Here is a 53508-nt window from a genome sequence, read left to right as displayed (position 1 = left end):
TAGTCGTCGGCACCGGTGTCCAGGCCGCGGATCCGGTCGCTTTCCTCGCCGCGTGCGGTCAGCATGATGATCGGCAGATTCCGGGTCTCGGCCCGGCCGCGGATGCGACGGCAGACCTCGATGCCCGACAGCTTGGGCAGCATCCAGTCCAGCAGGACCATGTCCGGCAGACGCTCGTCGATCTGGAGCATGCCTTCCTCGCCGTCGGCGGCGACGACAACGCGGTAGCCCTCTTTTTCGAGGTTGTACGAGAGCAAGGTCGCCAGGGCGTCCTCGTCTTCCATCACCAGGATATACGGTTGCACGTCGAACTCTCCGGTCAGGCGGTCGTCGTCGGGTCGGGGGTCGGGTCGGTGGCGTCAGCGGGCTCGAGCGTCGGGTCGGGATTCCAGCGGGGGCGCTCGCCTGTGAACTCCTGACCCGTGATCTCGTAGTGGATGGTTTCGGCGATGTTGGTCGCGTGATCGCCGATGCGTTCGAGGTTCTTGGCCATGAACAGCAGGTGGGTCCCGGCCGTGATCGTGCGCGGGTCGCCCATCATGTAGGTCAGCAGCTCGCGGAACAGGGCGTTGTAGTGCTCGTCGACTTCGTCGTCAGTGTTCCAGACCGCAATGGCCCCGTCGATCTCGGCGGCGGCATAGGCGTCCAGCACGTCGCGCAGACGCATCGACACCAGCTTGCCCATCCGCTCGATGGAGCGGGTCAGGGGCTGCATCGGCTCGCCCTCGGCCAGGATCAGGCCGCGCTTGGCGATGTTCTTGGCGAGGTCGCCGGTGCGCTCGAGATCCACCGCCAGCTTCATCGAGGCGAGGGCGCGGCGCAGGTCCGAGGCGACCGGCTGGCGCAGGGCGATCAGACGGATGGCCTTGCGCTCGATGTCACGATGCATGGCGTCGAGGCGCGCGTCGCGCTCAACCACGGCGCGAGCGAGTGCCACATCGCGGCGGGCGACGGAGTCCACGGCGTCCGCGACCTGGGCCTCGGCGAGCCCGCCCATGCGGGCGACCTCGGCGGTCAGCTGGTTCAGTTCGTCGCCGTATGCCTTGACCGTATGCTGGTTCATCAGCCGAATCGTCCGGTGATGTAGTCCAGCGTGCGCCGCTCGCGCGGGTTGGTGAAGATGTCCTCGGTGTCGCCGGTCTCGATCAGGCGGCCCAGATGGAAGAAGGCGGTGCGCTGGCTGACCCGCGCGGCCTGGGCCATCGAATGGGTGACGATGACGATGCAGTAGCTTTCGCGCAGCTCGTCAATCAATTCCTCGATCTTGGCGGTGGCGATGGGATCCAGGGCCGAGCAGGGCTCGTCCATCAGGATCACTTCGGGCTCGACGGCGATGGCGCGGGCGATGACCAGCCGCTGCTGCTGGCCGCCGGACAGGCCGGTGCCGGGCGAGTGCAGGCGGTCGGCGACCTCTTCCCAGAGACCTGCCCGCTTCAGAGAGGCCTCGACGACGCTCTCAAGTTCGGCCTTGGAGGCGGCCAGACCATGAATGCGGGGGCCGTAGGCGACGTTTTCGAAGATGGTCTTGGGGAAGGGGTTGGGCTTCTGGAACACCATGCCGACGCGGGCCCGCAGCAGCACGGGATCGACCGCCTTGGCATTGATGTCGTCGCCATCCATCTCGATACGGCCCGTGACCTTGCAGCCCGGGATGGTGTCGTTCATGCGGTTCATGGTCCGCAGGAAGGTCGACTTGCCACAGCCCGACGGGCCGATCAGGGCGGTGACCGTCTTGTCAGGGATATCCAGCGAGACGTCATAGAGCGCCTGTTTGCCGTTGTAGAAGACCGAGACGTCGCGCGCGGCGATCTTGGTCGGACCCACGGGGCCGGCGCTGTGCGCGACCGGAGGCGCGGCGATGACAGGTGTCTCGGCGGGCGTGCCGCCCTCGACGCCATCGGGGGCGCGGAAGAGGTTGAATTTCATCAGGCTACCACCGGCGTTCGAAGCGCCGACGCAGGAAGATGGCGGCGGCGTTCATGACGATCATGAAGGCGAGAAGGACCAGGATGGCGGCAGCCGTGCGCTCATGGAAGGCGCGCTCGGAAGCGTTTTCCCAGATGTAGACGAGGGAGGGCAGGGCACCCGTCGGCTCGCCGACGCTGTGTGGAATGCCCGGGATGAAGCTGACCATGCCGATCAGCAGCAGCGGTGCTGTCTCGCCCAGGGCATGACCCATCGAGATGATGGCGCCGGTCATGACGCCCGGCATGGCCAGGGGCAGGGTGTGATGGAACACCGTCTGGGTCCTGGAGGCCCCCATGGCCAGGGCGGCCTCGCGGATGGAGGGGGGCACGGCTTTCAGGGACGAGCGGGTGGCGATGATGATGGTCGGCAGGGCCATCAGGGCCAGAACCAGACCCCCGACCAGTGGACTGGCGCGCGGCAGATGCATCCAGTTGATTAACAGGGCCAGGCCCAGCAGCCCGTAGATGATCGATGGCACGGCGGCGAGGTTGTTGATGTTGACCTCGATCAGGTCGGTGATCCGGCCGCGCGGGGCGAACTCCTCCAGATACAGGGCCGCGCCGACGCCCAGCGGAATGGCGACGAAGGCCGTCACCAGCAGCATCAGCGCCGAGCCGACCACGGCCCCCAGCACGCCCGCCAGCTCGGGCTCGGTCGAGTCGCCCTTGGTGAACAGGCCACTGTTGAAATGCGCGGCGACCATGCCCGAGGCCTTCATCCGGTCCAGCCAGTCGATCTGTTCGTCGCTCAGGCGGCGCTGGTCGGCGGGCGTGGCGCGCGAGATCTCGCCCTTGAAATACAGGTCGGCGTCGTCCGAAACCGGCGCGGCGATCGGTACGGTCTGGCCGATCAGGTTGGGGTTGCTCTGGATCCGGGCGGCCGCGGCGAATTTCAGCTCCGACGAGAAGATGCCGCGCATCTCCGCAGCCTTCGAGCCCTGCGCGTCGTCGGCGACGCCGAGGCGCGCCAGCTGCTGCTCGGCGACCAGCAGCTCGAAATTCGTGCCTTGCGGATAGCCGCGGTCGACGCGCGCCGGGTCCATATAGACCGGCACGGTCACGGTGTGGGTGTAGAAGGCCGTGTGGCCCTGTTCGATGATCCGCCCCAGCAGCAGCAGCAGGAAGCCGACCGCCACGCCGATGGCCAGCAGGCCGTACAGCTTGAAGCGGCCTTCGCGGGCATAGCGGCGCTTGAGCCCGGCGCGCAGGCGCTCGGCGCGGATCGCGGGGGTCACGGTCGCGTCAGTCATACTGCTGCCGGTAGGTCTGGACGATGCGCTGGGCGATGATGTTCAGCGCCAGGGTCACCAGGAACAGGGTCAGGCCAAGGCCGAAGGCCGACAGGGTCTTGGGGCTGTTGAACTCCTGGTCGCCGGTCAGCAGGGTCACGATCTGGACCGTCACGGTGGTGACGGTATCCAGCGGGTTCAGGGTCAGGCGGGCGGCGAGGCCGGCCGCCATGGTCACGATCATGGTCTCGCCGATGGCCCGCGACATGGCCAGGAGCATGGCCCCCGCGACGCCGGGCAGGGCGGCCGGCAGGAGCACGCGCTTGACCGTCTCGGACTTGGTCGCGCCCATGGCATAGGAGCCGTCGCGTAGCGACTGGGGCACGGCGTTGATGATGTCGTCGGACAGGGAGCTGACGAAGGGAATGAGCATGATCCCCATCACCATGCCGGCCACCAGGGCCATCTGGTTCTGGACCAGCAAAAGATACTGACCGAGGCCGTCCATCGGACCGCCGACCAGCAGGGCTCCGATCTCGTTGAAGAAGACGCGGAATGCCGGACCAACGGTCAGGGCGGCGAAGAAGCCGTAGACCACGGTCGGCACGCCGGCCAGGATCTCCAGCACCGGCTTCACAGTCGCGCGGAACACCGGCCCCGCGTATTCGGACAGATAGATGGCCGAGAACAGGCCGACCGGGGCGGCTACGGTCATGGCGATCAGCATGATCAGGAAGGTGCCGGCGAACAGCGGCAGGGCACCGAAGGCACCGGTTGATCCGACCTGGTCGGCGCGGATGGCCGTCTGGGGGCTCCACTGGGTGCCGAACAGGAACTCCGCGATCGGCACCGAGGCGAAGAACCGCATCGCGTCGTAGACCAGAGAAGCGATGATGCCGACGGTGGTCAGAATGGCCAGGGCCGAACAGACAAACAGCACGCCGACGATCCAGCCCTCGACGCGGTTGCGGGCGCGCATGCCGGGACGGATCTGGTTAAAGACGAACAGGGCCCCGAGCAGACCGGCGAGGATGGCTGCAACGCCAGTTCCGATCTCGAGCATCCGGGAAATCCGCTCGGCACGCTGGCCTTCGGTCGGAAGAAGCTCGGCGTAGGGTGCGGGCCAGATCTGAACCGCCGGCCTTCCTGCACCGACCGAACGTGCATCGGCGAAGAAGGCCTCGCGGCGGAAGGGTTCCAGCTGCTGCACCGCTTCGGGTGCGCCAGACGCGGTCAACTGACGTTCGATCGGGGCCGAAAAGACAGAGGCTGCGATCAGGATCGCCAGGGCGGGCACCGCCGTCCAGATCAGGGCATAGGCCCCGTGCTGGCCGGGCCGTGAATGCGGGTGTTCACCTTCACCGCGACGGCGCGCGACGGCTCTCCCGCCGACATAGGCGGCGACAGCTGCTGCGATCAGGATCGGCAGGAAAAGCCAGGTCATGGACGTCCGGAACAGGGAATCAGGACCGGCCGGTTTTACGGTTCGCCCCCACGGGGATAACTGCCCCGGAATGGTCAGCGGATTACGACGTGCAGGTGACAGTTCTGTTACGCTGCCCGGCCAGGGTCCACCGGGCGGTCACAAGACCGTCTTGACGACCCGCGGCGCGGCGACCGGAAAATAGGCTGTGAAGGTTGCGCCGTGCCCCGGGGCACTCTCCACGGTCAGCCCGCCGCGATGGCGATTGACGATGTGTTTGACGATCGCCAGCCCGAGACCCGTGCCCTGGCGTTCGCCACTCTTCTGACCCTCGACGCGGTAAAACCGTTCGGTCAGCCGGGGCAGGTGCTCCCGCTCCAGACCGGGCCCATGGTCGCACACGGTGACGGCGGCGTAGCGCTGTCCGGTTTCCCGGTCGGGCGTGACCAGCGGCAACCGGGTCGCGCCGTCCCCGCGGCTACCGCCGGACCACGGAGCCGAGGCCTCGTTCAACGCGATATCGGGCTGGATCACGATCTCGACGCTGCCACCGGTCGGGGAATATTTGATTGCGTTATCGACCAGATTCTGGACGACCTGAAGGATCTCGTCGCGGTCCCCGCTCACCGGCGCGCTGGCGGTCCGGTCCAGCAGGGTCACGGCAACCTGACGCTCGGCCGAGAGTACGCTGACGGCGTCGACCACATCAGCGGCGGCGCGGGCCAGATCGACGCGACCGGCAGGCGGAATATGCTCGTTCAGCTCGATGCGGCTGAGCGACAGCAGGTCCGAGACCAGACGGCTCATGCGGTCGGCCTGGGTGGCCATGATGTCGAGGAACCGGTCACGCGCCTTGGGGTCGTCGCGGGCATGGCCCTTCAGGGTCTCGATGAAGCCGGAAAGCGAAGCGAGCGGGGTCTTCAGCTCGTGGCTGGCGTTGGCGAGAAAATCGACCCGCATCAGTTCCATCCGCCGCACGTCGGTTTCGTCGCGCAGGACGATCAGTGCCAGAGTGCGACCGTCCGCCGAGGGAAGGGGCCGCGTCAGGGCGCGCCAGTGGCGGGCCTGGGCCCCGACGCCGCCATAGTCGGTGGTTCGGGTCAGGCCGCCGAACAAGGCTTCGTCCACCGCCTCAAGCACCGCCGGATCGCGCAGTACCGATACCAGAAGCGCCCCGTCGGTCTGAATCCGCAGAAGGTCGCGTGCGGCGGTGTTGGCCAGAACGACACGGCGGCCGGCGATATCGTCGGCCTCGCCGCCGGACACCACCAGCACGGGGTCTGCCAGCGACTCGAAGACGCTGTCCAGCAGAACCCGGTCCAGCGGCGGCTCCGGGGCCTGGGTGGCATCAGCGGCTTCCGCGCCGACCGGCTGGGCCCGGTTGACCATCCATGTCGTCAGGCCGACCAGGATTGCGGCCCCGACGAGATAGATCGCCGCGTCCGGTTGCAGGATGGCGGCCACCAACAGGGCGACGATGGCGATACCGGCGCTGGCACCGACGGTCCACAGGCGGGAACCCGTCTGGGGTGCGACCGGGGAGACTGAGACTTCGTAGGGCATTCACGCTTTCGCTGGCACGCTCTCGCTGGCGCGGGTGAATCGTATCGCGCGAACATGACACGGAATTCATGACAAGGGGGCGCCGACGGTGCTCGCAGCGGGTTGTCAAACATCCTTTACACTTCTATCTCTGATGGCAACGGATTGAGTTCAGTCGGAGGGGACCATGGCGGCGGCGTTGACGCTGGACGGGGTGAGCAAGCGGTACGGCGAGTTCCAGGCCGTGAAGGACCTGAGCTTTGAGGTCGAAAAGGGCACGATCTGCGGCTTCCTGGGTCCGAACGGGGCCGGCAAGACCTCGACGATCCGGATGATCCTGGGGCTGCAGGGCGTCTCGTCCGGACGGATCGGCATTCTCGGCAGCGACGACGGGCGCAAGGTGCGCGACCGGATCGGCTTCCTGCCGGAGGAGCGGGGCCTCTACAAGAAGATGACCCCCGTCGATGCGATCGCCTTCTTCGGCTCGCTGAAAGGCCTGCCGATCGGCGAGGGCCGGCGGCGCGCGAAGGATATGCTGGACGCCCAGGGGCTGGGCGCTTCAAAGCGCAAGAAGATGAAGGAGCTGTCCAAGGGGATGGCGCAGAAGGTCCAGCTGATCGCCTCGGTGGTGCATCGGCCGGAATTCGTCATCCTGGACGAACCCTTCTCGGGGCTGGATCCTGTCAATCAGCAGGGGCTTGAGGCGGTCATCCGCGGCCTGGCGACCGACGGGGCGACGGTGCTGTTCTCGACCCATGTGATGCAGCACGCGGAACGACTGTGCGACAAGGTCGTGCTGCTGGCGCGCGGCCAGAAGGCGTTTGAGGGCACCGTCAGCGAAGCGCGGGCGACGGCCCCGCGGTTCCTGGAGCTGGAAGGGGCCATCGAGCCGTCTGCTGCTGCCGGCTTGCCGGGCGTCACGGGCGTTGAAGTCGTCTCGGACTTCGGCGGCGTGCGCGTGCTGCGGGCCTCACTGGGTGCGGGCGTACACGGCACGCGGATGCAGGGACACGACGCGCTGAAGGCGGCCTTTCTGGGCGGGCTGGACGTGCGCCGTTTCGAGCTGCGCGAGCCCAGCCTGCATGACGCCTTCATCGGCCTGACCGGTGACAACCCCGACATCGACCAGTCCGTCAAAGGCACCGGCACGGAGGCCACCCGATGAACCGCACGCTCCTGATCGCGCGGCGCGAGTACGCTGCCTACGCCAAGACGGTCGGCTTCTGGCTGTCCCTCCTGGCCTTTCCGCTGTTCGCGGTGATCGGCGGGGCCGTACCGATCCTCATGCGGTCGTCAGAACCTGTGCGACAGGTCGTGCTGATCGAGGAAGGCCCCCAGGCCGTGGGTCTTGCAGCGTCTGTGCGTGATGCCTTGCGTCTGGACGCCGAACGTCGGGCCGATGCCGCGCGTCGGGCGCAGGCAGAGGCGGCCAAGGCCACGGGCATGCCGCCAGAGGCCCTCGCAAAGGCTCCGGGCAATAGTGGCGGAGCTTTGGCAGGCCTGCGCCGCCAGCGACTGGCGATCGTGGATACACCGCCTGCACTGCTTCAGGCATCTCCTGGCCAGCCACAGGAAGATGAAGTGCGTCGCTTGCTCGGCGATGATGCCGAACAGGGACAACGGCTGGACGCCGTCGTCTTCCTGACCCGTCAGAATGGTCAGCCGGCGGCACGGGTCTGGAGCCGACGCGCCACGGACGACACGGTGGAGGACTTTGTCCGCGACGCCCTGCGCTCGGCCAATCGCCGTCAGGTGTTCGAGACGGCCGGCATCGATCAGGCGATCGTGACGGATGCCGAGCGTTTCCGGCCGGACGTGAAGGTGTTCTCACCCAAATCCCAAGCGGGCGGCGGGCTTGTCTCCTTCCGCGACCGTCTGCCGGGCATCATCGGCCTTGCCTCCGGTTTCCTGCTTTGGTCGCTGATCATCACCGGGGCGTCGATCCTGCTGAACAGCGTGATGGAGGAAAAGGCCAACAAGATTCTTGAGGTGCTGCTCTCATCGGCATCTGCGACCGAGATCCTGGCGGGCAAGGTTCTGGGGGTGGCGTTCCTGACGCTGACGGTACTGGCAACCTGGGGCGGGCTGGGGGCGGCAGGCCTGCTCGCCTTTGCGCCGCAGTATGCGCCGACGGTGGGCAGTGTGCTTCTGGACGGGGGGATGGTGTTCTACCTCCTCGCCTATGCGGTCGGTGGTTATCTGATGTACGCGGTCCTGTTCGCGGCCATCGGCGCATTCTGCGAGACGCCTCGCGACGCCCAGACGCTGATGGGGCCGATCATGATGGTGCTGACCGTGCCGATCCTGATCATGACGACGGCGCTGCAATCGCCGGACGCACCGATCGTGAGGATCCTATCGCTGGTGCCTCTGTTCACACCCTTCGTCATGCCTGCGCGCATCGCGGCCGAGCCCCCGATGATCGAGGTCGCGGGCTCTCTGTTCGCCATGTTCGCCTTCGCCCTGCTGATGGTCTGGATCGCGGGACGGGCCTTCCGGGCGGGTGCCCTGTCGGACGTCAAGCTGAGCTGGAAGTCGTTCGCGGGGGCGGTGAGGGGCGGGGGGAAGTAGGGGACGTCCGGTCCCCTTTTCCCGCTTGCGGTAGAAGCAACGAAAAGGGCCGCCCCGGTTTTCCGGGGCGGCCCTTGATCTGTCTGGTGTGACGTTCGCCTAGGAGCGGTTGCCGCCGCCCGGACCGCCAACGCCCGGCACGCGGGGCTTCGGAGGCGGCAGGAGACCTTCGCGCTGCATGCGCTTGCGGGCCAGCTTGCGGGCGCGGCGCACGGCCTCGGCCTTCTGGCGGGCGCGCTTCTCCGAGGGCTTCTCGTAGTGCACGTGGCGCTTCATCTCGCGGAAGCTGCCTTCGCGCTGCATTTTCTTCTTGAGGGCCTTGAGCGCTTGATCGACGTTATTATCGCGAACGAAAATCTGTACCAGGTTGAACTCTCCTTTGGCCGCCCGCCGCGCACCTCGAAAGGGAGACGGGCAGACAAATAAAATCGTCTTCCACGAACAGGGTCCGCGGATGAAGGCGGGCTGATACACGTTCGCCCCCCGCATGTCCAGATCGTCGCGCCTCAATCTGAAGGCTCGAAACGCCCGCCTGACGGGGATATGCTGCCGCCATGACCGATGCGCCACACCTGTCGAACGAGATGCCCGAGGGCGATTGGGGCGACCGGATGGAGCAGTCCGTGCTGGACGCGGCGATCCGCCTGTCGCCCGCGCTGGGCTGGAACAGCCGGATGGTCCGGCAGGCCTGCGCCGAAAATGGCCTGTCCCTGGGTGATGAGGAACTGCTGCTGCCCAACGGGGCGCGGGACCTGGCGGCCCTTCTGTCGCGCCGCCACGACGATCGGGCGCTGGCGGTTCTGGCTGAGGTCGACGCCAAGTCCCTGAAGATGCGCGAGCGAATCGCCGCGGCCGTCTCGGCCCGGATGGAGGCGGGGGCCGCCGATCTGGACGCCACGCGCCGCTGCGCCGCCTTCCTGGCCCTGCCGATCCATGCCGACCTCGGGCTGAAGCTGGCGTGGGAGAGCGCCGACCATCTGTGGCACTGGGCCGGGGACACGGCGACGGACTGGAACCACTATTCCAAACGGGCGATCCTGTCCGGCATCCTGATCCCGGCCCTGACCATGCGCTGGTTCGACGGCAAGGAAGCCGCAGAGGCCTTCGTGGCCGCCCGGATCGAGAACGTCATGGCCTTCGAGAAATGGAAGGCCGGCAAGGATTTCGACGCGCCGCTAAAGCGGGTGACGGATCTTCTCAGCCGGATGCGCTACGGAGCGAAGACCGAGGCCTAGAGCGGCTTGACCCGGTTCACATGGCCCATCTTGCGGCCGGGGCGGGCCTCGGCCTTGCCGTAGAGGTGCAGTCGGGCGTCGGCCCGGGCTGACAGTTTCGTCCACTGCTCGACCTCGTCGCCCAGCAGATTGGTCATCTCGACGCGGGCGTGGGCCGTCGTCGGGCCGAGCGGCCAGCCGGCGATGGCGCGGATGTGCTGTTCGAACTGGTCGCAGACGCAACCGTCCTGGGTCCAGTGGCCGGTGTTGTGGACGCGGGGCGCGATCTCGTTGACCAGCAGGCGACCGCCGCCCAGGTCGAACAGCTCGACGCCGAGGACGCCGACGTAGTCGAGTCCTTCGAGGATGGCCCTGGCAATGGCCCTGGCGCGCCTCTCCGTCTTCGTATCGACCGCGGCAGGGGCCAGCGTCGTCTTCAGGACGCCGCCCTTGTGGACGTTTTCACCCAGTGGATAGACGGCGATCCGGCCATCCCGGCCACGCGCGGCGATGACCGACAGTTCACGGACGAAGTCGGCGCGGGCTTCCAGAATGGCGGGTCGCTCGCCGACGGCATGCCAGGCGTCGGCGGCCATGGCGGCCGAACGGACCCAGACCTGACCCTTGCCGTCATAGCCCTCTCGTCGCGTCTTGAGCAGGGCGGGCGCGCCGAGCCAATCCAGACCCGCGATCAGGTCGTCGAGGCTGTCGACGGCGACGAAGTCGACCGTCGTCGCGCCGACGCCGGTCAGGAAGGTCTTTTCGTCGACCCGATCCTGGGCCACGGCCAGCGCCTTGGGGCCCGGGGCGACGACGGCACCGCCCTGGGCCAGTCGCTCGACCGAGGTCGCGGGCACGTTTTCGAACTCGAAGGTCACGGCCTGACAGGTCTGGCCCAGCACCATCAGGGCCGTGGGGTCGTCATAGGCGGCGACGATCTGGCCCTGCGAGACCCGGCCGGCGGGACTGTTCTCCTCGGGGTCAAGGATGACGACGTTGAAGCCGAGGCGTGATGCGGCCTGGCTGAGCATACGGCCCAGCTGGCCGCCGCCCAGAATGCCGAGGGTCGAGCCGGGAGGCAGGGGCGAGATCACTCAGTCCTCGACTGTTTCGTGGACCGCCTCGGTCTGGGCTTCGCGGAAGGCCGTCAGCCGCCCGGCCAGCTCCGGATCTGCGAGCGCCAGGATCTGGGCCGCCAGGATGCCGGCGTTCTTCGCGCCCGGCTCCCCCACCGCGAGGGTGGCGACGGGGATGCCGCCCGGCATCTGGACGATGGACAGGAGACTATCGAGGCCCTTGAGCGACTTGGATTCCACCGGCACGCCCAGCACGGGGAGCTCGGTCATGGAGGCGGCCATGCCCGGCAGGTGGGCCGCGCCACCGGCCCCGGCGATGATGACCTTGAAGCCGGCGGCCCGGGCACCGGTGGCGAAATCGAAGAGGCGTCGGGGCGTGCGGTGGGCACTGACGACCTTCGCCTCCCAGGCCACGCCGAGCCGATCCAGGGCGTCGGCGGCGTGTTTCATCGTCGGCCAGTCCGAGCGGCTGCCCATGATGATCGCCACTGGTGGTGTCCCGGTCGTCATGGAGGCTCGCCCTTTCCGCGGGAAAGCGGCGCGATACAGGACTCGCGTTGCGCCCGCAACCGACCGCGTTAGGCTGACCCTTGGCCGGCGTGTTGAGTCGCCGGCCGGGGGAGCCCTCTTCGCTCGTGACCAACGCGGCCGTCATCGACCCTTACGACGAGATCGAGCGCCTGCGGGCCGAGATCGAGACCCTGCGTCGTCGCGCCGAATTGGCCGAGGCGGCGGCGGATCATGACGTGCTGACGCCGGTTCTGAACCGGCGGGGCTTCGTCGCCGCCATGAAAGGCGCCATGGCCTTCTGTCAGCGGCATGGCACGCCTGCGGTGTTGCTTTATCTCGACCTCGACGGCTTCAAGAGCGTCAACGACAGCCTCGGCCATGCTGCGGGCGACGCCGCCCTGGTGCATGTCGCCGACCTGCTGGCAGCGAATCTGCGCGAATCGGATGCTGTCGGCCGTCTGGGCGGCGACGAGTTCGGTCTTCTGATGCTGAATGCGGGGCTGAACGGCGGTCGCGAGAAGGCCAAACGCCTGGCCGAGGCCCTCGCGTCCGAGGCTTTCGTCTGGAACGGACAGGCCACGCCTCTGGGCGGTTCGTTCGGCGTGAGAGCGTATAACGGACATTCCGACCCGGAAGTCTGGCTGGCCGAGGCCGATGCGGCCATGTGGGTGCGCAAGCGCGGACGCTGAGCCGGGCGGTCAGGCGATGATGTCGGGCAGGATCCGGTCCTCGATCTTGGCGATCTCGTCCCGCAACAGCAGCTTCTTCCGCTTCAGCCGGGCGATCATCAGCTGATCAGGCACGGGCATATGGCTCAGCGCTTCGATCGAGGCACCGAGGTCGGTGTGTTCCAGCTGGAGCAGCTTGAGCCGCGCGTGGAGCGCCTGCTCTTCCTCGGTCATAAAGGGTTCGTCATCGTTCATGCTGGGGATCCCGGACACCGGTCTATACCGTGCGTCCTGTCAGGCCGGAAGGCGGTCCGCGAGCTGGACCAGTCCGGCACGCGGCGTGATCGGCGACCAGACCCTTGCGGCGGCCACCATGGCGGCGAGCGCGGGTCGGGCAGGGCCGCTTGAGGCCGGAGCCAAGGCTTCCAGCGCGGCGAGAAGGTGGCGTTCCGCCTCCAGTTCCACGGCCTTGACCTGTGCCCGCACGGCTTCCCGGGCCTCGTCGTCAAGGTCGGGCGCACGGGACTTGAGCGCCTGGCGGACAGCGCGCAGCGGCGCGATGGCGGTTTCCTGCCAGGCGCGCGCGGTGTCGCCGGCGGCTTCAAGAGCGTCTTCGTCCGGGTTTCGGCCTTCAGCGGCGCACCAGGCCGCCCACAGGAGCAGCGGGACGTTCTGGCCGGCGGCGGCCTGAAGCTCCAGACAGGCATCAGCCACGCCGTCGGCGGCGTAGGTGGTCCGCGCCCAGTCCCACAGGCTCATTCGGCGTTCGCGGGCTTCAGCCCTTCCCAGCGGCGCACCGCAGACCAGTCGAGGCCAAACAGGTCCAGCGCGCGGCCCACCGACTGATCGACCATTTCGGCGATGCTGTCGGGCTTCGAATAGAAGGCCGGCAGGGGCGGCGCGATGAAGGCCCCCATCTCGGCCAGGGCGGTCATGGTCCGCAGGTGGCCGAGATGCAGGGGTGTCTCGCGCACCATCAGCACCAGCGGGCGGCGCTCCTTCAGGACCACGTCGGCCGCGCGGGTCAGCAGGGTCGAGGTCACGCCGGTGGCGATCTCGCTCATGGTGCGGACCGAGCAGGGGGCGATGATCATGCCCATGGTCCGGAACGAGCCCGAGGCGATGGTCGCGCCGACATCATTCAGCCGGTGCGTCACTTCGGCGCGGCCCAGCAGGTCGTCGGCGGAAAGGTCGGTTTCCTGCGACAGGGTCAGCAGGGCGGCACGGGTCACGACCAGGTGGCTTTCGACCCCCAGTTCGCGCAGGGCGTCCAGCACCCGCACGCCATAAGTCACCCCGGAGGCTCCGGAAATACCGACAATGAGGCGCCGGGGGGTTGAGCCGGAAGGGTTCCGTACGGCTCCGTTCACATCTTCGGCCAATTCGGGCTCCAGGGTGGTCCGTATCAGGACAGTAAGCAGTTCACTGGAATGTGATTCTACAGCCGGTCAGACCCGGCGCTGACTGTACTGGTCCCTTAGACATGGAGGCGCAAGCCATGACCATCGAAGCTCGTATCCGCGAACTGGGAAACCGTCACCGCAACCTGGATGAGACAATCCGGCGAGAGATGATCCACCCGGCCACGGACTCGCTTCGAGTGAGGGAGCTCAAGCAACAGAAGCTCCGGCTCAAGGAACAGATCACCACCCTGGAGGCCCGCACCGGATAGCGAGGCGGTTCCGAAAAAGACAGCGGCCCCGGAGAGCGATCTCCGGGGCCGTTTTTCTTGTCAGTCCTTGGCGCCGAACACCGAGGCCGCCGTCGGCTCGGCCCCGCGGCGCTCGCGGGCTTCGGGGACGAACTCCTCCTCCGCCGGCTCGGTGGGTGCGTCGACGGGCTGCAGGGTGGCTCCGCCCTTCTTGGCGTCGTCCCTCGCCTTCTTGTCGGCTGCCTTGCGGACCAGGTCGTCCAGAGCCAGCTGGCCGACGAGGCCGAGCGTAACCGGGTCGACCGGCTTGATGTTGGGGCTGTTCCAGTGAGTGCGGTTGCGGACGCTCTCGATGGTCGACTTGGTGGTGCCGAGCATCTTGGCGATCTGGGCGTCGGTCACCTCGGGGTGATTGCGCACGAACCAGGCGATGGCGTCCGGGCGGTCCTGACGGCGCGAGACCGGCGTATATTTCGGCGCGGGCTTGTGGGCCTTCATCAGTTCGGCGTGGCGGCTGACGACGGCCTGCATGCGGTAGGCGTCGTTATTCTGGGCCTTGTCCAGTTCTTCGCGAGTCAGTTGACCGTTGACCAGCGGGTCGGCACCGCGAATGTCACGGGCCACGTCGCCGTCTGCGATGCCGCGCACTTCCAGCGGATGCAGGCCGCAGAATTCGGCGATCTGCTCGAAGGTCAGCGAGGTGTTGTCGACCAGCCAGACCGCAGTGGCCTTGGGCATGAGGATGTCGGTCATGAACGCAATTCCGGTTGAGGTTCGAGCCCGAAAACCGGGCTCTGGATACGACGGCGCCCGGCCTTTCGACCGGGCGTTGAAGATGGAGATATAGGCCTATTCGTCGGAAAAGAAAACGGAAGCCGACAAGGCCGTACAGCCAAGGTTCATCGAGGCCCCGCAACATTGGCCCTGCAGACGCGTTTTGCGTCGAGAGAGCCTTTGGGAGGGACTTCCATGCTGATCGAAATGCTGGCCGCCGCGGCGGTCTTCTCCGGTGCCGGACAGGAGTACGCGCCGCAGATTCCGGGCGGCCCGGAGCGCGTGGCCCCTCGCGGCGACTATCGTGACAGCTGCAGTGGCGAGTACGTCAACCGCGGCCGGCTCTATGCCGACTGCCGTACGATTCGCGGCAACATCCGTGGCACCTCCATCGAGCTCAACCGCTGCGCCAACTACGAGATCCGCAACAATGACGGCCTGCTGGTCTGCGGTCCGAATCGCGGTGACTACGAGGATCGTCCTGGTGGCGGTGACGGTGGTAACGGCAACGGCAACGGCGGTGGTGGCTGGGGCGGTGGACGCACGTCGGTGACCGTTTTCCGTGACGCCGATTTCCGCGGGGCCAGCTTCCGGTTCGACAACGAGATGACGAACCTGGCCAATACGGGCTTCAACGACTCGATTTCCTCGATGCGGTTCCGTGGTGAATGGGAGGCGTGCAGCGACGCCTATTTCCGCGGTCAGTGCCAGACCTTCCGCGACGACGTCCGCAACCTGCGGAACTGGGGTTTGAACGACCGCATCTCGTCGCTGCGTCCGGTCCGGCGTGGCGGGGGTCGCTGGTAGGCCTCAGGTCGTCAGGACAATCTTGCCGACATGGCCGCCTGCCTCGAGCGCGAGGTGGGCGGCCGACGCCCGTTCCAGCGGAAAGGTCGCCTCGACGGGGGGGCGGACTGCGCCTGACGCGATCCACGGCCAGACCATCGCTTCGACAGCCGCGATCAGCCGGGCTTTCTCGTCGGCGGGCCGGGCGCGCAGGGTGGAGCCGGTGAGGACGATCCGTTTCATCATCAATCTCGCCAGATCGATCTGCGCGGTCGAGCCCGACAGGGTGGCGATCACGACCCAGCGTCCGAAGGGCTTCAGCGCCGCCTGGTTGAGCGCGGCGTAGTCGGTGCCCACCATGTCCAACACGACATCGGCGCCACCAAAAGCGGCGATGCCGGCTTCCATGTCGTCGGCCGTGGCGTCGAGGCTGAGATCGGCACCGAGACGCAAGGCGGCCGCGGTCTTGTCCGGGCCCCTCGAGGTGGCGATGACCCTGGCACCCGCCGCCTTTGCCATCTGGACGGCGGTCACGCCGATTCCGCTGGTCGCCCCATGGATCAGCAGGGTTTCCCCGGCCTTCAGCCCACCCGCCTCGAAGACATTGGCGAAGACGGTACAGACGGTTTCGGGCAGGGCCGCCGCCTCGATCAGGTCGACACCGTCGGGAATGAGAAGGGCGTGGCGCGTGTCCACGACGGCGAAATCCGCGTAGCCGCCGCCGCCCAGCAGGGCGCAGACCCGGTCGCCGACCGACCAGCGGGACGCCCCCTCGCCAACCTGATCGACCTCACCGGCCACTTCCAGGCCCAGGATGTCAGACGCGCCTGGCGGCGCCGGATAGCGTCCCAGCCGCTGCAAAAGGTCAGGGCGATTGATTCCCGCGGCCCGGACCCGGATCCGGATCTGACCCGGCCCCGCTTCGGGATCGGGCCGGTCCGCAAGGATCAAGGCCTCCGCCGGACCCGCGCCGCCCGCTATCTCGACTACCCGCATCTTCCTCATCCCGTTCTTGCAATCGTCCGTATCCGGGCGTTCAGATAAGAGGTTGCGTATCCCTTGGCCACGGAGGAGGCGGCGATGTTCGAGGATCTGGAGCCCCGTCCGGCGCGCGGCGCGCCGTTGATCGCGCTGACGCGTGAGGATCTGGACGGCTATTCGGTCGAGGACCTCAAGCAGCGGATCGAAGGGCTGGAAGGCGAGATCGCTCGGTCCCGTGCGGCCATTGACGGCAAGTCGTCGCAACGTAACGCCGCCGACGCCATGTTCAACTTCCGCCCTTGAATCAGCTTGTTGGCACAACCGTTGCAGTCTGTTGATGCGCCGCGCGAAACCGTGCCGGTCGTGATACGGATGCGTGTAGCCCTATGAGTTTGACCGACCTCATGCCCACCGATGCCGCCATTCCTCCGTCCGCCGGCCGCAGCCGATCCGCTGTGGTGGACGACTTTGCCCGCTCCGAGCTGTTCGACCGGACGTTCCGGGAAGGCATGGAACTGGTCGAGGATACGGCCGCCTATCTGGACGGGGACGGGCGGCGCGAATCAAAGCTGCTGTCGCGTACCACTGCCCTGGCCTACGCGGGCGAGAGTATGAAGTTGACCACGCGGCTGATGCAGATCGCCTCGTGGCTTCTGGTGCAGCGGGCGGTACGCGAAGGCGACATGACGGCCCTGGCCGCCTGCGAGCCGCGCTACCGGCTGGCCGACCGCAAGATCGAGTCCGATCCGAGCGACAGTGAATTGCCGATCTCACTGGTCGAATATCTGGTCCGGACCGATAAACTCTACGACCGGGTGCTGCACCTGGATCGACGCATGTACCTCGACGCGCCCGAGGAGGACGCGGTCAATCCGGTGCAGAGCCAGCTGGACCGGCTGACGGCGGCGTTCAGGACCTAGGCCGTTCCCTACGGCCCGACGTCGTTGGCGACGCGGGCACCGTCATTGACCGGCTTGGGCAGGCTGATGGCGATGCCGAGCGCTTCGGCCAGCTTGGCGTCGCGGCTGTAGACGTCTTCGCGGAAGGCGACGCGGCCCTGGCCGTCGACGAAAGCGGTCCAGTAAAGCAGGCGCACGGTGATCTCGCGGCCCGTGGCGATGCGCTTGGTTTCACGCGTGTCCTGGGCGGTGTCGAACTGGGCCAGCAGGGTCGGATCGGGCGACAGCAGCAGACGGGCGAATTCGACCGCGCCCTGCACCCGGACGCAGCCGTGCGAACGCTGGCGTGTGGCCAGGTTGAACGCCGACTTGGACGGGGTGTCGTGCAGGAAGATGGCGTAGCTGTCGCGCAGCTCGAACTTAACATAGCCGAGAGCGGCGGTCGGCCCGGCGCGCTGAATCACCGTGCCGTTCTGGATGTACATGTTGTTGGCCGCCAGATAGCCGGGCCCTCGGGGCAGAATTTCTGCGCGGGCGATCGAAGCCGGCACATACCAGGGCGGGTTGGCGACCACAGAGGCGAACGGCTTCTCGAGGCTGGGCGTCTGGGTCGCCGGCGCGCCGCAGACGACGCGGTTGGAGTGAACCGGGCGACCGTCCTTCCAGTAGACCATGATCGCGGCGGCCGTGTTGACCTCGATCCGCTCGGGTGAGACCTCGCGCTTCAGCCAGCGGCGGCGTTCGAGGTTCAGGGCGATCTGGCGGGCGCGATCCTCGGCAGAGGCCGAAAGCGAGCGCTGGCTGCCGGTGCCGATGCGACCGTCGGCAACGAGGCCGTGGCGAGCCTGGAAACCCTGCACGGCTGCCTGAAGCTCGGGACCGTAGACGATGCCCTGCTGCGTCAGGCGCGCGCCGTCGGCGGCGGGCAGGTCGCCTTCAGCCACGAGGCGCTGAATGATGACGGGAACACGGACGTCGCTGGTGCCCGGCTCGATCGTCGGGCCCTGACGGAAGGCCGGCCAGCCGCCTTCGCGGATCAGGCGACGGTAGCGGATGTAGCCGGCGGACAGATTCGAATAGCCGATGTCGGTGGGGGCGAGGCCCTCGAACCAGTCGATGAGGCCATTCTGGGCCAGGGCGTTGTTCAGCCCGACGGGCAGGTCGACGCGGTTCTTCTGCATCTCCCACAGGTCTTCGACGGTCTCGGGGCGCACGCGGCCCTCGCCGAGCACACGGGCGTAGCCCATGGCGGCGGCAGTGGTGCGCATCTCTGCGGCGTCACGGTCGGCGGCGAGGGATTCGAAATTGAAATAGTCGCTTTGGGACAGGCCGTGGCGCTCGGCGCGGCCGGCGGCGGTCTGCAGTGCGCGCAGCCGCTCCGGAGTCCAGACCGGCCGCCAGCCGTTCAACTCGTAGAAGGAACGGACGTCGGGCTGAATTTCGGCGGGCAGGGTCGCCAGCTGGTCATTAAAGCGGTCGTAGAAGGCGACCGCCGCCGGGTCCCGGGTCTGGGCCGAAGCGGCCTGGCCGATGGCGGACGCAAACGCCGTCACGGCCGCGCCCAATCCGAGTTGCCGTCGATTCATAGCCAGGATCTCTAAGCCCATTTCGCTGCGGGACACCGTGCCCTCGCCCCCGAACAAAGCCAACGCCGCGATGTTATCGGCGTTCCGGCCAAACAGAAAGGCGCCGGTCCGGGGGACCGACGCCTTTGTTGTCGTCTTGCCGCGAGGTGTGGCTGGAAAGCCCGCACCTGCCGCAGCCTACTTCTTGATGAAGCCGGCGAACTTGTTGTTGAAGCGCGAAACGCGGCCACCGCGGTCCAGCATATGCTGGTTGCCGCCGGTCCAGGCCGGGTGCGTCAGCGGGTCGATGTCCAGGTTCAGGACAGCGCCTTCCTTCTGGTAGGTCGAGCGCGTCTGGTAGCTGGTGCCATCCGTCATCGTCACGGTGATGAAATGGTAGTCGGGATGCGTATCCGCCTTCATGGTCCTGGTCCGGTCTCTGCGCGATGACGATGCCGACCGTCGGGGCGCGAAAATGAGAAAACCCGCCAGCACCCCTCAAGGCAGGGGTTTGAGGGCGGGAATGAGCGGCGGCGTTTACACCGGGGGGCGTTCCGGGGCAAGAGGCGCGCGCCATGACAGATGCAACCACCACCGCCGACGCCGCTGACATCCGGGGACGCCCCGGGGCGGGCGCTGTTCTGATGGAGCAGCTGGGGGATGCGGGCAAGCGCCGTGAGAAGCGGCGTGACATTCGCCCGCTGGGCCGGTTGCTGCCTTATGCCCTGCGCCACAAGGGCCATCTGGCCATGGCGGCGGTGTGGTTGATCCTGTCGACGGCGGCGTCACTGTCGCTGACGGCGTCGGCACGTGGCGCGATCGACAACGGATTCGACAACGGCGGGGCGCAGCTGAACCTGTGGTTTCTGCTGCTGGGGGCCAATGCCCTGTTCCTCGGTTTCGCAACCGCCGTCCGATTTTATTTCGTCACCAAGACGGGCGAGCGGGTCATCGCCGATCTCCGCAAGGGGCTGTTCCAGCGCATTCTGACCCTGGACCCGGCGTTCTACGCCGCCATGCGAACGGGTGAGGTGCTGTCGCGCCTGACCACGGACATCGCCCTGGTCGAGACCCTGCTGACGACCTCGGTGTCCTTCGCCCTGCGCAATTTCCTGACCCTGATCGGCGGGACAGTCCTGCTGTTCATTGTCAGCCCCAAGCTGACGGGGATGGTCCTGCTGGTGGTGCCGCTGTTGCTGGGGCCGATCTTCCTGTTCGGACGGCGGGTGCGCAAGCTGACCGTGGCGTCCCAGGACCGGTTCGCCAATGCGGTCGGTTTCGCAGGCGAGAGCGTGGATGCGATCGAGACCGTCCAGGCGTTCGGTCGCGAGGCCAGTTCCATCGACCGGTTCGGCCGGGCCGTCGAGGACGCGTTCGGCGTATCGCTGATCCGCATGAAGGCGCGGGCCTTGATGACCGCGCTGATTATCGTGGTGATGTTCGGTGGCGTGACCCTAGTTCTGTGGCTCGGTGCCCAGGACGTCATCGCCGGGCGGATGACGCCCGGGGCCCTGCTGCAGTTTGTGCTGCTGTCGGTGTTCGCGGCCGGGGCGGTCGGGGCGCTGGGCGAGAGCTGGGGCGATGTCCAGAAGGCCGCCGGCGCGATGGAGCGGATCGACGAACTGATGCGCAGCGAGGCGGCGATCCGCTCGCCCGAGACCCCGCGGGTGCTGCCGGAGCCACCGACCGGCGAGGTGTCGATGTCGGCGGTTCAGTTCGCCTATCCAGGTCGGCCTGACCTGCCGGCCCTGAAAGGGTTTTCGCTGACGGTGCGGCCGGGCGAGACGGTGGCGCTGGTCGGCCCGTCCGGGGCGGGCAAGAGCACCGTTTTCCGGCTGTTGCTGCGTTTCTATGATCCGCAGGCCGGGGTGGTCTCGGTCGACGGGATCGATGTGCGGGAAGCGGATCCGGTGGCGGTGCGCGGGCGGTTCGCCTGGGTGTCGCAGGAGGCCCCGCTGTTCTCGGGCTCGGCCAGCGAGAATATCCGGTTTGGACGCGAAGATGCTGATGACGCGGCGGTGCGGGGTGCCGCCGAGGAGGCGCAGGCGCTCGCTTTCGTCGAGGCCCTGCCGGAAGGCTTTGACACACCGCTGGGCGAGCGGGGCAAGAGTCTGTCGGGCGGACAGCGTCAGCGGATGGCGATTGCCCGGGCCCTGGTCCGGGACGCGCCGATCCTGCTGCTGGATGAGGCGACCTCGGCGCTGGATGCCGAGAACGAGCGTCTAGTGCAGGCCGCACTGGACCAGGCGATGCAGAACCGCACGACCATCGTCATCGCCCACCGTCTGGCCACGGTCCTGCGCGCCGACCGCATCGTGGTGATGGAGGACGGCCGGGTCGTGCAGGAGGGTACGCACCAGTCGCTGATGGCACAGGGCGGTCTGTACGCCCGGCTGGCCGAGCTGCAGTTCCGCGCTGACTAGTCGAGGGCGGCGGCGATCCGGTCGGCGAGGCCGCGCAGGGTCTCCGTGTCGGCCATGGGGGCGTGTCCGTGACCCTTCATGGGCCGGTCCGCCCAGCGCGGGATGATGTGGACATGCAGGTGGAAGACGGTCTGGCCGCCTGCGTCGCCGTTCAGCTGCATGATCTGGAAGCCTTCCGGGTTCAGCGCCCTGTCGACCGCGCGGGCGGTGCGGCGCGTGGCTTCGGTCAGGCGGGCGAGAGTGTCGGCCTCGACCTCGAGCAGGTTTCGTGCGGTCGAGGTTTTCGAGATCAGCAGGACGTGGCCTTCCGACTGCGGGAAGACATCCATGAAGGCGAGGACGTGTTCGTCCTCCCAGATCTTGACCGACGGAATCTCGCCGCGCAGGATTCTGGCGAAGATGTTGTCGGGGTCGTAGGCGGCCTTGAGGGTCATCGCGGGCTCCGTGCAGGACTGGCAGCGTAGCAACCGTCGGCGGATATGAAGAGCCTGACGGGCCATTCTTCGGTAGGATGCCGACGGAATCGGGAGTCACCCATGCTGCGTTTCATCGTCCAGTTTCTGGTCACCTGTTTCGGCCTGTGGCTGTCGTCGCGGCTGGTGCCCGGCGTGGACTTCCTGTCGAACGGTTCGCTGCTGGCCGCGGCGCTGCTGCTGGGGCTGGCCAATGCGGTCGTGCGGCCGGTTCTGACGATCCTGACCTTCCCGCTGACGATTCTGAGCTTCGGCCTGTTCCTGCTGGTGGTGAACGCCGCGGTGATCGGGCTGGTGGCGGCCCTGCTGGGCGGGTTCGTCGTCGACGGTCTGTGGGCGGGGATCGGTGCCGCGATCGTGACCGGCATCGTCAGCTGGATCGCGGGCTGGTTTATCGGTGGGGAAACGCGACGCGCCGACTGAACCATCAGGTTTTCCGGAACGGCGAGAGTTCGTCGGTCATGGCCACGATCTGATTTTCGACCGCCGGCCGTTCGCCGTCGAGATAGCGGGCGACCGGTCCGCGCAGGGCGGGGTCGGCGATGAAATGCGCCGAGTAGACGGGGGAGGGGAGGTAGCCGCGGGCGATCTTGTGCTCGCCCTGGGCCCCGGCCTCGACGCGTGACAGGCCGCGCGAAATGGCGAATTCGATGGCCTGGTAGTAGCAGAGCTCGAAATGGAGGAAGGGGACCTCCTCCAGCGCGCCCCACTGGCGGCCGTACAGGGCCTCGTCACCGATCAGGTTCAGGGCACCGGCGATGGCGATTCCGTCGCGGAAGGCCATGACCAGGGCGATGCGGTCGGCCATGGTCGCGCCGATCCGGGAGAAGAAGTCGCGCGTCAGATAGGGCCGGCCCCATTTGCGCTCGCCCGTGTCCTGGTAGAAGGCGAAGAAGGCGTCCCAGTGGGTGTCCGTGATGTCGGGACCGGTCAGCACCCGGATGTCGAGGCCCGCCTGCGCCTCCCGACGCTCGCGGCGGATGGTCTTGCGGCGGTTCGAGGACAGGGCCGACAGAAAGTCGTCGAAGGTCTGGTAGCCGTCGTTGCGCCAGACGTACTGCATGTCCTGACGCTGCAGCAGGCCCGCCTCGCCCATGGCGTCCCACTCGGGCCGGGTGGGGAAGTTGACGTGCAGGGACGAGACGCCCAGCTGCCCGGTCAGGCCGATGGCTCCCTGCAACAGGGCCTGCCGGACCGTCGCGGCGTCGGTGTCCGGGTGGGCGAGGAAGCGCGGGCCGGTCACCGGGGTGAAGGGCACGGCGGCTAGGAGTTTGGGATAGTAGCGGCCGCCGGCGCGCTCATAGGCGTCGGCCCAGCTGTGGTCGAAGACATATTCGCCCTGGCTGTTGCCCTTGAGCCAGAGTGGCATGACGCCGAGGACGCGATCCGCGTCATCACGCAGGCTGAGGTGCCGACCGGCCCAGCCCTGACGCGCGACGGCGCTGCCGGACGCCTCGCAGGCGTCGAGGAAGTCGAACGAGACGAACGGGTCGCCGGTCGGGCGGGCGCAGGCGTCCCAGGCGTCGCGGCCGATGTCGGCGACCCGATCGTGAACGTGGATCTGGAAACTCAAATCCGTGCATCCCGGCGAAAGCCGGGACCCAGTTCTTTCCAGCGTGACGCCGGCGTTTGAGGACATCGGGCGGCGATCACCGGCCCCGCCGCATCGCCCAAAGGACTGGGTCCCGGCTTTCGCCGGGATGCACGGATTATGTGTGCGATCGGTCGGATCAGCGGACTTCCACGATGGCATCCACCTCTACGGCGAAGCCGAGGGGCAGTTTGTAGACGCCGACGGCCGAGCGGGCGTGGCGGCCCTTGTCGCCGAACACCTCGACCATCAGGTCGGAGCAGCCGTTGATGACGGCGGGGATGGCTTCGAAATCGCCTGCGGCCTGGACGAAGCCGCCCAGTTTGACGACGCGGACGATGCGCTCGAGGTCACCGTCGACGGCGGCCGACATCTGGGCCAGCAGGTTGACGCCGCACATGCGGGCCGCGTCCTTCGCCTGTTCCGGGGAGACGTCGGCACCGACCGTGCCCTTGATCCCACCCGCGGCATCGTTCGACAGCTGGCCCGAGATATGGACCACGGCGCCGGTCTGGACGTACGGCACATAGTTGGCCACCGCCTTGGCGGGTTCCGGCAGGCTGATGCCGAGTTCGGCGAGGCGGGCGGCGACGGTCATGGACAGGGCTCCTGAAGGTTCGGCGGCGGTTTAGCGCGGCGTGAGGCGTGCGTCATCGCTCTTCGGCGTTTCCGCGGAAAAGTTCGGGGAGGGCGCGGGGCGACCGGGCTCGCCCGGTGCTGGGATAGAGTTACCGTTTCGACGAGACAGACCGCCCCGCGTCGTCGTTTTCCACACGCCCGCCGGCTGCCGGCCGTTCTCGGGCCTTGCCGACTCCCGGACGGGTCCTTGCGGTCCCGGACAGGGGGGGACGTGCGGGCGGATGGCCCGTAGCGGTCTTGCACAGAAGGCGCGCGGCGAGCAGGCGGACGCCATCCATCGACGTCCTCAAGGACCCCCGAGGTATGCGTCCCCCGGGCTTCATCGCTCGACCACAGCCCGCCGACATCGAGAAGCGTGGATCCGACGCCCTCCCCACCGACGGGATGGGGCGGATTATGGGGCGGGGTCTTCCTGCGGCGGGGAAATCGCCGGATTTTTCTGTGATTTCGTGAGAGATCAGATGTTTAACATGACGAAATCGTCTGTTTCACAGGGAATCCCCCGCACTCCAACCCCGTGCATCCCCGCGAAGGCGGGGACCCAGGCTTTGGCCTCACCGCAGGTCTCTGACCGAGCGCCGGTTAGCTCAGCCAGCCTCGCTGTCGCTCAAACCTGGGTCCCCGCCTTCGCGGGGATGCACGGATGGGGGCGGGGTCCCCGCCTCGCGAAGATGCACGGATGGGGCGACGGGGGGAGGGAACTGCATCCAAAAGATGCGGTATTTTAATACCGTTATTGAATAGTTGTTTTCTTTCAATATGATGTAGGCATACAGGGCGATCGGGCCGCCTTGACCTGCCGCCCCCCGTCCTCTATCAGCGCGCCTTCCGCTCGTCCCGGTCATCGGGAGGGGCCCAAGTTCGTCTGTCCCAGGAACCCCGAACATGCTGAAGAGCACCACGGTCGCGCTGAAGCCGGCCGAGGTCACGAAGAAGTGGATTCACATCGACGCCGAAGGCGTCGTGGTGGGCCGTCTCGCGACCTTCATCGCCAACCGTCTGCGCGGCAAGCACCGCGGTGACTACACCCCGCACGTCGATTGCGGCGACTATGTCGTCGTCACCAACGTCGACAAGGTCGTGTTCACCGGCAAGAAGCTGACCGACAAGATCTACTATCGCCACACCGGCCACCCGGGCGGCGTCAAGTCGACCAGCCCCGAGAAGGTCCTGAACGGCCGTTTCCCGGAACGCGTCCTTGAAAAGGCCGTCGAGCGCATGCTGCCCAAAGAGAGCCCGCTGGCTCGCCTGCAGATGACGCACCTGCGCCTGTTCGCCGGCGCCGCGCACACCCACGAAGCCCAACAGCCGGAAACGATCGACTTCAAGTCGGCCAACTCCAAGAACACCCGGAGCGTCTGAGCATGACCGACGTGACTGCTGAAACGCCCGTCGTCGAGAACGACGCACCCGCCGCTGCCGCGCCTGCCGCGACCGGCTTCGACGCCCTGCGTGGCATGGGCACCGTCGGCGTGGGCGAAGAACACCCCGTCTACGTCCAGAAGCTGGACGCCCAGGGCCGCGCCTATTCGACCGGCAAGCGCAAGAACGCGATCGCCCGCGTGTGGATCAAGCCCGGCTCGGGCAAGATCACCATCAACGGCAAGGATCAGCTGCAGTATTTCGCCCGCGAAATCCTGCGCATGATGATCGCCCAGCCGCTGGAAGTGACCGACCGCCTGACCCAGTTCGACGTCGACTGCACCGTGCAGGGCTCGGGCCTGTCGGGCCAGGCCGGCGCCATCCGCCACGGACTGTCGCACGCCCTGACCCACTATGAGCCGGCGCTGCGCCCGGTCCTGAAGCCGCACGGCTTCCTGACCCGCGACAGCCGCGTCGTCGAGCGCAAGAAGTACGGCCGCGCCAAGGCCCGCAAGTCCTTCCAGTTCTCGAAGCGCTAAGCGGATTGCGAAAGCGGTTATGGATGGGGGCGCTTCGGGAAACCGGAGCGCCCTTTTTCTTGTCTCCTTCTCCCCTTGCGGGAGAAGGTGTCAGGCGGAGCCTGACGGATGAGGGGTCTCGCCGGTCTGGCCGGTCGGTGTCTCAAATCCGCTGAATTGTCGGGTCAGTGAGACCCCTCATCCGCCCCCTGCGGGGGCACCTTCTCCCGCAAGGGGAGAAGGGACGGGAGTGGCTGATGTCTTTTTCTGTGTTCATCGACGGCGAGGCCGGGACCACGGGGCTGGAGATCCGCGAGCGGCTGGAGGCGCGCGGCGATCTGGAGCTGATCCTGCTGAGCGACCGGCGGCGCGAGGTGGCGGCGCGGCGTGAGGCTCTGAACATCGCCGATGCGGTGATCCTGTGCCTGCCGGATGAGGCGGCGAAGGAAGCCGTGGCGATGATCGCGAACCCGAAGGTGCGGGTGATCGACGCCTCGACGGCGTACCGGGTCGATCCGACATGGACCTATGGCTTCGCGGAAATGGCACAGGGTCAGCGCGAGAAGATCGCGGGCGCGACGCGGGTGTCGAACCCGGGGTGCTATCCGACGGGCTTCATCGGCCTGGTGCGGCCGCTGGTGTCGGCGGGGATCATTCCGGCGGGCTGGCCGGTGACGGTCAATGCGGTGTCCGGCTACTCGGGCGGCGGCAAGGCGATGATTTCGGAGTTTGAAGCGGGTGGAGCCGGGGCCTTCCGCGCCTATGGCCTGTCGCTCAAGCACAAACATGTGCCCGAGATGACGCGGCACACGGGGCTTGAGCGGCCGGTGCTGTTCGCGCCGGCGGTGGCGGCGTATCGGCAGGGGATGCTGGTCGAGGTGCCGCTGCCGCTGGCGGCCCTGCCGTCGTCGCCGTCGGTCGAGGTGGTGCATGGCGCGCTGGTCGAGGCCTATGCGGGCTGCCGCTTCGTCGAGGTGGTCGAGCTGGAAGAGTCCGAGGCCATGACCGGGATCGATCCGGAGGGGCTGAACGGGACCAACAAAATGCGTCTGAATGTGTTCGGTGACCGGGACGGGGGGCAGGCAAGGCTGGTGGCGCTGCTGGACAACCTCGGCAAGGGGGCGTCGGGCGCGGCGGTGCAGAACCTGAACCTGATGCTGGGGCTGGATGAGGGGACGGGGCTCAATTAATCCGTTCATCCCGGCGAAAGCCGGGACCCAGTGCTGTCCAGCTTGACGCCGGCGTCCGAGGATTCGCGAGCGGAGCTCACCTGTGCAACCGATCGCCCAAAGAAGTGGGTCCCCGCCTTCGCGGGGATGCTCGGAGTTTGTGGTGCCGATGGCTTGAAACTTCCGCCGCCATACCGACGTATCTCAGGCCATGACCCAAGCCATGAACCGCCGCCATCTGTTCCTGACCGCCGGCGCGGTCGCCGTTTCGGCCTGTTCGCCGGGGAGCGCCGACGCGTCGCAAGGCCAGTATGCGAACTCGCCGTTCCGACGGTTGACGGACGCGCAATGGCGCGCGCGCTTGCCGGCGGCCAGCTATCAGACCCTGCGCCACGAGGCGACCGAGCGCCCGGGGACCAGCCCGCTGAACGAGGAGCACCGGACGGGGACGTTTGTCTGTCTCGGCTGCGACCTGCCGTTGTTCCGGTCGCAGTGGAAGTTCGACAGCGGCACGGGCTGGCCCAGTTTCTATGAGGTCATTGCGGCCAACATCGGCACCAAGACCGACTTCGCCATCGGTTTCCCGCGCACGGAATATCATTGCGCCCGCTGCCTCGGGCATCAGGGACATCTGTTCATGGACGGGCCGCGGCCGACCGGAAAACGCTATTGCAACAACGGTGTAGCGCTGAGATTTCAGCCGGCGTAACCACTGATGTCCGTGCATCCCGGCGAATGCCGGGAGCCAGATCACGGACACAGGCTGATGGCATCAAGGTTCGGTGCTCGCTGAACTCGCGAAGAGGCCTGGCATCTGGATCCCGGCATTCGCCGGGATGCACGGTTGAGGAGTCAGGTGCGCCGGGCCTTGATCGCCGACTCGACCGTCACGCCGAAGAACACCGAGGCGATGATCACCAGCAGCCCGTAGTCCGGGCCCGGCAGGAAGACCGGCACGGCGGCCGAGGCGATGATCATCATCGGAAACAGCTTGGCCCAGGTGGCCGAGCCGGGGCTGTCGGGATCGATCGACGGCGGGCGCGGCGTGACCTTCATCATCCGCAGCATTATCGGGTTGAGCAGCACGAAACCGCCGGCGCAGAGGATGGCCAGCAGGGGATTGCGGATCAGGCCGATCGGCGGGCCGTAGACCGTGGCCGTCATGACGACCAGCAGCAGGGCGAAGCCGGTGGTGACGGCCAGCAGCAGATTGGGTTCGAGACGCTTCAACTCTTCACCTTCACATAGGACCCCGGTGCCGGTTCGATCGGCTTGAGCGGGCCGGTCTTCGGATCGCGCGCGGGAATCCAGTCGCCGGACTTTTCATGCAGCCAGTCGGCCCAGTGGTTCCACCAGCTGCCGGGGTGTTCGACCGCCTTCGCCTGCCACTCGCCGAGCGTGGCGGGCAGGGCGGGGTTGGTCCAGTGCTGGTATTTGTGGGCCGAAGGCGGATTGACCACGCCGGCGATATGGCCCGAGCCGGCCAGGGTCAGGGTCACGGCGGCGTTGGAGAAGGCGCGGGCCGAGCGATAGACCGAATTCATCGGCGCGATATGGTCCTCGCGGCTGGCCTGGAAATAGAGGGGAATGGTCACCTTCGACAGGTCGACCTTGATCCCGCCAATGGTGAACTCGCCGCGGGCCAGCCTGTTCTGGCCGTACATGGAGCGGAGGTAGTCCATGTGCAGCGTCTTGGGCATGCGGGTCTGGTCGGCGTTCCAGAACAGCAGGTCGAAGGCCGGCGGCGACTTGCCCATCAGATAGTTGGACACGAAGAACGACCAGATCAGGTCGTTGGCGCGCAGGGCGTTGAAGGTCTCGGCCATGGCCGCGCCGGGCAGGACGCCGCCGGCGGCGTCCATCTGCTGCTCGACCTCGTTCAGCCAGTGCTCGTCGGTGAACAGCAGCAGGTCGCCGGCCTCGGCGAAATCATGCTGGGCGGCGAAGAAGGTGTTGGCGGTGACGCGGGTGTCGCCCCTGGCCGCCATATGGGCGAGGGCCGCGCCCATGAGGGTGCCGCCGATGCAGTAGCCGACGGTGTTGATGTGCTCGGCCTGCGACTGCTCGAGCGCCTTCTCGATGCAGCGGTAGATGCCTTTTTCCAGATAGTCGTCGAAGCCGAAGCCGGCCTTGTCCTGATCCGGATTGACCCAGGAGCAGACGAAGACGGTGAAGCCCTGGGCCGAGAGCCAGCGGATCATCGAATTCTCGGGCTGGAGGTCCAGAATGTAGAATTTGTTGATCCACGGCGGGAAGATCAGCAGCGGGATGGCGCGCTGTTTGTCGGTCGCGGCGTCGAACTGGATCAGTTCGAACAGCTCGTCGCGCCAGACCACCTGGCCGGGGGCGGTGGCGACGTTCTCGCCGACGACGAACTTTCCATAGTCGGCCTGGCTGATTTTCAGCTTGCCCGCGCCGCGCTCCATGTCGGCGGCGAAATTCTGCATCCCCTTGACCAGGGATTCGCCATTCGACTCCGCCAGGGCCTTGAGGGCGACGGGGTTGGAGGCGAGGAAGTTGGACGGGGAGAAGGCGTCGGTCAGAAGTTTGATGAAGAATTCGGCGCGCCGCTTGGTCAGGGGATCGACGTCCTCGACGCTGGAGACGAGGCCGTTCATCCAGTCCGAGGTGACGAGGTAGGACTGGCGCATGACGTCGAAGGCGGGGTTTTCGGACCAGGCGGGATCCTTGAAACGCTTGTCCTTCGACGGGGCGGCGGGCGGCTCCTCGCCGGCGGCGCGGCGGGTCGTGGAGGCCCACAGGTCCATGTAGCGGTTGAACAGGTCGGCTTGGGCGGCGAACAGTTTGTCGGGGCGCGAGGCCAGGCTGGTCATGACCGAATTCATGGCCGGGCCGACGTGGAAGGGGTCTGCCGACAGGGCGGCGGGGCGGTCGGCCTGGGACAGGGCGGCCTCGGCGATGGCCGACTGAGCCGTCATCGCCGCCTTGGCCAGGTTCATCGACAGGGTTTCGAGCAGCTGGCGCTGGTCAGCCCCGGGGAAGGCGAAGGCCTCGGCCGGCCGGGCATCCGGCGTCGGCCCGGGCTGAGGCGCGGCCTTTTCGGCGTGCGGGGCGGCGGTGGCCCTGGCCGCGCGCGGGCGGGGCGGCTTGGCCGAGGTCGGGCGGCCGGGTTTGCGCGGCGCGCGCGGGGCGGCGTCGGCGGGCGGGAGTGTCGGACGCTTGGCCATGGGGAGAGGGCTCCGGATATCGTCAGGATCGGTCGCAAGGGTCGCGCGCGCCCTTCCGCCTGTCGCGATCATGGCATATGACCGCCCCTGATATGAACGCGCCGATCCAGAAAATCGCAGCGATGACGGTGGCGCTCGTGCTGACGGGGGCTCTTTCGGCCTGCGCCGGCCTGTACGACCCCGCCACCGATGCCAATTCGCCGGTCGCGCCGCGGGTTCAGGCCCTGGTCGATGCGAATCGCCAATACCCGCGCTGGGCCGATTTCCCCAAGGTGCTCGAGGCCCCGCCCGCGCCGATGGCGATCGCGGCCCAGGTCAATACGCTGAGGGTGACCGGCGGCGGACTGGCCGGGGAGGTCACGCGCCTGGAGTGGCAGAACACCGGCGATCCCGAAGCCTTCGCCGCCGATGTCCAGGCGCGCGTCAACGCCACGCCGGTCGCCCCCGTGACGGCCGAGACCCAGGCCGAGATGGAGGCCTTCATCCGCCGCACGCGCGAGCGCGGGCGGGCCCCGCCGCCGGTGGACCGCCGCTAGGGCCCCATACAACAGTCGCCCGGACGGCAGAATCCGGGGATCATCGTCTCAGGAGAACGTCCATGGCCGCATCGGCTCCCTACGCATCCACGCTCGCGGCCGACGCCGCGCGGGTGACCGAGCTGGCCGCCATCGCCAGCTATGCCCAGATCGGGCGTGGCGATGAAAAGCAGGCTGACCAGCTGGCGGTCGACGCGATGCGCACGGCGCTGAACGCCCTGGATATCGACGGCAAGATCGTCATCGGCGAGGGCGAGCGCGACGAGGCGCCGATGCTCTACATCGGCGAAAAGGTCGGCACCGGCAAAGGCCCGGCCATCGACATCGCCCTGGATCCGCTGGAAGGCACGACGCTGACGGCCAAGGCCATGGCCAATGCCCTGTGCGTGCTGTCCATGTCACCGGGGGGCGGCATGTTGCATGCGCCCGACACCTATATGGACAAGATCGCCATCGGCCCGGGCTATGCGCCGGGCACCGTCGATCTGGACATGAAGCCCCAGGACAATGTCCGGTCGCTGGCCTCGGCCAAGGGCGTGAAGCCGGAAGACATCACCGTCTGCGTCATGGACCGGCCGCGTCACGCCGAGCTGATCGCCGCGCTGCGCGAGGTCGGGGCCCGGGTTCTGCTGATCACCGACGGTGACGTGGCCGGTGTGATCCACACCGCCGAGCCGGAGACGGGCATCGACCTGTATCTGGGATCGGGCGGAGCTCCGGAGGGCGTGCTCGCGGCCAGCGCGCTGAAATGCGTCGGCGGCCATTTCCAGGGCCGGCTGATCTTCCGCAATGACGACGAGCGTGCGCGCGCGCGCCGGACCGGCGTCACCGATTTCGACCGCAAATACGATCTGCACGAACTGGTGTCGAAGGATGCCATCTTCGCCGCCACGGGCGTGACCAAGGGGGCCATGCTGGACGGGGTCAAGGTCGCCGACGGCTTTGTCTCGACCCATACGCTGGTGATGGATTCCTCGACGCGGACGGTGCAGCGCATCCGCACCATCCGGCCCATCTGATGGCCGACGGCGGCGCGGTCCCTGACTTCGGGCCTGCGTTCCTGGGCGTGTCCCGCTCGCTGTCCGGCCGGGCCTGGCGACAGAGGCCGGCCGAGGCGGGGTTGATCCGCAGTCATATGCAGGCGCTGGGTCTGGAAGAGCCGCTGGCGCGGGCGCTGGCGGCCCGGGGCGTGCGTGCCGATCAGGGTGCGGACTTCCTGCAGCCGACCCTGAAGGCCCTGTTCCCCGATCCCTCCAGCTTTATGGACATGGACGCCGCGGCCGAGACCATCCTCGACGCGCTGCAGGCCCACGCCTCGATCCACGTGTTTGCCGACTATGACGTCGACGGGGCCTCCAGCGCGGCGCTGCTGGTGCGCTGGTTCCGGGCCATGGGGGCGGAACTGCCGATCTATGTGCCGGACCGGATCACCGAGGGGTACGGCCCCAGCGCCCGGGCCTTCGATACGCTGAAGGCCTCGGGGGCCGATCTGGTCATCACCGTCGACTGCGGCGCGGCGGCCAATGAGGCCGTGGCCCATGCGGTGGAGATCGGGCTCAAGGTCGTGGTCATCGACCACCACATGATGCGCGAGCATCCGCCCGTCTGCGCGGCCGTGGTCAATCCGAACCGGCCGGGCTGCAATTCGGGGCAGGGCAATCTGGCGGCGGCCGGAGTCGTCTTCGTGCTGCTGGCGGCGTTGAACCGCGAGGCGCGGCGGCGCGGGATGTTCGCGGATGTGAAGGAGCCCGACATCCGCCAGTGGCTCGATCTGGCGGCCATGGGGGCGATCTGCGACGTCACCGGCCTGACGGGTTTCAATCGCGCCCTGACCAGTCTGGGCCTGCGGCGGATGTCGGAGTGGGGCAATCCGGGCCTGCGCGCCCTGCTGGCGGCGGCGGGAGCAGAACCGGGGCCGGCCAAGTCGAACCATGCGGGCTTTATTCTCGGGCCGCGGATCAACGCCGGCGGACGGATCGGCAAGTCGGACCTCGGCGCGCGCCTGCTGTCGACCGATGACCCTGTCGAGGCAGCGGCGCTGGCGCAGGAGCTGGACGCCCTGAACATCGCCCGCCGCGAGGTGGAGAAACAGGTCACCGATCAGGCCACCCGGATGGTCGAGGCGACCGGCGCACATGCCGACGGCTCGGCGGTCGTGGTGATCGCGGGCGATGAATGGCATCCGGGCGTGGTCGGTATCGTTGCGGGGCGGTTGCGGGAGCGCTGGCGCAAGCCGGTGGTGGTGATCGGCGTCGATGCGGTGAACGGCCTGGGCAAGGGCTCGGGCCGGTCACAGCCGGGCATGAACCTGGGCAGGGCGGTACAGGCGGCGTGGGAGAGTGGCGTTCTGATCGCCGGGGGTGGCCATGCCATGGCGGCGGGCTTGACGGTCCGCGCCGACGGCATCGACCGGCTGCGCGACTTCCTCAACGACCGGATGATCGGCGAACAGGCCGCCGCCGACGCCCTGGACCACGTCGAGATCGACGCCCTGATCGACGCAGGCGCGGCGACGCGCGCCCTGTTCGAACAGTTCGAACAGCTGGCGCCGTTCGGCCCGGCCAATCCCGAGCCGCTGTTCGCCCTTGAGCATGTAGCGGTGCGTGATGCCGTGGCCATGAACGGGGGTCATGTGCGCTGCCGTCTGGTCGGAGCGGACGGAGCCTCGGTCAAGGCGATCGCCTGGCGCTGCGCTGACCTGCCCGGCGGCCAGTCCCTGCTGGCAGGGCAGGGCGGGTTGAGCGTGGTCGGACGGCTGAAGGCCGACGACTGGAACGGCCGCAAGGGCGTTCAATTCGAGATCGAGGATGTGGCCGATCCGCGGATGGCGTGATGCCTCCTCCCTGCCGCGAAGCGACGGGGAGGAGGCGCGGCGGGGCACGCGCCGTGACGGAGGAGGCGGCGCTGAGGGCGGCCAGTCGGAGCGTGAAAACCCCTTCACCAAGTCGTCCCCTCCGTCTCGTCGGCTGTCGCCTCCGAGCCACCTCCCCATCCGCGATGCGAATGGGGAGGAGAAGGGGTTGCACGGCCCGGAATCGGCGGCTATATCGCCCGCTCTCCGCGCAGCGGTCCCTTCGTCTATCGGTTAGGACGTCAGGTTTTCAACCTGAAAAGAGGGGTTCGACTCCCCTAGGGACTGCCAGCGCGGAGCTTCCCTTTTTCGTTATCGACTGTTCGCGGCGTCGGGCCTTTCGTGGTCTGATGCGTTGAAGACGGCGTCCGGTGTTCGGGCGGAGGGGAGACCTGTTGATCCAGATGTCCGAAAACCCTGTTCCGGAGCCGTCGCCGCGTGATCCGGAGGCCGGAGGTGTGCGCGAGACCATACTCATGGTCGAGGACAATGCCGAGGTCCGGCTGATGGGGGTGACCCTGCTTCGGGACGCCGGGTTCGAGGTTCACGAGGCCGGCGACGCCGAGGAGGCGCTGGCCCTGGTTCACGCGGGGCTGGTGTTTGATCTGCTGTTCACCGACATCGTCATTCCCGGTGGTATGGACGGGGTGGTGCTGGCCGCAGAGGTGCGGCGGTTAAGGCCCGGGATTCCGGTGCTTCTGACGACGGGTTGGGCGGATCGCGCAGACGATCATGGCGGGCTGGACCTGATTGGAAAACCCTACCGCAGCGCCGAACTGACCCGGAAGATTCGCGCCACTCTTGACGCTACGTAAAGCCGGGTTTGAACAAAATCGGCGACGACCGGACTGAAACCGGTGTTTTTTGCTTTTCCGCGCTTCACAGAACCATGTTAAATAAAACTCGTTCGCAAGGTTCGCGGACAGGGGGAAGGCTGTGTCGGACTACGAGGGCGTTGGGACGGTCGCCGCGGTGCGTGTCGCGGGACGGGTGAAATGGTTCGATCCCGGCAAGGGGTACGGATTTATCGTGCCCGACGATCCCAGTTTGACGGATATGAAGGACGTCCTGCTGCATGTCTCGAGCCTGCGCGACAGCGGGCGGGATACCGCCCCCGAGGGCGCACCGATCACCTGTGACTGTGCCCGCCGGCCCAAGGGCTGGCAGGTCACCGAGGTCCATGATCTGGGCGAGGGCGATCCCGAACAGGTCGCCGCCCCGAAACGCAGCGGCTACGAGGGCCTGAGACAGCAGGAAGCGTCGCGGGTCGTCGATGGTGAGCCGAGGGCTGGCGGTCCGATGGAGACCGCGGTCGTAAAATGGTTCAATCGCACAAAGGGATACGGATTCGTGGTGCGCGACGGCGCGCCGGGCGATATCTTCGTTCACGTCGAGACGTTGCGGCGCTGCGGGCTGGATGACCTCCTCCCGGGCGAAACCGTCGCGGTGCGGTTCGCTGAGGGGCCCAAGGGCCTGGTGGTCGCGGAAATCAGGCCGGGCGGATGATGTGTCCGCCCCGATGAGGGTGGAAGCGTTATGTTACGTCGTGGAATACTGGCCGTCCTGTCTGCCGCAACCTTGCTGGCCGCCTGCGCCGGAGCGGGTACGCCCAGGGACGCACAGGGAAATCCGCTGGAAGCCCTGACCATCATCACATCCAGCGGCGAGCACCGCTTCATGGTCGAGATCGCCGACGACGACGCCGAGCGTCAGCGTGGACTCATGTTCCGCGACCCTCTGGCCGATAATCGCGGCATGCTGTTCCAGTTCCCGGACGTGGCCGAGCGCGCTTTCTGGATGCGCAACACGCCCAGCCCTCTGGACATCATCTACATCGACCCGCGGGGCCGGATTGTCTCGATCGCGAAAAACACGACGCCCCAGTCCGATACGGCGTTGCCGTCCAATGGACCGGCCAGCGGCGTGCTGGAGCTGAGGGCGGGACGTGCCGACGAGATCGGGGCCAGGGCCGGTGACAGGGTCCGCCATCCCTTCTTCGCGGAATAAGCACGCCAAGCGCGTTGCGGCGCGGCGTCGAGTGTGTCAAAGCCCGCCGCCGGAGTGTAGCGCAGCCTGGTAGCGCATCTGGTTTGGGACCAGAGGGTCGGAGGTTCGAATCCTCTCACTCCGACCATAATCCTCGCGGAGGCTGCGACCGGGTGACGGCTGCGGTCCCAGGCGATCCGGGCCTCAGCGAAGCCCGGGCAGCATCCGGCGCAGGATTCCGTCCTTCAGCACATAGTGGTGCAGCACGCCCGCCACGGCATGCAGGCCGATCAGCCAGTAGCCGGCCTCGCCGACGGTCTTGTGCAGGGCCTCGAGCTGTTCGGCCAGAGCCTTGTCCGGAGCGAACAGCGGCGGCAGGGACAGGCCGAAAAAGGGTATGGGGTCGCCCTCGGCGCTGAGGACCAGCCAGCCGAGCAGCGGCAGGACGATCATCCCGCCATACAGGGCGATATGCACCGCGGTGGCCGGCCATCGGGTCCACCCGTCCTCGGCCGTCAGCCATGGCGTCCGCCAGCGCGCGATCAGCCGGGCCCAGACGAGGACGAACACCGAAAGTCCGAGCATGAAATGCCACATCTTCAGGCCTTCGCGGATGTCGCTGCCGCGAGGGTAGTTCTCGCGCAGCTCGATACAGGCGAAGACAGCGGCCAGCAGGATCAGCATAAGCCAGTGCAGGGCGATCGATAGCCGGCTGTAGGGGGACCGGGTGTCGCCGGCTGGAATGGCAGTGCTCATGGCGAATCCTCTTCTTGATCCTGGCCATAATGGACCAGGATCGGCCTCGCGTCTTTGGTCCGGCGCAGGCCGGGCGGTGCAGAAGAACCGCCGGTGCTGGACCTCGCCAGGGCCGGAGGCTATCTCAGCCCAAAGCGGGTCCGCCCGCAGCTGCCCGAGGTCTGTCATGCTCGCCCGTATCTACCGCCCCGCCAAGACCGCAATGCAGTCCGGCAAGGCCACGGCGAGAGAGTGGCGTCTGGAGTTCGAACCGGCGTCGGCGCGGACGATCGATCCTCTGATGGGCTGGACCAGTTCATCCGACATGAACGGCCAGGTCCGTCTCACCTTTGATTCCGCTGAAGAGGCGGTGGCCTATGCCGAGCGGCACGGGATTCCGTTCCGTCTGCACGAGCCCCAGGAACCGCCGGTCATCCTGAAGGCCTATGCCGACAATTTCGCCACCTTCCGCAAGCAGCCCTGGACGCATTGATTCCTTTTGTGGCTACCGCGCTTCGCGCTACTTGAGCCGGATTCCTGTTCGGCTACCGCGATCCGCGCTAGTTGAGCCGGATCGCTGATCGGGCGCCCATAGCTCAACCGGATAGAGCACCCGCCTTCTAAGCGGACGGTTGCAGGTTCGAGTCCTGCTGGGCGCGCCACCTCCCACATCCGCCGGCTGACGGCGGCCTGCCAGACTTCAATTCAGCCCTCGACCGGCCGGAACATGGCACCGGCAAGGCTTGCAGATCGGCCGGCAAAGGCCTCTAAGGCAAGCGGGGCGCAAGGTCTGACAGACTTCGGCGAGGTGGTATGCGGGCAGGTTTGGCAGGGCGCTGTGCGACCGTCGGGGCGATCGCCGCGGCGGTGCTGGCTCTGGCCGGCTGCGGCCGCAGTGACCGCCCCGCGGACACGGCGGGCGAGGTTGCCGGCGTGCAGGCCGACATCGTCGCACCGGCGTTCGCCAGCCCGACCCTTGCCGCCGTCAAGCGGCGCGGCCGACTGAACTGTGGCGTGCACGAGGGTCTGGTCGGTTTCGCCTACACCGACAACCGCGGACAATGGCGGGGCTTTGATGCCGATTTCTGTCGCGCCCTTGCGGCGGCGGTGCTGAGCGATGCGAATGCGGTGCGGTTCGTCCCCCTGACGAGCAGCCAGAGGTTTGAGGCACTGCGCAGCGGCCGGATCGATGTTCTGTGGCGCTCGACGTCATGGACGCTGTCGCGCGAAGCCCAGGAAGGCGTGCGCTTTGCCGGGATCAATTATTATGACGGCCAGGGCTTTCTGGTCAGGCGGTCGCTGGACCTGGCCAGTGCCGCCGAGCTGAACGGCGCGCGCATCTGCGTGCAGCGAGCCTCGACGTCCGAGCTGAACGTGGCCGACTGGTTCCGGTCGCGCGGGCTGGAATACACGCCGGTGATCACGGCGAATGAGGAGGCGGCGCGAGCTGCCTATGGTCGCGAGGATTGCGACGCCTTCAGCGCAGACATCTCGGCCCTGGCGGCGGCCCGGACAACCCTGTCGAATCCCGAGCAACACGCCATCCTGCCCGACATCGTCTCCAAGGAGCCGCTGGGGCCGGTGGTCAAGCGCGGTGACGAGGCCTGGACGTCGATCGTGCGCTGGACGCTGAACGCGGTGATCCTGGCCGAGGAGCTGGGCGTGACCCGCGAGAATGTCGATCAGTTGGCCGGGACATCGCGCAATCCGCAGGTCCGGCGCCTGCTCGGGACCGAAGGCGAGTACGGACCGATCCTCGGTCTGCGCAAGGACTGGGCGAAATCGGCGATCGAAGCCGAGGGAAATTATGGGGAAATCTTCGCACGCAATGTCGGACCTGATTCATCGCTCGACCTGGCGCGTGGCCTTAACGCACAATGGAACGCAACGCCGGGCGGCCTGATCTACGCCCTGCCTATCAGATAACGACATCGGCCGGGGGCCGGGGGGACGAATGGAAACGACGAAAAAGGGCGGCGTGCCGCTCTATCTCTGGATGCTGCTGGGTTTTGCCGTCGGGCTGGGCGGCGGGCTGTTCGTCAACCAGAACGATCTGGTGGTCTTGCCGTGGGTCATGGACCTCATCCAGGCGGTGGGCCAGATCTTCCTCCGCCTGCTGTTCATGCTGGTCCTGCCCTTGCTGTTCGCGGCGCTGGCGGTCGGCGTGGCCGAGATGGGCGACCTGAAGTCCCTGGGCCGCGTTGGATTCAAGACGCTGCTGTTCACCGTCCTGGTGTCGGCGATCGCGGTCGGCATCGGGCTGGGCCTGGTCAACTATTTCCGCCCCGGTGACGGGGTCGATCCGGTTCTGGCCCAGCAGCTGCTAGCCCAGGGTGCCGAGGGCGCGTCGGCGATCGTCGGCAATGCGCCGAAGAGCATCGAGGCCGGGCAGTTCTTCCTCGAAATGATCCCGTCCAACGTCTTCGCCGCGGCGGCCGAGAACCAGATCCTGCCGGTGATGATCTTCGCCCTGATCTTCGGCATCGGCATGGTCATGGCCAAGAGCCCGGCCACGGACGCCCTCCAGACAGCGCTTCAGGGCCTGCTTGAAGTGATGATGAAGCTGATCAACCTGGTCATCAAACTGGCCCCGTTCGCGATCGCCGCGCTGATGTTCAACCTGTCGGCGGTGTTCGGCTGGGAACTGCTGCAGCGGCTGGGGGCCTATGTCGGCGTCGCCGTCGGGGCGATGGCGATCCACATGTTCATCGTCTACCCGCTGCTGGTCTGGATCTTTGGCGGGATGAACCCGCTCAAATTCGCCAACGGTGTGCGGGAGCCCTTCGTGGTGGCCTTCTCGACCGCCTCGTCCAACGCCACCCTGCCGGTCGCGATCAAGGCGGCGGAAGAGAAGCTGAAGCTGCCGCGCCGCATTTCACGCTTCGTCCTGACGGTGGGGGCGACGGCCAACCAGAACGGCACGGCCCTGTTCGAGGGCGTGACCGTGCTGTTCCTGGCCCAGTTCTTCAACGTCGACCTGAATCTGCAGCAGCAGCTGGTGGTGATGCTGGTCTGTATTCTGGGTGGCATCGGGACGGCGGGCGTTCCGGCCGGCTCGTTGCCGGTCATCGCCCTGATCCTGACCATGGTCGGCGTGCCGGCCGAGGGCATCGGCCTGATCCTCGGCGTCGATCGCTTCCTCGACATGTGCCGGACCACGCTGAACGTCACCGGCGATCTGGTGGCGGCGACCGTGGTGTCGCGCGGCGAGGTTGATATCCCGGCCGGTGCGGCCGGACCGGAGCCGGTGGCACCGCCGGCCTGAACGACCTAGGGGGCCGTCACCTCGGTGTCGGCCCGCCCGCCCCACTCGGCCCAGCTGCCGTCATAGAGGCGCGAGGGTTTGCCCAGCACGGCGAGGCCCAGTGACAGGATGGCCGCGGTGACGCCGGAGCCGCAGGTCGTGACGACCGGGCGATCCAGATCGACCCCGGCCGCGCGAAACACCTGCGCCAGGGCCTCGCCCTGCTTCATCGTGCCGTCGGGATTCAGGGCACCGGGGAAGGGCAGGTTGAGGGCCCCGGGCATGTGGCCGGACCGCAGCCCCGCGCGGGGCTCCGGGGCCTGCCCCGCGAACCGGTCGGCGGGGCGGGCGTCCAGCACCTGGGCCTGGCCGGACAGGGCTTCGCGGACGCACCCAAGGTCGGCGATCTGTGCGCGGTCGAGATCGGCTGTGAAGATCACCGGAGATCGGGGCAGGGCCGGACCGGCCGCGAGCGGACGGCCCTCCGCGCGCCATTTCGGCAGACCGCCGTCCAGCACACGAACCCGCTGCGCACCCATGACCCGGAACATCCACCAGGCCCGGGTGGAAGAGCGGATCCCGACGGTGTCATAGACCACGATGCTGTCGTCAGCCGCGATCCCCAGACCGCCCATCCACGCCGCGAACCGGGCGGGGGCCGGGAGCATGTGCGGCAAGTCGCTCTCTTGATCCGATACGGCTTCCAGGTCGAAGACAGCGGCACCCGGGATATGACCCTCCAGAAAATCGATGCCGGGGTCGCGTCCGTCCAGATGCCAGCTGGCGTCGAGGACCTTGAAGGACGGGTCGCCGAGGCGGGCGGCAAGGTCGGAGGTCGAAATCAGTGGAGAGAGACGGGTCATGACGCAACCTAGCATGCAAGTCGGCGGAACCTTGCGACTGGTGCTGGGCGATCAGCTGTCCGACGGGTTGTCAGCGTTGCGCGATCTGAATCCGGCCGGGGACCTGGTCCTGATGGCCGAGGTCCGGGACGAGGCGACCTACGTCAAACATCACAAGCAGAAACTGACCCTGGTCTTCGCCGCCATGCGAAAATTCGCAGCCCGCCTGGAGCGGCGCGGGGTCAGGGTTCGCTATGTGCGGATTGATGACCCGGACAGCAGTGGATCGATCGCCGGGGAACTCCATCGCACCCTTGCCGGTCAGCCGTTCCGGCAGGTGGTGCTGACGGACTGCGGTGAATGGCGTCTGGCGGCAGAGCTGGGGGCATTCGCGGCGACTGCCGGAGTGCCGGTCGAGCTACGCGAGGACGATCGCTTCATCTGCTCGCAGGCGCGTTTCCAGCGGTGGGCGGCCGACAAGAAACAGCTGACGATGGAGTTCTTCTATCGCGAGATGCGACGCGAGACCGGCTTGCTGATGGACGGCAAGACCCCCGCCGGCGGGCAGTGGAATTACGACAAGGACAACCGGTCCGGCTTGGCAAAGGGCGAGAGTCCACCGGTTCGCCACAGGACGGAGCCGGATACCATCACGCGCGCGGTGATGGCGGATGTCGAACGCCTGTTCGGCGACCATTTCGGTACCCTGGACGCCTTCGGCTGGGCGACGACCGCTGAAGAGGCCGAGGCGGCGCTGGTGCCCTTTCTGACCGAGGCCTTGCCCTCTTTCGGGACGTGGCAGGACGCCATGGCGGCGGGACAGCCGTGGATGTGGCACGGGCTGGTCTCGACCTCGCTGAACCTCGGCCTGCTCGACCCGCTGGACGTCTGCCGCCGGGCCGAGGCCGAGTATCGTGCCGGACGCGCTCCGTTGAACGCCGTCGAGGGTTTCATTCGCCAGATCCTGGGGTGGCGCGAGTTCGTGCGCGGAATCTACTGGCTGAAGATGCCGGAATACGGGGCGCGGAATGCGCTGGACGCGGACCGTCGCCTGCCCGACTTCTACTGGTCCGGCGAGACGGACATGGCCTGCGTCGCCGATGCGGTCGGATCGACCCGCGACCATGCCTATGCGCATCACATCCAGCGCCTGATGGTGACCGGCAATCTGGCCATGTTGCTGGGCGTGCATCCGGACGCCGTCGATGACTGGTACATGGTGGTCTATGCCGACGCCTATGAGTGGGTCGAGATGCCCAACACCCGGGGCATGGCGACGTTCGCGGACGGCGGCATCATGGGGACCAAACCCTATGCGGCGTCCGGATCCTACATCAACCGGATGAGCAACTATTGCGCGGGCTGTCGGTACGACGTGAAGGCCCGGGACGGCGAGGGGGCCTGTCCGTTCAACCGGCTGTACTGGGGCTTCCTCGAGCGCAACCGGAACCGCCTCGCCGGCAATCCGCGCCTTGCCATGCCCTATCGCACGCTGGACGGCTGGGATGCCGCCCGACGGCAGGCACTGGTCGAGGACGCAGAGGCCTGCCGCGAGACCCTGGGCGCGGTCAGGTGCGGGTAAGGGCCAGCTGGATCACATCGGTCCGGGACGAGCGGAACCCGGCTTCGCAATAGGACAGGTAGAACCGCCACAGGCGCCGGAAGCGTTCGTCGAACCCGCCCATCTTGCGGATGTCCGGCCACGACGCCTGGAAGCGGTCGTCCCAGCGATGCAGGGTGTCGGCATAGTCCTGGCCGAAACGTTCGACCACATCCCAACTCAGGCCGGCCTGTTCGACCACGGGCTGAAGCCGGCCTTCGGAGGGCAGCATGCCGCCCGGGAAGATGTATTTCTGAATGAAGTCGGTCCGGGCGTTGTACTCTTCGAACAGGGCGTCCTGGATGGTGATGATCTGCAGGCCTGCCCGCCCGCCGGGTTTCAGGACGGCGTGGATCTTGTCGAAATAGGCCGCCCAGTATTCCTTGCCGACGGCCTCGAACATCTCGATCGACACGACCCTGTCAAAACTGCCCCCGACGTCCCGGTAGTCGACCATCTGGATCGAGGTGCGGTCCGACAGGCCGGCGTTGAACAGGCGTTGCCGGGCCAGGTCGTGCTGTTCCTGCGAGATGGTGATGCCGGTGACGTGGGCTCCGACCTCGCGCGCGGCGTATTCGGCGAACCCGCCCCAGCCGCAGCCGATCTCCAGCACCGTGTGGCCGCGCTCGAGGCCGATCAGGCGGGCGAGGGCGGCGTATTTGCGGGTCTGGGCGGCCTCGAGCGCCTCGTCCGGTCGTTCAAACCGGGCCGAGGAATAGGTCATCGTCCCGTCCAGCCAGGCCCGGTAGAAGGCGTTGCCCAGGTCATAGTGGGCGTGGATGTTCTTCTTCGAGCCGCTTCGGCTGTTGCGCTTGAACTTGTGCGACAGCCAGTTGAAGGCGAGCATGACCGCATTGCCGTCGAACAGACGCCGGATGTGGTCGTAGTTGTTGGCCAGCGTCTCCAGCAGGACGGCCAGGTGGGGGCTGTCCCACTCGCCGGCGATATAGCCCTCGGCATAGCCGATATCCCCGTTGGCCAGCACGCGGCGGGCGAAGCGGTAGTCGATGATGTTCATCACGGCGTTCGGCCCGGGGGTCTCGCCCTCGAGCTGGTGCACCGCGCCATTGGGAAGGGTCAGGGTCAGCCGACCCCAGGTCCAGTTGTCGGACAGGAGTCGCAGCAGCAGGGCGAACACCGGCGGTGTGCGCGCGGGAACGGCATGGGCTTCGGCGGTCACGGAACTCATGCTCCGAACCCTGCGGGCGATCGGTCCATGCCGTCAATCCTCACCGGTCTGGCGGGCCCCGCTGACGGTCTTGAGAGCGTCCAGCGCCCGTTGTCGCGCGACGGCGTGATCGACGAGGGGTTGCGGGTAGTCGCGGCCCAGGGCGACGCCGGCCCGGCGCAGGACCTCGGTCGGCGCGGTCCATGGCGCGTGCAGCCATTTGTCGGGCAAACGCCCGAGTTCCGGGACCCAGCGCCGGACGTAGCGACCATCGGCATCGAATTTCTCACCCTGTGTGACCGGATTGAAGATTCGGAAGTACGGTGAAGCGTCGGCTCCGGATCCAGCGACCCACTGCCAATTCTGCACATTGGACGCCAGGTCGGCGTCCACCAGGGTGTCCCGGAACCAGGCCTCGCCTTCCCGCCAGTCGATCAGGAGGTGTTTGATCAGGAACGAGGCGACGATCATCCGCACGCGATTGTGCATGAACCCGGTCGCCCACAGTTCCCGCATGCCCGCGTCCACGACGGGATAGCCGGTCCGTCCCTGCTTCCAGGCCGAAAGGCCGGCGGGGTCGTCGCGCCAGGGCATGGCGTCATACTCCGGCCGGAAGGCCCGGTCTGTCATCTGCGGGAAGGCGTGCAACAGATGGGCCGAGAATTCGCGCCAGCCGATTTCGGCGACGAATTTGTCCGCCTCGGCGGCGGGAACCCGACCGTCCGCGGCGGCCTGTCTGGCGGCCTCGACCGCGCGCCACGGGCTGATCTCGCCGAAATGCAGATGCGGTGACAGGCGGCTGGTCGCGGGCTCGGCCGGGCGATCGCGACCGGTGGAATAGGATTTCAGACCGGTCCCGACGAAGGCCGCGAGGGCCGCCGCGGCCCCGATCTCGCCCGGCTGCCAGTCGAAACCGCCGGACCAGTCGGGACGGGAGGGGTGCAGGCCCCAGGCATCGATGTCATCCGAGGCGACCGCCTGCGGCGTATCAATAGCCGCCGGCCCGGCCGTCTGCGGTGACGGCGAGGCGACGGCGAGCAGCGCCTTCAGGAAGGGCGTGAAGACCTTGTAGGGCAGGCCGGAGCCGTTCAGCACACCGCCCGGGCGATGCAGCAGGGTGCCGTTGAAGCCCTTGCAGGCGACGCCTTCGGCCTGAAGGGCATGGGCGATGTCGGCGTCGCGGGCGAAGGCGTCCGGCTCGAACAGCCGGTTCATGAAGACGGCGCCGGCCCCGGTTTCCTCGATCACCCGGCGCAGCTCGGCCTCGCTGTCCCCGCGGCGCAGGATCAGGCGCGAGCCGCGCGCCCGCAGGGTGGCGTCGAGGGCGCGCAGCGACTTGTCCAGCCACCAGAGCGAAGCCGCCCCCATCGGGCGGACGCCCGGCCCCTGGTCGAGGATGTAGACGGGGATGATCGCCCGCCCGGTCTCCGCGGCATGGGTCAGGGCGGGGTTGTCGGCCAGGCGCAGGTCCTGGCGGAACCAGACGATGACGGGACGTTCAGCCTCGGTGGTCATTCGGTCGGGCTCCGTGATAGCTTGCAGACCTCGTCGTCCGACGCCACCTGAGCGCCGCATGTGCGGCATCAACCCCGCGTCGCCAAGCCACAAATCCAGGAAATCCGCCTTGTCCAAGCCGAATGCCATCATCGACATCAAGGACGGCCTGAAGCGCCCCGTCAGCATCGGCGGCGGTCAGCGCATCGTCTTCATCGCCGGCCCGTGCCAGCTGGAAAGCCGTCAGCACGCGCTGGAGATGGCCCATGCGCTGAAGGAGATCGGCGAGCGGCTTAACGTCGGCGTCATCTACAAGACCAGTTTCGACAAGGCGAACCGGACGTCGGCGACCGCCGCGCGCGGTTTCGGCCTGGAGGGCTCGCTGCCGATCTTCGCGGAAATCCGCGAGGTCACGGGCCTGCCGGTGCTGACCGACGTGCATACCGAGGAGCACTGCCGTATCGCGGCCGAGGTCGTCGATGTGCTGCAGATCCCGGCCTTCCTGAGCCGCCAGACCGACCTGCTGCTGGCTGCTGCCGCGACGGGCAAGGTGATCAACATCAAGAAGGGCCAGTTCCTCGCCCCCTGGGACATGAAGAACGTCATCGCCAAGGTGGTCGGGGCGGGCAATCCCAATGTCATGGCCTGCGAGCGGGGGGCCAGCTTTGGCTACAACACCCTGGTCAGCGACATGCGGGCGCTGCCGATCCTGCGCGAGATCGGCTGCCCGGTGGTGTTTGACGCGACGCACAGCGTGCAGCAGCCGGGCGGACAGGGCACGTCCTCGGGCGGGCAGCGCGAGTTCGTGCCGGTTCTGGCGCGGGCCGCCGTGGCCGTGGGCGTCGACGCGGTCTTCATGGAGACGCATCAGGACCCCGACAATGCGCCGTCGGACGGGCCGAACATGGTGCCGCTGGACCAGTTCGAGGCCCTGTGCGCCGACCTGATCGCCTATGACGACCTGACCAAGGCGCGGATGGCGAAAGCGGCCTGAATCCGATAGGCCAAGGGGATGGCTGAACGGACACTCGATCTCGGACAATTGCAGGCCCTGCTGGAGCGGGTGCGGGGGCTGAAGGTCGCCTGCGTCGGCGACCTGATGCTGGACCGCTATGTCTATGGCGAGGTCAGCCGGATTTCGCCGGAAGCGCCGATCCCGGTGCTGCAGATGCGCCGGACCATCGCCATGCCGGGCGGGGTGGGCAATGTGGCCCGCAACGTGGCGGCCCTGGGCGGCGTCGCGCGACTGGGCGCGGTGGCGGGGCAGGATGCGGCCGGCGACGAGCTGGCGGCGCTGATCGCGGCCGAGCCGGGCATCGAGGACGCCGTCGAGCGCCGGGCCGGCGTGGCCACCATCGTCAAGACGCGCTTCGTCGCCGCCGGTCAGCAACTGCTGCGGCTGGACGAGGAGGCTGCGGCCCTGATGGGCGATGAAAGCGAAGCGTTTACGGGTGCTTCCGTCTATCTCTTGTCCGATTATTCCAAGGGCGTGGTCAGTGATCTGGTGATCGCCCAGGCCCTTTCGGCGGCGCAGAAAAGCGGCGCGCCGGTGGTGGTCGATCCCAAGGGGCGCGACTTCGCCCGCTATGGGGCGGTCGATCTGATCAAGCCGAACGCCAGCGAACTGGCGGCCGCCACGGGCCTGCCGGTCGAGAGCGACGCCGAGGTGGAGGCGGCGCTGAAGGCCCTGCTGCACGGCACAATGGTCAAGGCGGTGGTGGTCACGCGCGCGGGCAAGGGCATGAGCCTGATGCGGCGCGGCGAGGCGGCGAAACATTTCCCCGGGCGGGCGCGCGAGGTGTTCGACGTCTCGGGTGCCGGCGATACCGGTCTGGCGGCCCTCGGGCTGGCGCTCGGTGCGGGCGCGTCTCTGGAGACGGCGGTGGAGTTCGCGATTCTGGCCTCGGGTGTCGTGGTCGGCAAGGCGGGGACGGCGGTCGTCACCCCGGCCGAGCTGATCGACGCCGAGATGAGCCAGCATGCGGCGGGAGTCCACGCCAAGGTGATGCCGCTGGAAGAGCTGGCGCAGGTGGTCGAGGGCTGGAAGCGGCAGGGGCTCAAGGTCGGTTTCACCAACGGCTGTTTCGACATCCTGCACCGGGGCCACGTGGCCTATCTGGCCCAGGCGCGCAGCTGGTGCGACCGGCTGGTGGTGGCGTTGAACACCGACGCGTCGGTGCGGCGGCTGAAGGGCGAGGGCCGGCCGATCAACGACCTGGACAGCCGGGCCGTGGTCATCGGCGGGCTGCAGTCCGTGGACCGGGTCACAGCCTTTGACGATCCAACGCCTCTGGCCCTGATCGAGCGGCTGAGGCCCGACGTGCTGATCAAGGGCGCGGACTACACGCGCGAGGGTGTGGTCGGTGGTGATCGGGTCGAGAGCTGGGGCGGCGAGGTCCGGCTGGCGACGTTCGAGGACGGCTATTCGACGACGAAGTCGGTCGAGAAGATGAAGGGTGAACGATGATCCGACGCATGATCGTGGTGACCGGCGGGGCCGGTTTCATCGGCTCGAACATCGTCGCACGCCTGTGCGCCGAGGGGCGGCGCGACATCGTCGTCTGCGACCGGCTGGAGACGGCCGATCTGGGCAAGTGGAAGAACCTGGCCAAACACGCGATCGCGGACTTCTGGTCGCCGGAAGAGATGTTCGAACAGCTGGAACGCAACGCCGAACGGATTGAGGCAGTGGTGCATATGGGGGCCATTTCGTCGACGACCGAGCCGGACGCGGACCTGATCCTGCACACCAATTTCAGCTTGTCGCGGGACCTGTGGGCCTGGTGTGCCCGCCGCGACGCGCGGCTGATCTTCGCCTCGTCGGCGGCGACCTACGGTGACGGCGGGATGGGGTTCGAGGACCATGACGATCTTCGATCCCTGTCGGCCCTGAGGCCGCTGAACGCCTATGGCTATTCGAAATATCTGTTCGATCAGTATGCCGTGCGCCAGGCCGGGTCAGGCACCGCGCCGACCCAGTGGGCGGGGCTGAAATTCTTCAACGTCTACGGGCCGAACGAGGGTCACAAGGGCGGGATGAAGTCGGTGGTGGCCCAGATCTGGCCGAAGGTTCAGGCCGATCAGCCCGTGACCCTGTTCCGCTCGCACAATCCGAACTACGCCGACGGCGGCCAGATGCGCGACTTCGTCTTCGTCGATGACGTGGTCGATATGGTCGAGTGGTTGTTGGACACACCCGAGGTTTCGGGCGTGTTCAACGCCGGATCCGGACAGGCGCGGTCGTTCCTGGACCTGGCCAACGCCACCTTCGCCGCGGCGGGCAAGACGCCCCGGATCGACTACGTCGACACCCCTGAGAGCATTCGCGACAAATACCAGTATTTCACCGAGGCCCGGATGGAGCGTGTCCGCGAAGCGGGCTTCAGCGGGCAGTCGACGCCGCTCGAAGAGGGCGTGCGACGCTATGTGCAGGACTTCCTGGCGACGGCGGACCCCTATCGATGATGCGGTCCCGGCTGACCCTGCGACAGTGGCTCGGCTGGATCGGGCTCGCGATCATCCTGCTTCTGGCCGCCGCGGCCGCGGTCTGGCGGGGGGATATTCTGAGGGCTGCACTGGACCCGAAGGTACCGTTCCAGACCTATACCCCTCCGCCCGCCCCCGACTATGCCACGCCGGGTGCGTGGGCGTTGCGGGACACGCGGACGCCGGGCGCGGGGCCGGCCGCGGTCTTCTTTGTGCATTCGACGACCTATGACGGCGGATCGGAATGGAACGGGCCGATCGGGGATCGCGACGCGGACGCCTATCTGAGCCGGGTCGTCCTGCCCAACTACGCCGGGCCGTTCGCGCGCGCCGGGGCGATCAGCGCCCCGCGATACCGGCAGGGAAGCCTCTACACCCGGCTGACGCTGCGCGAGGATGCGCGCGAGGCGCGGGCCTTCGCCTATGGAGACGCGCGTGCCGCCTTCGACGTCTGGATCGCGAGCCATCCGTCCGGGCCGATCGTGCTGGCGGGGTTGGAGCAGGGCGGTGATATCGTCGAGCGGCTGGTGCGTGAGCGCGTGGCGGTCGATCCGACGCTGCGCCAGCGGCTGGTCGCGGCCTATCTGATCGATGTGGTGGCGGCCGCTGAAGGCCTGTCCCCGGACGTTCCGGCCTGTGCCCGACGGGATCAGGTCGGGTGTGTCGTGGGATGGTCGCCGGTCGGAGACGGCAATGACGGCGCGGCGCAGCGGCGGCTGCGGCGGGCTCTGGTGTGGGACGCGCGGGGGCGGCTGGTCGATCTGGGCGGTCGGACGGCGCTGTGCGTCAACCCGGTGACCGGCTCGACCGACACCGCCCCGGTTGAGGCCCGGTTTCACAAGGGGGCCACCAACGCCACGGGCCTGGAATGGGGCGCGCGGCCCGCGCTGATGGCGCGTGAGATCGCGACCCAGTGCCGGTATGGCCTGCTGCGTCACACCGAGCCAAGCACCGAGTCGTTCCGTGAAACGGGGAACTGGGCAGATCGAAGGAAGTCGCGTCCTTACAATCTCTTCTACGGTGATATTGAAGCAGATGTTCAGGCTCGACTGACGGCGTGGGAAGCGCGTTCGGCCGTCCGGCCCTGATCAGGCACCAGACCGTTACGGTGGACCAGAAAACAAGTCAGCCCCGCCCGGACGGGCGGGGCTGTCATGTTTCAGACCGGCAGGCGGATCAGCCCGCCGGTCAGGGCCGGGTTGGGCCCTTAGCCCTTGGGCAGAAGCACGGTATCGATGACGTGGATGACGCCATTGGTGCAGGCGATGTCCGCGGTGACAACGTTCGCGCCATTGACGGTGACGCCGTCGGTGCCGTCGACGTCCAGCGTTTCGCCGTTGACCGAGGCCGGCGAGAGGGTCTTGCCCGCGATATCGGCGGCATGAACCGCACCGGACAGGACGTGGAGCGTCAGGATGGCGGTCAGCTTGTCCTTGTTCTCCGGCTTGACCAGATCATCGACCGTCCCTGCGGGCAGGGCGGCGAAGGCTGCGTCGGTGGGGGCGAAGACCGTGAACGGGCCTGCGCCCTTCAGGGTCTCGACCAGGCCGGCGGCGGCGACAGCCGCCACCAGGGTGGTGAACGATCCGGCGGCGACGGCGGTATCGACGATGTCGTGTGTTTCAGAAGCCATTTTGACGTTTCCTTGGTTGAAGGACAACGCAACTGGGCGGTTTCAGATGTCATGCAATGGAGTCGCGGCTAGTGAACGCAGTGGCAAAGTGTAGCTTTTTCCGGGCGTTGAACATGGGGCCGCCGTGTCCATCCCGGTGCGGGAGAGGTGCAGGGGTCGTGCCGGCCCCCGCAATACGTTGGTCGAACCGACCTGCAGCAAGCATGGACCAGGTTCAATCGACATTCAGCGGACACGCTGATCGTCCACCAAACACCGTCTTTCCGGGGCCGCGAAGCGGAACCCGGAATCCAGGGGACCGGACTCCAGTCTGGAACGTGAGGCGGACGGCGGCGTCCAGACGCCTGGATTCCGGGTTCTTGTCCCGGCTGCGCCGGTCCCAGCCCCGGAATGACGGGGGAGGGAGAACGGGTACCGACGTCTGAATGTCGATTGAGCCTAGTCGATCCCCGGCCTGTCGTTGCGCCAGTCGAACAGGGCCTCCAGCACCTTGACCGCCTCGCCGCGCGGGGAGGTCAGGTCGGGGTCGCGGCCCAGCACAAGGCGGGCGTCGTCGGCGGCGGTGAGCATCAGCGCCCGGTGGCGGATGGGGTCGGCGAAGCGGTAGGCGGGGAAGCCGCTCTGTTTCAGGCCCAGCGGGTCGCCCCCCCCGCGCAGACGGAAGTCCTCCTCGGCAATCTCGAACCCGTCTTCCGTGCGGCGCAGGGTTTCCAGCCGGGTCCTTGCCGTCTCGCCGAGGCCGTCGTCGCCGCCGCCGTAAAGCAGGATGCAGGCACTGGCCTTGGCCCCACGGCCCACCCGGCCCCGCAGCTGGTGCAGCTGGGCCAGGCCGAAGCGATCGGCGTGTTCGATGACCATGATGGTGGCATTGGGCACGTCGACGCCGACCTCGACCACGGTGGTGGCGACCAGCAGCGGGATGCGTCCGTCGGCGAAGTCGGCCATGATCGCCTCGCGCTCGGCACCCGGCATTTGGCCGTGGGCGAGGCCGACGTCGATCTTGAGGATGCGGCGCAGATCGGCGGCACGGGCCTCGGCGGCGGCGAGGTCGAGGGCCTCGCTCTCGGCCACCAGGGGGCAGATCCAGTAGGCCTGGGCTCCGCTGTCGATCGCCGCCTTCAACCGCTGCGCCACCTCGCCGATGCGCGCCAGCGGCAGGACGGCCGTGGTCACAGGCGTGCGGCCCGGGGGCTTCTCCATCAGGCGCGACACTTCCAGTTCGCCGTACTGGGTCAGTTCGAGGGTGCGCGGGATCGGGGTGGCCGACATGGTCAGCAGATGGACGCCGCCGGTGCGCGGATCGCCCTTGGCCTGAAGCCGCTGGCGCTCATTGACGCCGAAGCGATGCTGTTCGTCGATGACGGCGAGGGTTAGGCGATCGAAGCGGACCGCGTCCTGGAACAGGGCATGGGTCCCTATGGCGACCTGGGCCTCGCCCGAGGCGAGGGCGGCGAGGCGCGACCGACGCTCGGCGGGGGTGTCGCGGCCGGTCAGCAGGACGGCGCGGACGCCGGCCGCTTCCATCATCGGGCCTATGCGCTGGAAATGCTGGCGGGCGAGGATCTCGGTCGGGGCCATCAGGGCGGACTGGAAGCCCGAGGCGGCGGCGTCGGCGAGCGCGAGGGCGGCGACGGCGGTCTTGCCCGAGCCGACGTCCCCCTGCAGCAGCCGGCCCATCTGTTCGCCCGAGGCGAGATCGCGGCGGATCTCGGCGATGGCCCGGGTTTGCGCGCCCGTGAGCTGGAAGGGCAGGGACTCCAGCATCCGTGCCGAGGCGTCGCCGGGATGGATCACCGGCGCGGGGGTGATCTGTCGAGCGCGACGGCGGCGCGCGAGGGCCAGCTGGTGCGCGAACAGTTCGTCATAGGCCAGCCGCTGCCGTGCCGGCGCGTCGGGCTCCAGATCGGTCTCGGCCCCGGGGGCGTGAAGACGCAGCAAGGCGGCATGCCATCCGGGCCAGCGCGTTTTCGCCAGCCAGGCGGGATCCTGCCATTCGGGTGCGTCGGGGGCGAGCGCCAGGGCGGCCTGGACCAGTTTGCGGATGGTGCGGGAGGTCAGGCCCTGGGTCGCCGGATAGACCGGCTCGACCGCGGGAATGTCGCCGGCCTGTTCGGGGGTGAAGATGTCGGGATGGACGATCTGCACCTCGTTGTTGAATCGTTCGACCTTGCCCGAGACCAGCCGGGTCTGGCCGCGTGGCAGCAGGCGGTCGATGTGCTGGGCCGAGCCGCCGAACCAGATCAGGTGGACAAAGCCGGTAGCGTCGGTCGCCCGCACCTTGATCGGGGCCCCGGGTCTGGACGGTACGATCAGGCGGTCGATCATGATCTCGAAGAGGCCGACCTGACCCTCGACCGCGTCCACGGCGGTCATGGGACGGCGCACGATCAGCCCCGACGGCGACAGGAAGAGCACGTCGCGCACCAGCGGCCCGGCCAGCTTCTGCACATGGGGCAGGACCTTGGGCCCCACGCCCTTCAGGGTGGAGACCTCGGCAAACAGGGGAAAGAGAATTTCGGGCCGCATGGCTAGAGCTCATCCTGGCTCAAGAACACCCGGAGGTTGTGTTTCTGAGCCATACGCGGCAATCTGGGGGCGTCGATGGCAAGCTGGGGGGAAGGCAAGCCCATGTCAGTCCAGGATCTGCAGAACAATCTAGGCACCAAGGGATATGATCCCGGGCCGGTGGACGGCCAGTTCGGCCCGCGGACGTTTCAGGCCCTCGCAGCCTACATTTCGGATGGACGGGCACCGGCGGGTTCGGGTCTGTTGATCGCCCAATATGCCGATGAGGGTGGGCTGAACACCCGTCTTCGGCTCATCCATTTTTTCGCTCAGGTCAGTCATGAAAGTGGATTCCGGCCGGTCGCGGAGAGCCTGAACTACTCGGTCGCAGGCCTCAAGCAGACGTTTTCGGCGTCGCGCATCTCAAGGGCCCAGTGCGAGGCGCTCGGTCGGGCACCGGGGCGGGCGGCGGACCAGCAGGCCATCGCCAACGCCGTCTACGGCGGAGCGTGGGGCGCGACCAATCTCGGCAATACCCAGCCCGGTGACGGGTGGCGCTACAGGGGGCGAGGGCTGATTCAACTGACCGGCCGGGCCAACTATGCCCGCACCGGTGCGGCCTGGGAGGCCGACCCCGATCAGGTGGTGACGCCGGCCGGATCGGTGCATTGCGCGATCGACTACTGGCGGACGCGGGGGCTGAATGCCGCAGCCGATGCAGACGATGTCAAGCGGGTTACCCGGCTGATCAATGGCGGCGTTCTGGGACTGGCCGAGCGGACGGCGCTGACCGATCGCGGAAAGACGGTCTGGCCCGCGTAAGCACGGTGGCGGCGGGGCTCCGGGCTCGCTATATCCCCCCGTTCAATGACCGATGACCGTGAGCAGACCTGTCTTGCCCGCGCGCGCTTCCGTGCGTGGCGCCGAGGCTTCCGTGAAGCTGACCTGGTGCTGGGCCCGTTCGTGGACAGCATCGGCCCGTCGCTGAATGAAGCGGAACTGGGGGCGTTCGAGTCGCTTCTGGATGCGGATGACTATGCGCTCTACGGCTGGATTACCGGGACCACGCCGACCCCGGACGAGCATGAGACGCCGGTGATGGCCAAGATCCGCGACTTCATGCGTGACCATGTCGCGGCCGCCGTGGCCGAGGGCGCGGGCTGATGGACGGGGCTCAACCCAGACGCGGCGATCAGGAGCTGGGCGGCG

Annotated in this window: 58 protein-coding genes and 3 tRNA genes (2 of these 61 only partly in view); 34 read left to right on the top strand and 27 right to left on the bottom strand. The window is 67.5% G+C overall.

Going from position 1 to position 53508, the window contains the following annotated elements:
* From phoB to ACP7AS_RS10110, 6 genes are all read right to left on the bottom strand, one after another.
* Positions 1–305: the 5' end (the start) of a phosphate regulon transcriptional regulator PhoB gene (gene phoB, locus ACP7AS_RS10135; RefSeq protein WP_426028737.1), read on the bottom strand. The gene continues 385 nt to the left of window position 1, outside the view; 305 of the gene's 690 nt are visible here — the first part of the coding sequence; it begins with the start codon at positions 303–305; its stop codon lies off the left edge, out of view.
* A 14-nt stretch (positions 306–319) separates the two neighbouring features.
* The gene (gene phoU, locus ACP7AS_RS10130) at positions 320–1063 is read right to left on the bottom strand and encodes a phosphate signaling complex protein PhoU (protein WP_426028736.1); all 744 of its coding nucleotides are present in this window, start codon (positions 1061–1063) and stop codon (positions 320–322) included.
* Positions 1063–1926: a phosphate ABC transporter ATP-binding protein PstB gene (gene pstB, locus ACP7AS_RS10125; protein ID WP_426028735.1), complete on the bottom strand. Its 864-nt coding sequence runs from the start codon at positions 1924–1926 to the stop codon at positions 1063–1065. The genes phoU and pstB overlap by 1 nt, the downstream gene beginning before the upstream one ends.
* 4 nt (positions 1927–1930) lie before the next feature.
* Entirely contained in the window at positions 1931–3217 is a 1287-nt protein-coding gene (pstA, locus tag ACP7AS_RS10120; protein ID WP_426028734.1) for a phosphate ABC transporter permease PstA, read from the bottom strand.
* Entirely contained in the window at positions 3210–4640 is a 1431-nt protein-coding gene (pstC, locus tag ACP7AS_RS10115; protein WP_426028733.1) for a phosphate ABC transporter permease subunit PstC, read from the bottom strand. The genes pstA and pstC overlap by 8 nt, the downstream gene beginning before the upstream one ends.
* 138 nt (positions 4641–4778) lie before the next feature.
* Entirely contained in the window at positions 4779–6182 is a 1404-nt protein-coding gene (locus ACP7AS_RS10110) for a sensor histidine kinase (RefSeq protein ID WP_426028732.1), read from the bottom strand.
* 166 nt (positions 6183–6348) lie between these two features.
* On the opposite strand from ACP7AS_RS10110, the gene ACP7AS_RS10105 reads away from it, so the two are divergent.
* Together ACP7AS_RS10105 and ACP7AS_RS10100 are read left to right on the top strand one after the other, a co-directional pair.
* Positions 6349–7326, top strand: coding sequence for an ABC transporter ATP-binding protein (locus ACP7AS_RS10105; RefSeq protein WP_426028731.1), 978 nt, complete (start codon positions 6349–6351; stop codon positions 7324–7326).
* Positions 7323–8732, top strand: a complete 1410-nt coding sequence (locus ACP7AS_RS10100) for an ABC transporter permease (RefSeq protein ID WP_426028730.1) — start codon at positions 7323–7325, stop codon at positions 8730–8732. The genes ACP7AS_RS10105 and ACP7AS_RS10100 overlap by 4 nt, the downstream gene beginning before the upstream one ends.
* A gap of 99 nt (positions 8733–8831) precedes the next feature.
* On the opposite strand, the gene rpsU is transcribed toward ACP7AS_RS10100, so the two are convergent.
* Positions 8832–9098: a 30S ribosomal protein S21 gene (gene rpsU, locus ACP7AS_RS10095; protein WP_305304291.1), complete on the bottom strand. Its 267-nt coding sequence runs from the start codon at positions 9096–9098 to the stop codon at positions 8832–8834.
* A gap of 188 nt (positions 9099–9286) precedes the next feature.
* Here rpsU and ACP7AS_RS10090 point away from each other — a divergent pair, with 188 nt between their 5' ends.
* Positions 9287–9967 carry a COQ9 family protein gene (locus ACP7AS_RS10090; protein ID WP_426028729.1) on the top strand — a complete coding sequence of 227 codons (681 nt, stop codon included), beginning with the start codon at positions 9287–9289 and terminating at the stop codon, positions 9965–9967.
* On the opposite strand, the gene ACP7AS_RS10085 is transcribed toward ACP7AS_RS10090, so the two are convergent.
* Complete coding sequence (locus tag ACP7AS_RS10085; protein WP_426028797.1) at positions 9964–11037, bottom strand: 5-(carboxyamino)imidazole ribonucleotide synthase; 1074 nt, start codon at positions 11035–11037, stop codon at positions 9964–9966. The two genes, ACP7AS_RS10090 and ACP7AS_RS10085, sit on opposite strands and share 4 nt — an antisense overlap.
* A 3-nt stretch (positions 11038–11040) precedes the next feature.
* Entirely contained in the window at positions 11041–11532 is a 492-nt protein-coding gene (purE, locus tag ACP7AS_RS10080) for a 5-(carboxyamino)imidazole ribonucleotide mutase (RefSeq protein ID WP_426028728.1), read from the bottom strand.
* A 125-nt stretch (positions 11533–11657) separates the two neighbouring features.
* Between purE and ACP7AS_RS10075 the strand changes: the two genes are divergently transcribed.
* Positions 11658–12221 (top strand): GGDEF domain-containing protein, encoded by a 564-nt coding sequence (locus ACP7AS_RS10075; RefSeq protein ID WP_426028727.1) that lies wholly within the window; start codon positions 11658–11660, stop codon positions 12219–12221.
* A 9-nt stretch (positions 12222–12230) separates the two neighbouring features.
* Here ACP7AS_RS10075 and ACP7AS_RS10070 read toward each other — a convergent pair whose 3' ends face one another.
* The 3 genes from ACP7AS_RS10070 to ACP7AS_RS10060 are packed head-to-tail and all read right to left on the bottom strand — an operon-like array spanning position 12231 to position 13570.
* Entirely contained in the window at positions 12231–12455 is a 225-nt protein-coding gene (locus ACP7AS_RS10070) for a YdcH family protein (RefSeq protein WP_426028726.1), read from the bottom strand.
* 39 nt (positions 12456–12494) lie between these two features.
* Positions 12495–12959 carry a TIGR02444 family protein gene (locus tag ACP7AS_RS10065; RefSeq protein ID WP_426028725.1) on the bottom strand — a complete coding sequence of 155 codons (465 nt, stop codon included), beginning with the start codon at positions 12957–12959 and terminating at the stop codon, positions 12495–12497.
* Positions 12956–13570 (bottom strand): UbiX family flavin prenyltransferase, encoded by a 615-nt coding sequence (locus ACP7AS_RS10060; RefSeq protein WP_426028796.1) that lies wholly within the window; start codon positions 13568–13570, stop codon positions 12956–12958. Before ACP7AS_RS10060 ends, ACP7AS_RS10065 begins: the two co-directional genes overlap by 4 nt.
* A 128-nt stretch (positions 13571–13698) precedes the next feature.
* Here ACP7AS_RS10060 and ACP7AS_RS10055 point away from each other — a divergent pair, with 128 nt between their 5' ends.
* Positions 13699–13872 (top strand): YdcH family protein, encoded by a 174-nt coding sequence (locus ACP7AS_RS10055; protein WP_426028724.1) that lies wholly within the window; start codon positions 13699–13701, stop codon positions 13870–13872.
* Between the two features lie 60 nt (positions 13873–13932).
* Here ACP7AS_RS10055 and ACP7AS_RS10050 read toward each other — a convergent pair whose 3' ends face one another.
* Positions 13933–14604 (bottom strand): DUF1013 domain-containing protein, encoded by a 672-nt coding sequence (locus tag ACP7AS_RS10050; RefSeq protein WP_426028723.1) that lies wholly within the window; start codon positions 14602–14604, stop codon positions 13933–13935.
* A gap of 216 nt (positions 14605–14820) precedes the next feature.
* Between ACP7AS_RS10050 and ACP7AS_RS10045 the strand changes: the two genes are divergently transcribed.
* Positions 14821–15432: a beta/gamma crystallin-related protein gene (locus tag ACP7AS_RS10045; RefSeq protein ID WP_426028722.1), complete on the top strand. Its 612-nt coding sequence runs from the start codon at positions 14821–14823 to the stop codon at positions 15430–15432.
* Positions 15433–15435: 3 nt separating this feature from the next.
* Here the strand turns inward: ACP7AS_RS10045 and ACP7AS_RS10040 are convergent, their stop codons facing one another.
* Positions 15436–16407 (bottom strand): NAD(P)H-quinone oxidoreductase, encoded by a 972-nt coding sequence (locus ACP7AS_RS10040; protein ID WP_426028721.1) that lies wholly within the window; start codon positions 16405–16407, stop codon positions 15436–15438.
* A gap of 84 nt (positions 16408–16491) precedes the next feature.
* On the opposite strand from ACP7AS_RS10040, the gene ACP7AS_RS10035 reads away from it, so the two are divergent.
* Together ACP7AS_RS10035 and ACP7AS_RS10030 are read left to right on the top strand one after the other, a co-directional pair.
* A complete protein-coding gene (locus ACP7AS_RS10035; protein WP_426028720.1) occupies positions 16492–16695 on the top strand; it encodes a DUF1192 domain-containing protein in 204 nt (67 codons plus the stop codon).
* A gap of 101 nt (positions 16696–16796) precedes the next feature.
* Positions 16797–17312, top strand: coding sequence for a DUF1465 family protein (locus ACP7AS_RS10030; RefSeq protein WP_426028719.1), 516 nt, complete (start codon positions 16797–16799; stop codon positions 17310–17312).
* An 8-nt stretch (positions 17313–17320) separates the two neighbouring features.
* Here the strand turns inward: ACP7AS_RS10030 and ACP7AS_RS10025 are convergent, their stop codons facing one another.
* Positions 17321–18877, bottom strand: coding sequence for a L,D-transpeptidase family protein (locus tag ACP7AS_RS10025; RefSeq protein WP_426028718.1), 1557 nt, complete (start codon positions 18875–18877; stop codon positions 17321–17323).
* 177 nt (positions 18878–19054) lie between these two features.
* The gene (gene rpmE / locus ACP7AS_RS10020) at positions 19055–19279 is read right to left on the bottom strand and encodes a 50S ribosomal protein L31 (RefSeq protein WP_426028717.1); all 225 of its coding nucleotides are present in this window, start codon (positions 19277–19279) and stop codon (positions 19055–19057) included.
* 152 nt (positions 19280–19431) lie between these two features.
* On the opposite strand from rpmE, the gene ACP7AS_RS10015 reads away from it, so the two are divergent.
* Positions 19432–21279, top strand: a complete 1848-nt coding sequence (locus ACP7AS_RS10015; RefSeq protein ID WP_426028716.1) for an ABC transporter transmembrane domain-containing protein — start codon at positions 19432–19434, stop codon at positions 21277–21279.
* Here the strand turns inward: ACP7AS_RS10015 and ACP7AS_RS10010 are convergent.
* Entirely contained in the window at positions 21276–21713 is a 438-nt protein-coding gene (locus tag ACP7AS_RS10010) for an HIT family protein (protein WP_426028715.1), read from the bottom strand. The genes ACP7AS_RS10015 and ACP7AS_RS10010 overlap by 4 nt on opposite strands.
* A gap of 102 nt (positions 21714–21815) precedes the next feature.
* On the opposite strand from ACP7AS_RS10010, the gene ACP7AS_RS10005 reads away from it, so the two are divergent.
* Positions 21816–22175, top strand: a complete 360-nt coding sequence (locus tag ACP7AS_RS10005; protein ID WP_426028714.1) for a phage holin family protein — start codon at positions 21816–21818, stop codon at positions 22173–22175.
* Positions 22176–22179: 4 nt separating this feature from the next.
* Here the strand turns inward: ACP7AS_RS10005 and ACP7AS_RS10000 are convergent, their stop codons facing one another.
* The gene (locus ACP7AS_RS10000) at positions 22180–23325 is read right to left on the bottom strand and encodes a GNAT family N-acetyltransferase (protein ID WP_426028713.1); all 1146 of its coding nucleotides are present in this window, start codon (positions 23323–23325) and stop codon (positions 22180–22182) included.
* Positions 23326–23482: 157 nt separating this feature from the next.
* Positions 23483–23941: a RidA family protein gene (locus tag ACP7AS_RS09995; protein WP_426028712.1), complete on the bottom strand. Its 459-nt coding sequence runs from the start codon at positions 23939–23941 to the stop codon at positions 23483–23485.
* A gap of 926 nt (positions 23942–24867) precedes the next feature.
* On the opposite strand from ACP7AS_RS09995, the gene rplM reads away from it, so the two are divergent.
* The 4 genes from rplM (at position 24868) to msrB (ending at position 27740) form a co-directional block, all read left to right on the top strand.
* On the top strand, positions 24868–25344 hold the full coding sequence (rplM, locus tag ACP7AS_RS09990; RefSeq protein WP_426028711.1) for a 50S ribosomal protein L13: 477 nt from the start codon (positions 24868–24870) through the stop codon (positions 25342–25344).
* 95 nt (positions 25345–25439) lie between these two features.
* Entirely contained in the window at positions 25440–25883 is a 444-nt protein-coding gene (gene rpsI, locus ACP7AS_RS09985) for a 30S ribosomal protein S9 (protein ID WP_426028795.1), read from the top strand.
* A 236-nt stretch (positions 25884–26119) separates the two neighbouring features.
* Entirely contained in the window at positions 26120–27052 is a 933-nt protein-coding gene (gene argC, locus ACP7AS_RS09980) for an N-acetyl-gamma-glutamyl-phosphate reductase (RefSeq protein ID WP_426028710.1), read from the top strand.
* A gap of 202 nt (positions 27053–27254) precedes the next feature.
* A complete protein-coding gene (gene msrB, locus ACP7AS_RS09975; RefSeq protein WP_426028709.1) occupies positions 27255–27740 on the top strand; it encodes a peptide-methionine (R)-S-oxide reductase MsrB in 486 nt (161 codons plus the stop codon).
* A 143-nt stretch (positions 27741–27883) separates the two neighbouring features.
* On the opposite strand, the gene ACP7AS_RS09970 is transcribed toward msrB, so the two are convergent.
* Together ACP7AS_RS09970 and phaC are read right to left on the bottom strand one after the other, a co-directional pair.
* Positions 27884–28261: a hypothetical protein gene (locus ACP7AS_RS09970; RefSeq protein ID WP_426028708.1), complete on the bottom strand. Its 378-nt coding sequence runs from the start codon at positions 28259–28261 to the stop codon at positions 27884–27886.
* Entirely contained in the window at positions 28258–30219 is a 1962-nt protein-coding gene (phaC, locus tag ACP7AS_RS09965) for a class I poly(R)-hydroxyalkanoic acid synthase (protein ID WP_426028707.1), read from the bottom strand. The genes ACP7AS_RS09970 and phaC overlap by 4 nt, the downstream gene beginning before the upstream one ends.
* 77 nt (positions 30220–30296) lie before the next feature.
* Between phaC and ACP7AS_RS09960 the strand changes: the two genes are divergently transcribed.
* From ACP7AS_RS09960 to ACP7AS_RS09925, 8 genes are all read left to right on the top strand, one after another.
* Positions 30297–30755: a hypothetical protein gene (locus ACP7AS_RS09960; RefSeq protein WP_426028706.1), complete on the top strand. Its 459-nt coding sequence runs from the start codon at positions 30297–30299 to the stop codon at positions 30753–30755.
* Between the two features lie 62 nt (positions 30756–30817).
* Positions 30818–31774 (top strand): class II fructose-bisphosphatase, encoded by a 957-nt coding sequence (gene glpX / locus ACP7AS_RS09955; RefSeq protein WP_426028705.1) that lies wholly within the window; start codon positions 30818–30820, stop codon positions 31772–31774.
* On the top strand, positions 31774–33588 hold the full coding sequence (gene recJ / locus ACP7AS_RS09950) for a single-stranded-DNA-specific exonuclease RecJ (RefSeq protein ID WP_426028704.1): 1815 nt from the start codon (positions 31774–31776) through the stop codon (positions 33586–33588). Before glpX ends, recJ begins: the two co-directional genes overlap by 1 nt.
* 234 nt (positions 33589–33822) lie before the next feature.
* Positions 33823–33897: transfer RNA gene (locus tag ACP7AS_RS09945), tRNA-Glu, on the top strand.
* A gap of 113 nt (positions 33898–34010) precedes the next feature.
* The gene (locus tag ACP7AS_RS09940; protein ID WP_426028794.1) at positions 34011–34421 is read left to right on the top strand and encodes a response regulator; all 411 of its coding nucleotides are present in this window, start codon (positions 34011–34013) and stop codon (positions 34419–34421) included.
* A gap of 121 nt (positions 34422–34542) precedes the next feature.
* Positions 34543–35112 carry a cold-shock protein gene (locus ACP7AS_RS09935; RefSeq protein WP_426028703.1) on the top strand — a complete coding sequence of 190 codons (570 nt, stop codon included), beginning with the start codon at positions 34543–34545 and terminating at the stop codon, positions 35110–35112.
* 30 nt (positions 35113–35142) lie between these two features.
* The gene (locus ACP7AS_RS09930) at positions 35143–35613 is read left to right on the top strand and encodes a DUF192 domain-containing protein (protein WP_426028702.1); all 471 of its coding nucleotides are present in this window, start codon (positions 35143–35145) and stop codon (positions 35611–35613) included.
* A gap of 50 nt (positions 35614–35663) precedes the next feature.
* A tRNA-Pro gene (locus ACP7AS_RS09925) sits at positions 35664–35740 on the top strand.
* A gap of 56 nt (positions 35741–35796) precedes the next feature.
* Here ACP7AS_RS09925 and ACP7AS_RS09920 read toward each other — a convergent pair.
* Entirely contained in the window at positions 35797–36348 is a 552-nt protein-coding gene (locus ACP7AS_RS09920; protein WP_426028701.1) for a cytochrome b, read from the bottom strand.
* 166 nt (positions 36349–36514) lie between these two features.
* Between ACP7AS_RS09920 and ACP7AS_RS09915 the strand changes: the two genes are divergently transcribed.
* The 4 genes from ACP7AS_RS09915 to ACP7AS_RS09900 all read left to right on the top strand — a co-directional run bounded on the left by ACP7AS_RS09915 (position 36515) and on the right by ACP7AS_RS09900 (position 39592).
* Positions 36515–36820: an ETC complex I subunit gene (locus ACP7AS_RS09915; RefSeq protein ID WP_426028700.1), complete on the top strand. Its 306-nt coding sequence runs from the start codon at positions 36515–36517 to the stop codon at positions 36818–36820.
* A 92-nt stretch (positions 36821–36912) separates the two neighbouring features.
* A tRNA-Arg gene (locus ACP7AS_RS09910) sits at positions 36913–36989 on the top strand.
* A 151-nt stretch (positions 36990–37140) separates the two neighbouring features.
* Positions 37141–38253, top strand: a complete 1113-nt coding sequence (locus ACP7AS_RS09905; protein ID WP_426028699.1) for an amino acid ABC transporter substrate-binding protein — start codon at positions 37141–37143, stop codon at positions 38251–38253.
* 28 nt (positions 38254–38281) lie between these two features.
* The gene (locus ACP7AS_RS09900; protein ID WP_426028698.1) at positions 38282–39592 is read left to right on the top strand and encodes a dicarboxylate/amino acid:cation symporter; all 1311 of its coding nucleotides are present in this window, start codon (positions 38282–38284) and stop codon (positions 39590–39592) included.
* 5 nt (positions 39593–39597) lie between these two features.
* Here the strand turns inward: ACP7AS_RS09900 and sseA are convergent, their stop codons facing one another.
* The gene (gene sseA, locus ACP7AS_RS09895; RefSeq protein ID WP_426028697.1) at positions 39598–40434 is read right to left on the bottom strand and encodes a 3-mercaptopyruvate sulfurtransferase; all 837 of its coding nucleotides are present in this window, start codon (positions 40432–40434) and stop codon (positions 39598–39600) included.
* Between sseA and ACP7AS_RS09890 the strand changes: the two genes are divergently transcribed.
* On the top strand, positions 40433–41995 hold the full coding sequence (locus tag ACP7AS_RS09890; RefSeq protein WP_426028696.1) for a cryptochrome/photolyase family protein: 1563 nt from the start codon (positions 40433–40435) through the stop codon (positions 41993–41995). The two genes, sseA and ACP7AS_RS09890, sit on opposite strands and share 2 nt — an antisense overlap.
* On the opposite strand, the gene ACP7AS_RS09885 is transcribed toward ACP7AS_RS09890, so the two are convergent.
* Together ACP7AS_RS09885 and ACP7AS_RS09880 are read right to left on the bottom strand one after the other, a co-directional pair.
* Positions 41982–43202, bottom strand: a complete 1221-nt coding sequence (locus ACP7AS_RS09885) for a class I SAM-dependent methyltransferase (RefSeq protein ID WP_426028695.1) — start codon at positions 43200–43202, stop codon at positions 41982–41984. The two genes, ACP7AS_RS09890 and ACP7AS_RS09885, sit on opposite strands and share 14 nt — an antisense overlap.
* 33 nt (positions 43203–43235) lie before the next feature.
* Positions 43236–44696, bottom strand: coding sequence for a cryptochrome/photolyase family protein (locus tag ACP7AS_RS09880; protein ID WP_426028694.1), 1461 nt, complete (start codon positions 44694–44696; stop codon positions 43236–43238).
* 58 nt (positions 44697–44754) lie between these two features.
* Here ACP7AS_RS09880 and kdsA point away from each other — a divergent pair, with 58 nt between their 5' ends.
* From kdsA to ACP7AS_RS09860, 4 genes are read left to right on the top strand one after another with little or no spacing between them, the layout of a single operon-like run.
* Positions 44755–45669, top strand: coding sequence for a 3-deoxy-8-phosphooctulonate synthase (gene kdsA / locus ACP7AS_RS09875; RefSeq protein WP_426028693.1), 915 nt, complete (start codon positions 44755–44757; stop codon positions 45667–45669).
* A gap of 18 nt (positions 45670–45687) precedes the next feature.
* Positions 45688–47142, top strand: a complete 1455-nt coding sequence (gene rfaE2, locus ACP7AS_RS09870) for a D-glycero-beta-D-manno-heptose 1-phosphate adenylyltransferase (protein ID WP_426028692.1) — start codon at positions 45688–45690, stop codon at positions 47140–47142.
* Positions 47139–48140 (top strand): ADP-glyceromanno-heptose 6-epimerase, encoded by a 1002-nt coding sequence (gene rfaD, locus ACP7AS_RS09865; protein WP_426028691.1) that lies wholly within the window; start codon positions 47139–47141, stop codon positions 48138–48140. The genes rfaE2 and rfaD overlap by 4 nt, the downstream gene beginning before the upstream one ends.
* Entirely contained in the window at positions 48140–49249 is a 1110-nt protein-coding gene (locus ACP7AS_RS09860; RefSeq protein WP_426028793.1) for a DUF3089 domain-containing protein, read from the top strand. The genes rfaD and ACP7AS_RS09860 overlap by 1 nt, the downstream gene beginning before the upstream one ends.
* A 119-nt stretch (positions 49250–49368) precedes the next feature.
* On the opposite strand, the gene ACP7AS_RS09855 is transcribed toward ACP7AS_RS09860, so the two are convergent.
* Together ACP7AS_RS09855 and recG are read right to left on the bottom strand one after the other, a co-directional pair.
* On the bottom strand, positions 49369–49794 hold the full coding sequence (locus ACP7AS_RS09855; protein WP_426028690.1) for a fasciclin domain-containing protein: 426 nt from the start codon (positions 49792–49794) through the stop codon (positions 49369–49371).
* Positions 49795–50232: 438 nt separating this feature from the next.
* A complete protein-coding gene (recG, locus tag ACP7AS_RS09850) occupies positions 50233–52320 on the bottom strand; it encodes an ATP-dependent DNA helicase RecG (protein ID WP_426028689.1) in 2088 nt (695 codons plus the stop codon).
* A 102-nt stretch (positions 52321–52422) separates the two neighbouring features.
* On the opposite strand from recG, the gene ACP7AS_RS09845 reads away from it, so the two are divergent.
* The 3 genes in view from ACP7AS_RS09845 to mfd are tightly spaced (at most 45 nt apart) and all read left to right on the top strand, a layout consistent with a single transcriptional unit that may run on beyond the window.
* Complete coding sequence (locus tag ACP7AS_RS09845; RefSeq protein ID WP_426028688.1) at positions 52423–53121, top strand: peptidoglycan-binding protein; 699 nt, start codon at positions 52423–52425, stop codon at positions 53119–53121.
* 45 nt (positions 53122–53166) lie between these two features.
* Positions 53167–53463 carry a succinate dehydrogenase assembly factor 2 gene (locus ACP7AS_RS09840; protein WP_426028687.1) on the top strand — a complete coding sequence of 99 codons (297 nt, stop codon included), beginning with the start codon at positions 53167–53169 and terminating at the stop codon, positions 53461–53463.
* On the top strand, positions 53463–53508 hold the start of the coding sequence (mfd, locus tag ACP7AS_RS09835; RefSeq protein ID WP_426028686.1) for a transcription-repair coupling factor. Its footprint extends 3425 nt past the window's final position; only the first 46 of its 3471 coding nucleotides appear in the window; its start codon is at positions 53463–53465; its stop codon lies off the right edge, out of view. The genes ACP7AS_RS09840 and mfd overlap by 1 nt, the downstream gene beginning before the upstream one ends.

Origin of the sequence: Brevundimonas sp. TWP2-3-4b2 (assembly GCF_049897345.1) — a bacterium.
Lineage (GTDB): Bacteria > Pseudomonadota > Alphaproteobacteria > Caulobacterales > Caulobacteraceae > Brevundimonas.
The sequence above is the reverse complement of the archived record's forward strand: the minus strand, read 5'-3'. Positions and strand labels throughout refer to the sequence as shown.

Bases quoted from the DNA above. Each gene is read 5' to 3' on its own strand.
- phoU (WP_426028736.1), bottom strand. From the start codon at position 1,063: ATGAACCAGCATACGGTCAAGGCATACGGCGACGAACTGAACCAGCTG.
- pstB (WP_426028735.1), bottom strand. From the start codon at position 1,926: ATGAAATTCAACCTCTTCCGCGCCCCCGATGGCGTCGAGGGCGGCACG.
- pstA (WP_426028734.1), bottom strand. From the start codon at position 3,217: ATGACTGACGCGACCGTGACCCCCGCGATCCGCGCCGAGCGCCTGCGC.
- pstC (WP_426028733.1), bottom strand. From the start codon at position 4,640: ATGACCTGGCTTTTCCTGCCGATCCTGATCGCAGCAGCTGTCGCCGCC.
- ACP7AS_RS10110 (WP_426028732.1), bottom strand. From the start codon at position 6,182: ATGCCCTACGAAGTCTCAGTCTCCCCGGTCGCACCCCAGACGGGTTCC.
- ACP7AS_RS10105 (WP_426028731.1), top strand. From the start codon at position 6,349: ATGGCGGCGGCGTTGACGCTGGACGGGGTGAGCAAGCGGTACGGCGAG.
- ACP7AS_RS10100 (WP_426028730.1), top strand. From the start codon at position 7,323: ATGAACCGCACGCTCCTGATCGCGCGGCGCGAGTACGCTGCCTACGCC.
- ACP7AS_RS10090 (WP_426028729.1), top strand. From the start codon at position 9,287: ATGACCGATGCGCCACACCTGTCGAACGAGATGCCCGAGGGCGATTGG.
- purE (WP_426028728.1), bottom strand. From the start codon at position 11,532: ATGACGACCGGGACACCACCAGTGGCGATCATCATGGGCAGCCGCTCG.
- ACP7AS_RS10070 (WP_426028726.1), bottom strand. From the start codon at position 12,455: ATGAACGATGACGAACCCTTTATGACCGAGGAAGAGCAGGCGCTCCAC.
- ACP7AS_RS10065 (WP_426028725.1), bottom strand. From the start codon at position 12,959: ATGAGCCTGTGGGACTGGGCGCGGACCACCTACGCCGCCGACGGCGTG.
- ACP7AS_RS10055 (WP_426028724.1), top strand. From the start codon at position 13,699: ATGACCATCGAAGCTCGTATCCGCGAACTGGGAAACCGTCACCGCAAC.
- ACP7AS_RS10050 (WP_426028723.1), bottom strand. From the start codon at position 14,604: ATGACCGACATCCTCATGCCCAAGGCCACTGCGGTCTGGCTGGTCGAC.
- ACP7AS_RS10045 (WP_426028722.1), top strand. From the start codon at position 14,821: ATGCTGATCGAAATGCTGGCCGCCGCGGCGGTCTTCTCCGGTGCCGGA.
- ACP7AS_RS10040 (WP_426028721.1), bottom strand. From the start codon at position 16,407: ATGCGGGTAGTCGAGATAGCGGGCGGCGCGGGTCCGGCGGAGGCCTTG.
- ACP7AS_RS10035 (WP_426028720.1), top strand. From the start codon at position 16,492: ATGTTCGAGGATCTGGAGCCCCGTCCGGCGCGCGGCGCGCCGTTGATC.
- ACP7AS_RS10030 (WP_426028719.1), top strand. From the start codon at position 16,797: ATGCCCACCGATGCCGCCATTCCTCCGTCCGCCGGCCGCAGCCGATCC.
- ACP7AS_RS10025 (WP_426028718.1), bottom strand. From the start codon at position 18,877: ATGAATCGACGGCAACTCGGATTGGGCGCGGCCGTGACGGCGTTTGCG.
- rpmE (WP_426028717.1), bottom strand. From the start codon at position 19,279: ATGAAGGCGGATACGCATCCCGACTACCATTTCATCACCGTGACGATG.
- ACP7AS_RS10015 (WP_426028716.1), top strand. From the start codon at position 19,432: ATGACAGATGCAACCACCACCGCCGACGCCGCTGACATCCGGGGACGC.
- ACP7AS_RS10010 (WP_426028715.1), bottom strand. From the start codon at position 21,713: ATGACCCTCAAGGCCGCCTACGACCCCGACAACATCTTCGCCAGAATC.
- ACP7AS_RS10005 (WP_426028714.1), top strand. From the start codon at position 21,816: ATGCTGCGTTTCATCGTCCAGTTTCTGGTCACCTGTTTCGGCCTGTGG.
- ACP7AS_RS09995 (WP_426028712.1), bottom strand. From the start codon at position 23,941: ATGACCGTCGCCGCCCGCCTCGCCGAACTCGGCATCAGCCTGCCGGAA.
- rplM (WP_426028711.1), top strand. From the start codon at position 24,868: ATGCTGAAGAGCACCACGGTCGCGCTGAAGCCGGCCGAGGTCACGAAG.
- rpsI (WP_426028795.1), top strand. From the start codon at position 25,440: ATGGGCACCGTCGGCGTGGGCGAAGAACACCCCGTCTACGTCCAGAAG.
- argC (WP_426028710.1), top strand. From the start codon at position 26,120: ATGTCTTTTTCTGTGTTCATCGACGGCGAGGCCGGGACCACGGGGCTG.
- msrB (WP_426028709.1), top strand. From the start codon at position 27,255: ATGAACCGCCGCCATCTGTTCCTGACCGCCGGCGCGGTCGCCGTTTCG.
- phaC (WP_426028707.1), bottom strand. From the start codon at position 30,219: ATGGCCAAGCGTCCGACACTCCCGCCCGCCGACGCCGCCCCGCGCGCG.
- ACP7AS_RS09960 (WP_426028706.1), top strand. From the start codon at position 30,297: ATGACCGCCCCTGATATGAACGCGCCGATCCAGAAAATCGCAGCGATG.
- glpX (WP_426028705.1), top strand. From the start codon at position 30,818: ATGGCCGCATCGGCTCCCTACGCATCCACGCTCGCGGCCGACGCCGCG.
- recJ (WP_426028704.1), top strand. From the start codon at position 31,774: ATGGCCGACGGCGGCGCGGTCCCTGACTTCGGGCCTGCGTTCCTGGGC.
- ACP7AS_RS09940 (WP_426028794.1), top strand. From the start codon at position 34,011: ATGTCCGAAAACCCTGTTCCGGAGCCGTCGCCGCGTGATCCGGAGGCC.
- ACP7AS_RS09930 (WP_426028702.1), top strand. From the start codon at position 35,143: ATGTTACGTCGTGGAATACTGGCCGTCCTGTCTGCCGCAACCTTGCTG.
- ACP7AS_RS09920 (WP_426028701.1), bottom strand. From the start codon at position 36,348: ATGAGCACTGCCATTCCAGCCGGCGACACCCGGTCCCCCTACAGCCGG.
- ACP7AS_RS09915 (WP_426028700.1), top strand. From the start codon at position 36,515: ATGCTCGCCCGTATCTACCGCCCCGCCAAGACCGCAATGCAGTCCGGC.
- ACP7AS_RS09905 (WP_426028699.1), top strand. From the start codon at position 37,141: ATGCGGGCAGGTTTGGCAGGGCGCTGTGCGACCGTCGGGGCGATCGCC.
- ACP7AS_RS09900 (WP_426028698.1), top strand. From the start codon at position 38,282: ATGGAAACGACGAAAAAGGGCGGCGTGCCGCTCTATCTCTGGATGCTG.
- ACP7AS_RS09890 (WP_426028696.1), top strand. From the start codon at position 40,433: ATGACGCAACCTAGCATGCAAGTCGGCGGAACCTTGCGACTGGTGCTG.
- sseA (WP_426028697.1), bottom strand. From the start codon at position 40,434: ATGACCCGTCTCTCTCCACTGATTTCGACCTCCGACCTTGCCGCCCGC.
- ACP7AS_RS09885 (WP_426028695.1), bottom strand. From the start codon at position 43,202: ATGAGTTCCGTGACCGCCGAAGCCCATGCCGTTCCCGCGCGCACACCG.
- ACP7AS_RS09880 (WP_426028694.1), bottom strand. From the start codon at position 44,696: ATGACCACCGAGGCTGAACGTCCCGTCATCGTCTGGTTCCGCCAGGAC.
- kdsA (WP_426028693.1), top strand. From the start codon at position 44,755: ATGTGCGGCATCAACCCCGCGTCGCCAAGCCACAAATCCAGGAAATCC.
- rfaE2 (WP_426028692.1), top strand. From the start codon at position 45,688: ATGGCTGAACGGACACTCGATCTCGGACAATTGCAGGCCCTGCTGGAG.
- rfaD (WP_426028691.1), top strand. From the start codon at position 47,139: ATGATCCGACGCATGATCGTGGTGACCGGCGGGGCCGGTTTCATCGGC.
- ACP7AS_RS09860 (WP_426028793.1), top strand. From the start codon at position 48,140: ATGCGGTCCCGGCTGACCCTGCGACAGTGGCTCGGCTGGATCGGGCTC.
- ACP7AS_RS09855 (WP_426028690.1), bottom strand. From the start codon at position 49,794: ATGGCTTCTGAAACACACGACATCGTCGATACCGCCGTCGCCGCCGGA.
- recG (WP_426028689.1), bottom strand. From the start codon at position 52,320: ATGCGGCCCGAAATTCTCTTTCCCCTGTTTGCCGAGGTCTCCACCCTG.
- ACP7AS_RS09845 (WP_426028688.1), top strand. From the start codon at position 52,423: ATGTCAGTCCAGGATCTGCAGAACAATCTAGGCACCAAGGGATATGAT.
- ACP7AS_RS09840 (WP_426028687.1), top strand. From the start codon at position 53,167: ATGACCGATGACCGTGAGCAGACCTGTCTTGCCCGCGCGCGCTTCCGT.